Genomic DNA, 55487 nt, shown 5'->3' on the forward strand with positions numbered 1-55487 from the left:
AGGGCGAACGAGCCGAGCGTCGCGAAGGCGTAGGTCACCAGGTAGAACAGCACCGCCTGCAGCGACGTGATCTGGGTGTCCCCGATCTCGGCGGTGCTCTGCAGGCCGAGGACGCCGGTCAGGATGAACCCGGTGTGGGCGATCGAGGAGTAGGCCAGGGTGCGCTTCACGTCGGACTGCGAGACCGCCAGCACGGCGCCGAGCAGCATCGTGAGGATCGCGACCACCCAGAGCATCGGCTGCCAGCTCCAGCGCTCCCCGCCGAAGGCGACGTAGAACAGCCGCAGCGTCGCGCCGAAGGCGGCGACCTTCGTCGCGGCCGACATGAACGCGGTGACCGCGGTCGGGGCGCCCTGGTAGACGTCGGGGGTCCAGGTGTGGAACGGCACGGCACCGACCTTGAACAGCATGCCGACGGCGATCATGCCGATGCCCGTCATCAGCAGCACGGACCCGGACTCGCCGCTGGTCACGGCCGCGTCGATCGCGGTGTAGGACATCGAGCCGGCGTAGCCGTAGACGAGGGCGATGCCGTAGATGACGAAGCCCGAGGAGAACGCGCCGAGCAGGAAGTACTTCATGGCCGCCTCCTGGCTGAGCAGGCGACGGCGGCGCGAGAGGCCGCACAGCAGGTAGAGCGGGAGCGACAGCACCTCGAGCGCCACGAACAGCGTGAGGAGGTCGTTGGCGGCGGGGAAGAGCATCATCCCGGCGACCGCGAACAGCAGCAGCGGGTAGACCTCGGTGTGGTCGAGGCCCTGCGTCGACGCACGGCGCTCGGCCTCGGTGCCGGGCAGCGCAGCGGCCTGGCCCGCGAACGCGGACAGTCCCTGCTCGAGGCGACGCTCGGCGAAGAGCCCGACGCCGCCGAGGCCCAGCAGGAGCAGCAGCCCCCACAGGAACATCGTCGGACCGTCGAGCGCCACCGTGTCGCCCACCGTGAGCACGCCGTACGCCGCGCCGTCGGCGAGCGACGGGAGGTCGGCGGCGACGAGCCCGGTGCCGACCAGCGCCACGAGGAGCGCGACGAGCGCGACGCCGACCTGGAGCACGAAGCGCCGGCCCCGGGGGGCGAAGGCCTCGACGAGGACGCCGAGCAGACCCGCGCCGAAGACGACGTAGATCGGCCACAGCACCTCGTGGGCGATGGACGGGGCGGAGAACTCCATCACGGGGTCCCTTCAGGCTGGCTGGCCGGCACGGTCGGGGCCTCGTCGGAGACACCCACCTGCTGCAGCACGTCCTCGACGTAGGGGTTGATCACGTCCAGCGCGGGCATCGGGAAGAACCCGAGGACCACCATGAGCACCACCAGCGGCGCGATCGCGCCGATCTCGCGGGCGCCCAGGTCGGGGGTCGCCCCGCTGGTGACGGCGGTCGCGGGCTCCGAGGGCCCGGTCATCGTGCGCTGGTAGGCCCAGAGCACGTAGATCGCGGCGAGCACGATGCCGGTGACGGCGACCGCGCCCACCCAGGGCGCGTAGACGAACGCACCCACCAGCACGAGGAACTCCGACACGAACGTCGAGAGCCCCGGCAGGCCGAGCGTCGCCAGGCCCGCGACGAGCAGCAGGCCCGCGAGCACCGGGGCGTGCTTCTCGACGCCGCCGAGCTCCCGGATCGAGGCCGTGCCGCGTCGGCGCACCAGGAAGCCGCCGACCAGGAACAGGGCGGCCGTGGCGAGCCCGTGGTTGACCATGTAGAGGATCGAGCCGCTCGTGCCCTGGGTGTTGAGCACGAAGATGCCGAGCACGATGAACCCGAAGTGCGACAGCGAGGTGAGCCCGATCAGGCGCATCAGGTCGTCGGTGCCGATGGCGAGCAGCGCGCCGTAGACGATGGAGACCAGCGCGAGGACGATCACCACCGGGGTGGCCCACTGCGAGGCCTCGGGGAACAGTCCCAGGCAGAAGCGCAGCATCCCGTAGGTGCCGATCTTGTCCAGCACGCAGACCAGCAGCACGCTGACGCCGGGGGTGGCCTTCTCGGTGGTGTCCGCCAGCCAGGTGTGGACCGGGAACAGCGGCGCCTTGATCGCGAACGCGACGAAGAACCCGAGGAACAGCCAGCGCCCGGTCCCGGTCGAGAAGTCCAGCTGGGCGAGGTCGCTCACCAGGTACGACGCCTCGCCCGCGCGGGACGACTCGACGTACAGGCCGATCACGGCACCGAGCAGCACCAGGCCGCCGACCAGCTGGTAGACGAGGAACTTGAGGGCCGCGCGGCCGGCGCCGCGACGACCGAACCCGCCGACGAGGAAGTACGCCGGGATCAGCGTGGCCTCGAAGACCACGTAGAAGAAGAAGACGTCGGTGGCCAGGAACACCGCGATCGCGGCGGCCTCGAGGGCGAGCACCCAGCCCACGAACGCGCGGGGGCTGCGGCCGTCCGCGCTGTCGGTGTCGGGCCAGGAGGCCAGGAGCACCACCGGCACGAGGACGACGGTCAGCAGCACCAGGACCAGGCTCAGCCCGTCCATGCCGACCGCGTAGCTGGCGCCGAAGGCGCCGATCCACTCGTAGGTCTCGGTGTACTGCATCCCGCCGCCCACGCTGTACGACGCGGCGAGCAGCGCCGCGACGACGAGCGCGGCCCCGGAGAAGCCGAGCCCGAGCAGCTTGGGCAGCCGGTCGGCACCGCGCGAGGCGCCGCCGGGCAGCAGACCGCTCACGGCGGTCAGCACCGCGCCGGCCAGGGGCACCAGGATCAGGATGGTCAGCCAGGGGGCGCCGCTCATCGTCCGGCCTCCTCTCGGTCGTCGCGTGCGTGTCGGGTCGTCGGGGCGGGGGTGGGAGGCGTGCTCATGCGAGCGCCACCACCAGCAGGAGGCCGACCACGACGAGCACGCCGAGCAGCACGGACGCGGCGTAGCTGCGCACGAAGCCGTTCTGGAGGCGTCGCAGACGGCCGGAGATGCCCCCGAGGGCGAGGGCGCCGTTCTCCACGGCCCCGTCGACGAGGGTCCGGTCGGTGGTCACCACGCCCGAGACCAGGCGGCGGCCCGGGCCGACGACGACGGCCTCGTTGATCGCGTCGCCGTACAGGTCGGCGCGCGCGGCGCGCGTCGCGAACGACACGTCCGTCGGGGCGGTGCTCGGCACCTCGCGTCGACCGACCAGCACCACGGCCAGCGCGACGCCGATCGCGACGACGACGGTGATGCCGATCGAGAACACGATCGGCGGCACCGGGGTGGAGTGCTCCTCGGCCTCGCCGACGACCGGTGCGAGCCAGTACTTGATCCAGTCGCCGAGGATCAGCACGCCGCCGAGCACCGACAGCGTGGCGAGCACGACCAGCGGGCCGGTCATCACGGCCGGGGACTCGTGGGGGTGGGTCTCCTCCTTCCACCGCTTCGCGGAGAAGAAGGTCATGATCATCAGCCGGGTCATGTAGAAGGCCGTGACCCCGGCGCCGATCACGGCGGCGACGCCGGCGACCGGGTTCTCGAGCAGCGCGGTCTCGATGATCCGGTCCTTCGAGAAGAACCCGGAGAAGAACGGGAAGCCGATGATCGCCAGGTAGCCGAGCCCGAAGGTGATGAAGGTGATCGGCATCGCGCGACGCAGGGCGCCGTACCGGCGCATGTCGACCTCGTCGTCCATGCCGTGCATCACCGAGCCGGCGCCGAGGAACATGTTGGCCTTGAAGAAGCCGTGGGTGATGAGGTGGAAGATCGCGTAGGCGTAGCCCGCGGTGCCGAGACCCGCGGCCAGCATCATGTAGCCGATCTGGCTCATCGTGGAGCCGGCCAGCACCTTCTTGATGTCGTCGCGGGCGCAGCCGATGACGGCGCCCCAGATCAGGGTCACGCAGGCCACGACCACGACGGTGGTCTGGGCGACCGGCGCGTTCTCGAAGACGAAGTTCGAGCGCACCACGAGGTAGACGCCGGCGGTGACCATGGTCGCCGCGTGGATCAGGGCGGAGACCGGGGTGGGACCCTCCATCGCGTCGAGCAGCCAGGCCTGGAGCGGCACCTGGGCGGACTTGCCGCAGGCCCCGACCAGCAGCAGGATCCCGATGACCGTCATCACGGTCTCGCTCGCCTCGCCGGAGACCGCGGAGACGCCGGCGAACGAGCTGGTCCCGAAGGTGACGAACATCAGCATGATCGCCAGGGACAGACCCATGTCGCCGACCCGGTTGATGACGAAGGCCTTCTTGGCCGCCGCCGCCGCGGAGGGCTTGTGCTGCCAGAAGCCGATCAGCAGGTACGACGCGAGGCCGACGCCCTCCCAGCCGAGGAACAGGCCGAGGTAGTCGCCGGCGAGCACCAGCATCAGCATCGCGGCGACGAAGAGGTTGAGGTAGGCGAAGAACCGACGACGACGGGGGTCGTGGCTCATGTAGCCGATGGAGTAGACGTGGATCAGCGAGCCGACGCCGGTGATGAGCAGGACGAACAGGACGGACAGCGGGTCGAGCAGCAGGTCGAAGCCGACCGTGAAGCCGCCGGCGGCGATCCAGTCGTAGAGCCGCATGCCCTGGGAGCGCTCCTCCTCGCCGAGGCCGAGCATCTCGACGAACAGCACCACACCCAGCGCGAACGACGCGACGGAGGCCAGCGTGCCGAGGAGGTGGCCCCACCGGTCGGTGGCGCGACCCCCGAGCAGCAGGATCACCGACCCGGCGAGCGGGATGGCGATCAGCAGCCACATCAGGGCGAAGGGCCCCTCGGCGACGGCCGGGTCGACGACCGGGACCTCGGCGGGCGAGGCGGCCAGCGGCAGAGTCGCGAACGACGTCATGGTCAGCACAGGGCCACCTCAGTACTTCAGCAGGCTCGCGTCGTCGACCGAGGCCGAGCGACGGGTCCGGAAGATGGTCATGATGATCGCGAGCCCCACGACGACCTCGGCGGCGGCGACGACCATGACGAAGAACGCCGCGACCTGCCCCTCGAGGTTGCCGTTCTGGCGGGCGAAGCTCACGAGCGCCAGGTTGGAGGCGTTGAGCATCAGCTCGACGCACATGAACACGACGATGGCGTTGCGACGGATCATCACGCCCGCCGCACCGATGGCGAACAGGATCGCCGAGAGCACGAGGTACTCGGTCACGCGCCCGACCCCCCGTCCTCCTCGCCGCGGCGCACCGAGGCGCCGGGCATCTCGCCCTGGACGTCGTCGCGGCTCGTGGCCGTCTCGCCGCGGGCCGGGTCGACCGGGCGGCCCGACATCTGCCGCTGCACGCCGTCGATGTCGTCGGCCATCGCGGGGGCCGAGCGGACGGTGCCGCGTGCGGTGAGGACGCGGGAGACCGAGGTCGGCGCCGCGGTGCCGTCGGGCAGCAGCGCGGGGGTGTCGACCGCGTTGTGGCGGGCGTACACGCCGGGCGCCGGGAGGGGCCCGAGGTGCGTGCCCTTCTCGGCGTAGTCGGCCATGCGGCGGGCCGCCAGGTCGGCCTGCGTGGCGCGCGGCTCGAGGCGCTCGCGGTGCGCGAGCACCATGGCGCCGAGCGCCGCGGTGACCAGCAGCGCGGCGGTGGCCTCGAAGACCAGCACGTAGCGGGAGAACAGGATCGCGGCGACCCCCTCGATGTTGCCGCCCGCGTTGGCCTGCTCGAGCCCCACCGCGGGGCCGAGGGTGACCTGGCCCAGCCCGACCGCGAGGACCGCGGCGAACAGGACCCCGAGCACCGTGGCGACCACGCGGTGACCGCGGATGGTCTCGACGACGGAGTCCGAGGAGTCGACGCCGACGAGCATCAGCACGAACAGGAACAGCATCATGATCGCGCCGGTGTAGACGATGATCTGCACGGCGAACAGGAACGGCGCCTCCAGCACGGCGTACAGGCAGGCGAGGCTGATCATCACCACGGCCAGCAGCAGCGCGGCGTGCACGGCCTTGCGGACGAACAGCACGCCGAGCGCGGCGAGGACCATGACCGGCGCCAGCACCCAGAAGGCGATCACGCGTCGTCACCCCGCACGGCCGGGCCCGCGGGCTTCGCGGTCGGGGTCGAGGGCGGCGCGGTCGCACCCCGGTAGTAGTCGCCCTCGTCGTCGCCGAGCCGCATCGGGTGCGGCGGCTGCTCCATGCCCGGCAGCAGCGGGGCGAGCAGGTCGGACTTCTCGTAGATCAGGTCCGCCCGGTTGTCGTCGGCCAGCTCGTACTCGTTGGTCATGGTCAGCGCCCGGGTCGGGCACGCCTCGACGCACAGCCCGCACAGGATGCAGCGCAGGTAGTTGATCTGGTAGACGCGGCCGTAGCGCTCACCGGGGCTGAAGCGCTCGCCGGCGGCGTCGTCGTTGGAGGCGCCCTCGACGTAGATGGCGTCGGCGGGGCAGGCCCACGCGCACAGCTCGCAGCCGATGCACTTCTCCAGGCCGTCGGGCCACCGGTTGAGCTGGTGGCGGCCGTGGAAGCGGGGGGCGGTCGGCTGCTTGTCGTAGGGGTACTGCTCGGTGACCACCTTCCTGAACATCGTCCGGAAGGTGACCCCGAACCCGGCGACCTGGTCGCGGAGGGTGGCCATCAGCTCTCCTTGTCGGCGGACGTGCCCGCCGGGGCTCGATCACGGTCAGGGAAGACGAGCGGCTTCGCGGCGCCGCGCACCGCACCGGTCCGGGGCATGGGCGGCGTCGGGAACCGGCCACCCTCCCCCGGGGTGCCGCGGGAGACGCCGCCGGCGTCGGGCAGGCGCCGGGGCTCGGAGCGCGTCGGGTCCTCGTCGGGCTCCTCGTCGCCGCCCAGGAAGAACAGCGCGAGGAAGACCACCGCCAGCACGGCGCCGCCGATGATGATCCACTGCCGGTCCAGGCCGCCCTCGAGGGTGATCATCCGGATGACGGCCACGGCGACGGTCCAGGCCAGGGCGGCCGGGATCAGCACCTTCCAGCCCAGGTTCATGAACTGGTCGTAGCGCATCCGCGGCAGCGTGCCCCGCAGCCAGATGAACACGAAGATGAAGAACAGGACCTTGCCGAAGAACCACAGCACCGGCCAGTAGCCCTCGTTGAAGCCCGGGTAGAGGGTGCCCAGCCCGAACGGCGCGCGCCAGCCGCCCAGGAACAGCGTCGTGGCGATCGCCGAGACGGTGGCCATGTTGACGTACTCGGCGAGGAAGAACAGCGCGAACTTCAGCGAGCTGTACTCGGTGTGGAAGCCGCCGACGAGCTCGCCCTCGGCCTCGGGCAGGTCGAACGGCGCCCGGTTGACCTCGCCGACCATCGACACGACGTAGATGACGAAGGAGGGCAGCAGGACGATGCCGAACCAGATGTCCTCCTGCGCCGCGACGATCTCGGAGGTCGACACCGAGCCGGCGTAGAGGAAGACGGTGACGAGCGCGAGACCCATCGAGACCTCGTAGGAGATCATCTGTGCGCTGGAGCGGAGCCCACCGAGCAGCGAGTACGTCGAGCCGGAGCTCCACCCGCCGAGCACGATGCCGTAGATGCCGATCGAGGCGATCGCCATCACGAACAGCACCGCGACGGGCATGTCGGTCAGCTGCAGCGGGGTGACGACGTCGGTGAACGGGATCCGCACCTCGGGCCCGAACGGGATCACCGAGAAGGTGACGAAGGCGGGGATCACGGTCAGCACCGGCGCGAGGACGAAGACCACCTTGTCGGCGGCCTTCGGGATGATGTCCTCCTTCAGCGCCAGCTTGACCCCGTCGGCGAGCGACTGCAGCAGGCCGAAGGGCCCGTTGACGTTGGGGCCGATGCGGTGCTGCATCCGCGCGACGACCTTGCGCTCCCACCAGATGTTGAACAGCGTGAGGAAGACCAGGACCACGAAGATGAGGACGGCCTTGAGGCCGATCACCCACCAGGGGTCCTGGCCGAACGAGGACAGGTCGGTCACGGCAGGCCCCTCACGGTGACGGTGCTCCCGGGCGAGGCCAGGTCGGCGAGCACGCCGCGGCCGGTGGAGCGGGCGGGCACCCAGACGACGCCCTCGGGCAGGTCCGCGGCGCGCACGGGGAGGTCGATCGAGCCGCGGTCGCCGGTGATCGTGACGTGGCCGCCCATCGCCCGTGCGACGGCCTCGGGCAGCAGCGCGACCGGGGTGCGGGCGGTCGCCCGGAGGTGCTTCTCGCCGTCCTGCATCGACCCGAGGTCGAGCATCTGCTTCCACGTCGCGAGCCGCATCCGCACGCTGCCGGAGGGCGCCGAGCGGTCGGCGGCGCTCAGCGGCGGGCCCGGACGGTGGACCGACATCGCGGCCCGCTCGCCGTCCCAGGCGCCCATCTGCTCCATCCGGGCGCGCGCCTCCAGGGTGTGGCGGAAGCCCAGCGGCCGGCCGAGCTCCTCGGCGACGCCCGCGAGGACCCGGGCGTCGGGCAGCACGCCCGGGTCGCCGAGCACGACGTCGAACGGGCGGGGGCGCCCCTCCCAGGTCACGAAGGTCCCGGCCTTGTCGGCGACCGGCGCGACCGGGAAGACCACGTCGGCGGCCCGGGTCACGTCGGTCTCCCGCAGCTCCAGCGCCACGACGTACGACGCGGCGTCGAGGGCGGCGCGGAACGCGGCCGGGTCGGCGGTGTCGTCGGGGTCAACGCCGCCGACCACGAGGCCGGCGAGGTCGCCGGACAGGGCCGCGGCCACGATCGCGTCGGCGTCGCGGCCCGGGGTCTCGGGGAGGCTCCCGACGCCCCACTCGGCGGCCGCGTCCACGCGGGCGGCGGCGTCCGCGACCGGCCGACCGCCGGGCAGCAGGGTGGGCAGGCAGCCGGTCTCGACCGCGCCGCGGTCACCGGCCCGGCGCGGCACCCAGGCCAGGCGCGCGCCCGTGGACCGGGCGAGCTCGAGCGCCGCGCTCAGCGCCCCGGGCGAGGTGGCCAGGCGCTCGCCGACCAGCACCACGGCGGTGCCGTCGAGGGTGGTCTGGGCGTCCTGGCGCAGGGCCGCCAGGGCGGCGGCCTCCTCGCCGGGCGCCGTCCGGACCAGGCGCCCGTCGAGCTTGGCGAGGCCACGCGTGGTGAACGGCGCGACCGCGACCACGCGGGTGCCCTTGCGGGCGGCCTTGCGCAGCCGCAGGAAGATCGTGCCGGCCTCCTCCTCGGGCTCCAGGCCCGCGAGGACGACGGTCGAGGCGCCCTCCAGGTCGGCGTACGTCGCGCCGCGGCCGGCCAGGCCGGAGAGCACGACCTCGTGGGCGAGGAACTCCGCCTCCTCCCGCGAGTGGGGGCGGGCGCGGAAGTCCACGTCGTTCGTGCCCAGCGCCACGCGGGCGAAGGTCGCGTAGGCGTAGGCGTCCTCGGCGGTCAGCCGGCCACCGGGCAGCACGCCGACGCCGCCGGCCGCGGCCGCGCGGGCCAGCCCGCGGGCGGCGACGGCGAAGGCCTCGGGCCACGAGGCGGGCCGCAGCTCGCCGGTCTCCTCGTCGCGGACGCGGGGGAAGGTCAGCCGGTCGTCACCGCGCGCGTAGTGGAACGCGAAGCGGTCCTTGTCGGTGATCCACTCCTCGTTGACCTCGGGGTCGTTGCCCGCGAGGCGGCGCATCACCTTGCCGCGGCGGTGGTCGACGCGGATCGCGGAGCCGCAGGCGTCGTGCTCGGCGACGGAGGGGCTCGAGACGAGGTCGAAGGGCCGCGAGCGGAACCGGTAGTCGGCGCTGGTCAGCGCACCGACCGGGCAGATCTGGATCGTGTTGCCCGAGAAGTAGGACTCGAAGGGCTGCTTCTCGTAGATGCCGACCTGCTGCAGGGCGCCCCGCTCGACCAGGGCGATGAACGGGTCGCCGGCGATCTGCTCGGAGAAGCGCGTGCAGCGGGCGCAGAGCACGCAGCGCTCCCGGTCGAGGAGCACCTGCGCGGAGATGTTGATCGGCTTGGGGAAGGTGCGCTTGACGCCCTCGAAGCGCGACTCGCCGCGACCGTTGGACAGCGCCTGGTTCTGCAGGGGGCACTCGCCGCCCTTGTCGCAGACCGGGCAGTCCAGCGGGTGATTGATCAGGAGCAGCTCCATGACGCCCTGCTGCGCCTTGTCGGCCTTCGCGTTGGTGGCCTGCGTCTCGACGACCATGCCCTCGGCCACCTGCAGGGTGCAGGAGGCCTGGGGCTTGGGCATGCCCCGGCCGTTGCCGGCGTCGGGGACCTCGACCAGGCACTGGCGGCACGCGCCGACGGGGGCGAGCAGCGGGTGGTCGCAGAAGCGCGGGATCTGCACCCCGATCTGCTCGGCCGCGCGGATGACCAGGGTGTCCTTCGGCACCGACGTCGAGACGCCGTCGATCGTCACCGTGACGAGGTCGCTGCGCTCGACCTCGCTCGACCCGGCCCTCTCGGGCGCCTTCTCGGCGGTCATGCCGTCGCCACCTCCGGGGTGAACACGGTCGAGGCGCGGTAGGGGAACAGCTCCCACGCCGGGGTGTGCATGCCGGCCTCGAACTCCTCGCGGAAGTGCTCCACGGCCGAGGTGATGGGGCTCGTGGCGCCGTCGCCGAGGGCGCAGAACGAGCGTCCGAGGATGTTGTCGCAGAGGTCGACGAGCTTCTCGATGTCGCCCTCCTCGCCCTGCCCGGCCTCCAGCCGCTTGAGGGTCTGCACCAGCCACCACGTGCCCTCGCGGCACGGCGTGCACTTGCCGCAGGACTCGTGCTTGTAGAACTCCGTCCACCGCAGCACGGCACGGACCACCGAGGTGGTCTCGTCGAAGACCTGCAGCGCGCGGGTGCCGAGCATCGAGCCGGCCGCGCCGACCGCCTCGTAGTCGAGGGGGACGTCGAGGTGCTCGGCCGTGAGGATCGGGGTCGAGGAGCCGCCCGGGGTCCAGAACTTCAGCTCGTGGCCCTCGCGGATCCCGCCCGCCATGTCGATGAGCTCGCGCAGCGTGATGCCCAGCGGCGCCTCGAACTGGCCGGGGTTGGTGACGTGGCCCGACAGCGAGTAGAGGACGTGGCCCTTCGACTTCTCCGTGCCCATCGAGGCGAACCACTCGGCCCCGTTGCGGATGATCCCCGGCACCGAGGCGATGGACTCGACGTTGTTGATCACGGTGGGGCTCGCGTACAGGCCCGCGACCGCGGGGAACGGCGGGCGCAGCCGGGGCTGCCCGCGGCGGCCCTCGAGGGAGTCCAGCAGCGCCGTCTCCTCCCCGCAGATGTAGGCGCCCGCGCCGGCGTGGACGACCACGTCGAGGTCGTAGCCGGAGCCGTGGATGTCGCGGCCGAGGTGGCCCGCGTCGTACGCCTCGCGCACGGCCTGCTGCAGGCGGCGGACGACCTGGAGGATCTCGCCGCGCACGTAGATGAAGGCGTGGTGGGCGCGGATCGCGTACGACGCGAGGATCACGCCCTCCACCAGCAGGTGGGGACTGGCCATCATCAGCGGGGTGTCCTTGCAGGTCCCCGGCTCGGACTCGTCGGCGTTGACGACGAGGTACTTGGGGTTGGGGTTGTCCTGCGGGATGAAGCCCCACTTCATGCCGGTGGGGAAGCCCGCGCCGCCGCGACCGCGGAGCCCGGAGTCCTTGACCTCGCCCACCACCTGCTCGGGGGTCATCTCGGCCAGGGCGCGGCGCGCCGCCCGGTAGCCGCCACCGGTCTCGTAGACCGGCAGCGTCCAGCTGCGCTTCTCGCCCCAGTCGGCGCTGAGGACCGGGGTGAGGGGGTCGATCGGTCGTGCCTGCTGCTCGGTCACTGGGCCTCGTCTCCGCTGCCGGGTGCGTCCTCGTGGGTGGCGTCGGCCGGGGAGGCGGCCGTCGCGGCCGCCCCCTCCTCGCCGGCGTCCTGGGTGGCCTGCGCGGCCTCGCTGCGCAGCTCGCCCTCGTCCTGGCGGTCGGCCGCGCGACCCGCGTCGGCCGGCGGCGGCTCCCAGCCCTGCCGCAGGGCCATCTGCAGGCCCAGCAGGGAGGGGAAGCCCGCCGAGGGGCCCTCGTCGCTGCGGCCGTCGTCGAAGCCGGCCAGGACGCGCTCGGCCTGGCGGAAGCTGCAGATCCGCGGCCCGCGGGTGGAGCGGACCTCGGCGCCGGAGCGCAGCTCGTCGACCAGGCGCACCGCGGACTCCGGGGTCTGGTCGTCCATGAACTCCCAGTTGACCATCACCACCGGGGCGTAGTCGCAGGCCGCGTTGCACTCGACGTGCTCGAGCGTGATGCTCCGCTCCCCCGGCCCGGCCTCGGTGGTCTCGTCGTTGCCGACGTCGAGGTGGTCCTGGAGGCGCTCGAAGATCTCGTCGCCGCCCATGATCGCGCAGAGCGTGTTGGTGCACACCCCGACGTGGTAATCGCCGACGGGGCGACGCTTGTACATCGTGTAGAAGGTCGCGACCCCGCTGACCTCGGCGGTGGAGATGCCGAGCACCTGCGCGCAGGCCTCGATGCCCTCGGCGGTCACCCGGCCCTGCGCGCTCTGCACGAGGTGCAGCATCGGCAGGAGACCTGAACGGGCCTCGGGGTAGCGCGCCGCGATCTGGGCCAGCTCGGCCCACGTCTGCTCGTCGAGGCCGCCCTGGTGGTCCTGCACGGTCATCGGTCGACGCCTCCCATGACGGGGTCGATGGAGGCGATGGCGACGATGACGTCGGAGACCATGCCCCCCTCGCTCATCAGGCCGGTGGCCTGCAGGTTCACGAACGACGGGTCCCGGAAGTGGGCCCGGGCCGGGCGGGTCCCGCCGTCGGAGACGACGTGGCAGCCCAGCTCGCCGCGCGGCGACTCCACCGGCACGTAGGCCTGGCCGGGCGGGACGCGGAAGCCCTCCGTCACCAGCTTGAAGTGGTGGATCAGCGCCTCCATCGACTCGCCCATGATGTGGCGGATGTGGTCGAGGGAGTTGCCCATGCCGTCGGAGCCGATCGCGAGCTGGCTGGGCCACGCGATCTTCTTGTCGGCGACCATCACCGGCGCGCCCTCGAGCTTGGCGAGACGGGCCGCGGCCTGCTCCACGATGCGCAGGGACTCGTGCATCTCGGCCAGCCGGATCCGGAACCGGCCGTAGGAGTCGGCGGTGTCCCAGGTCTGGACGTCGAAGTCGTAGGTCTCGTAGCCGGAGACGGGCTCCGACTTGCGCAGGTCCCACGGCAGCCCGGTCGAGCGGAGCACGGGGCCGGTGATCCCGAGCGCGAGGCACGCCTCGAGGTCGAGGTGACCGACGCCGTCGAGGCGGGCGCGGAAGATCGGGTTCGCGTTGCACAGCGCGGCGTACTCGGTCAGGCGCCGGCGCATCAGCGGGATGAACGAGCCGATCTCGTCCAGCGCGTTGGCCGGCAGGTCCTGCGCGACGCCGCCGGGCCGGATGTAGGCGTGGTTCATCCGCAGCCCGGTGATCAGCTCGAACAGGTCGAGCACGAGCTCGCGCTCGCGGAAGCCGCAGGTCATCACCGTGAGCGCCCCGAGCTCCATGCCGCCGGTGGCGATGGCCACGAGGTGGGAGGAGATGCGGTTCAGCTCGAGCATCATCACGCGGATGACCTGGGCCCGCTCCGGGACGTCGTCGGTGATGCCGAGCAGCCGCTCGACGCCCAGGCAGTAGGTCATCTCGTTGTAGAACGGCGACAGGTAGTCCATCCGGGTGCAGAACGTGACGCCCTGCACCCAGGTGCGGTACTCCATGTTCTTCTCGATGCCGGTGTGGAGGTAGCCGATCCCGCACCGCGCCTCGGTGACCGTCTCGCCCTCGAGCTCGAGGATGAGCCGGAGCACGCCGTGGGTCGACGGGTGCTGCGGACCCATGTTGACGACGACCCGCTCCTCGTAGTCCTCGTCGTTGCCGGCGAGACCGGCGGCGATGCTGTCCCAGTCCTGGCCGGTGACGGTGAAGACCCGGGCCTGCTCCTCCTCGGAGCCGGGCGGGGCGAAGACGTCGGACTCGGTGGTGCTCATCAGGTGTACGCCCTCCGCTGGTCCGGCGGCGGCACGGTGCCGCCCTTGTACTCCACGGGGATGCCGCCCAAGGGGTAGTCCTTGCGCTGCGGGTGGCCCGGCCAGTCGTCGGGCATGAGGATCCGGGCGAGGGCGGGGTGGCCCTCGAAGACGATCCCGAACATGTCGTAGGTCTCGCGCTCGTGCCAGTCGGCCGTGGGGTAGACCGTCACGACGCTGGGGACCCGGGGGTCGGCGTCGGGGCAGGCGACCTCGACGCGGACCCGCCGGTTGTGGGTCATCGACAGCAGGTGGAGCACGGCGTGCAGCTCGCGCCCGGTGTCACCGGGGTAGTGCACCCCCGAGACGCCCGAGCACAGCTCGAAGCGCAGCCGCTCCTCGTCGCGCAGCAGGCGGGCGACCGCGAGCAGGTGGTCGCGGTGGACGTGGAGGGTGAGCTCGCCGCGGTCGATCACGACCCGGTCGAGCGCGGTCTCGAGCGCGCCGTCGGTCCAGGCGGCCTCCAGCGCGTCGACCACCTCGTCGTACCAGCCGCCGAAGGGGCGCTGCGCCGGTCCCGGGAGGATCGTCGGCTGCACGAGGCCGCCGTAGCCGGAGGTGTCCCCGGAGCCGCGCACGCCGAACATCCCGGTGCGGGTGCCGACCTGCTCGACGCGACGGCCGGCGGCGTCCGCGGGGCGCTCCGCGGGGACACCGGGGGCGTTCTCCGGGGAGGCGTCGACGGCCCGCTGGTCGGGGGCCTGGCCCACGGGCTCCTTGCCCCCGGCGCCGTCGGCCGACTTCTCGGGCGGCTGGCTGGTCATCGCATCCGGCCCTGGAGCTCGGAGGTCGCGGGCGCCGCGAGCGCGGCGGCCTCGAGCTCGGCGACCTCGGCGACCCGGTGCGGCCCGAGCTTGGTCGCCTGCACCTGGTCGTGGAGCTTGAGGATCGCGTCGATCAGCATCTCCGGGCGCGGCGGGCAGCCCGGGAGGTACATGTCGACGGGCACGACGTGGTCGACGCCCTGCACGATCGCGTAGTTGTTGAACATGCCGCCGGAGCTCGCGCACACGCCCATGGCGAGCACCCACTTGGGCTCGGCCATCTGGTCGTAGATCTGGCGCAGGACCGGGGCCATCTTGTTGCTGACCCGTCCCGCCACGATCATCAGGTCGGCCTGCCGCGGGCTGGCGCGGAAGACCTCCATCCCGAAGCGGGCGAGGTCGTACTTGGGGCCGCCGGACGTCATCATCTCGATGGCGCAGCAGGCCAGGCCGAACGTCGCGGGCCAGAACGACGCCTTGCGCATGTAGCCGGCGACGCCCTCGACGGTCGTCAGCAGCACACCGCTCGGCAGCTTCTCCTCGAGTCCCATGTCACGCTCCCTCGGGGCTTGTCAGTCCCAGTCGAGTCCACCGCGACGCCACTCGTAGGCGTAGGCGATGGTGATGTTGAACAGGAACAGCACGACGGCGACGAGGCCGAACCACGAGAGCTGGTCGAAGTAGACCGCCCAGGGCACGAGGAACATGATCTCGACGTCGAAGATGATGAAGGTCATCGCGACGGTGTAGTACTTCACCGGGATCCGGCCGCCGCCGAGCGGCTGCGGGGTGGGCTCGATGCCGCACTCGTAGGAGTCCAGGCGCACCCGGTTGTAGCGGGCGGGTCCCGTGAGCCCCGTGATCGCGACGGAGAACAGCGCGAAGCCGGCGGCCAGCGCGGCCAGCACCAGGACGGGGGTGTAGAGCTCCATCCTCAGTCCCTCCTCGGACCTGCCCGACCCCGCTCGACGCGACCGGCACCGGGCCCCGCCACCACGCCGAGACGCGGCGGAACGGGTTGCTTTGTGACCTTGTGAACACCTTCACGAAGTGTTCCGGGCCACACCATACGCCGCGGAATACCTCACCGCACCCCGGGGTTGGCACGCTGGAAATGGGCCCTGACCTGCCGATTTACCTCACGGTCGGCTTGCGTAATCGGGCTGTGACCTGCGACCGCTCACACGCCCCCGGCCCGGGCGGAGCGGGCGGACGCAGGCGGGCTCAGGCGGTGGCGCGGTGGAGGGCGACGATGCCGCCGGAGAGGTTGCGCCACTCGACGTCGCGCCAGCCGGCGGCGGCGAGCTGGTCGGCGAGGCCCTGCTGGTCGGGCCAGGCGCGGATCGACTCCGCCAGGTAGACGTAGGCGTCGGGCGCCGACGACACCGCGCGGGCGATCGTCGGCAGCGCCTTCATCAGGTACTCGAGGTAGACGGTGCGGAAGGGCGGGAAGGTCGGGTGGCTGAACTCGCAGACCACCAGGTGCCCGCCCGGACGGGTGACGCGCCGCATCTCGGCGAGGCCGGCGGCGGGATCGACGACGTTGCGCAGGCCGAAGGAGATCGTGACGGCGTCGAAGGAGTCGTCCGCGAACGGCAGCCGCGTGGCGTCGCCGGCCGTGAAGGGCAGCGTGGGCCGGGCCTGCTTGCCCACGCGCAGCATGCCGAGGGAGAAGTCGCAGGGCACCACCAGGGCCCCGACCTCCTCGAACGGCGTGCTCGAGGTGCCGGTGCCGGCCGCCAGGTCGAGGACCCGGTCGCCCCGCTGCGGGGCGACGGCGTCGAAGACCTCGCGGCGCCAGCGGCGGTCCTGGCCCAGCGACAGCACGTCGTTGGTCAGGTCGTAGCGGCGGGCGACCGCGTCGAACATCCGCTGGACGTCGGCGGGCTGTTTGTCGAGCTCGGCGCGGGGCACGCCACCAGCCTCCCAGAGCCCGACAACGTTCGTGAGAGAGCCCTCATCCGTCTCTCACAGGTGCCTCACGCGGGGGCGTCAGAGTTCTTCTCGTCAGCCCGGGAGACACCCGGGACACCCCGATGGAAGAGGTTCCACCATGGCTCGCTCCAGCATCTTCTCCGCCCTCCAGCCCGCGCGGATGTCCGCCGAGGGTCGGCGCTCGTCCTCCGACGACAACCGTCGCCGTCGGCGCAACAAGCGTCGTCGCAACCGTCGTCGCAACCGCTCGCGCAGCGGCCGTTCGCGCACCAACTGACGCACCGGCCGAGCGCCGGCCCGCCGGGCCGACGCACCGGCCGACGAGGTCGGACCAGGCACCGGGTGGGTGGCTCGTGTTGGGAGCCACCCACCCGGCCCGTTCGTGAGGATCCCCGATGAGCAGCACTTCCACCACTCCGCCCACCCGGCGGCAGCGGATGGCCGCCTCGCTGCGGCCCGACGGTCGCGACGACCACCTCGTGGCCCAGGCCACGGGCATGACGGTCGTCGAGGTCGTCCGCCGCTTCTGGCCGCGACTGCGCTCGCTGCGGTGGTGGCTGCTCCTGGGTCTCCTGCTCCTGCTCGCCGCGCCCGCGATCGCGACGGTCGAGATCCTGCTGTTCTCCCGTCTCGTCGACGACGTCCTCGTGCCCGCCGACTGGCGGCCCCTGATCTGGCTCGCCGCGGCGTACCTGGGTCTCAACGTGCTGAGCGCCGTGGTGAGCGGCGCCGACGACTACCTCGGCACCTGGGTCTCGCAGCGCTTCCTCGTCGGGCTGCGGCGCGACGCCTTCTCCCACGTCCTCGCCCTGCCCTCGCACGCGCTCGACCGGCGGCGGCTCGGTGACACCCTCGCGCGCCTGACCTCCGACATCGGCAGCGTCGAGCGCTTCATGGTCGGTCAGCTCTCCGCCGGTCTCGGCGCCCTGGCCACCCTCCTGTTCTACGTCGGCGCCCTGCTGTGGCTGCAGTGGGAGCTGGCGCTGGCGTCCTTCGTCGTCGTGCCGCTCTTCTGGTGGGTGTCGAAGAAGTTCGCCACCCTCACGCGCGACATCTCCCGCGAGCGGCGCCGCCGCGGCGGCTCGCTGTCGTCGCTGACCGAGGAGAGCCTCGGCAACGCCGCTCTCGTGCAGACCTACGGCCGAGAGGAGCAGGCGGTCGCGGCGTACCACCGCCAGAACCGCGCCATCGCCCACGCCGAGCTCGCCGGCAGCCGCATCCGGTCGGTCTTCCTGCCGCTCGTCGACCTCGCCGAGCTGATCGGCATCCTCGTCGTCATCGGCCTCGGGGTGTGGGCGCTCGCCACCGGCCGGCTCACCCTCGGCGGCCTGCTGGCCTTCCTCACGCTGCTCACCCAGTGCTACCGCCCGATCCGCGACCTCTCCGACCTGCTGCCGTCGCTGTACTCCGCGACCGCCGGCGTCGAGCGCGTCGTCGAGCTGCTCGACGAGCCGCTGGCCGGCGACCGCCCCGGCGCCACCGACCTGGTCGTCACCCGCGGCGAGGTCGAGCTGCGCGGCGTCCGCGTCGCCTACCCGGCCGCCGACGACGCCCCCGCCCCGCGACCCGTGCTCGACGGGCTCGACCTGCACCTGCGGGCCGGCGAGGTGGTCGCGCTGGTCGGGGCCAGCGGCTCCGGCAAGTCGACGGTCGCCCGGCTGCTCACCCGTCACCTGCGGCCGGAGGCGGGCACCGTCGTCGTCGACGGGCAGGACCTCTCCGACGTCACCGCCTCCTCGGTGCGGCGGGCCGTGACCGTGGTGCTGCAGGAGAACCTGCTGCCCGACGCGACCGTCCACGACGCGATCGCGTTCGCCCGTCCGGGTGCGACCCGCGCCGAGGTGGTCCGCGCCGCCCACGCGGCGGACGCCCACGCCTTCATCACCCGGCTGCCCGACGGCTACGACACCCGCATCGGCCAGCGCGGGCGCACCCTGTCCGGCGGCCAGCGCCAGCGGCTCTCGCTCGCCCGGGCCCTGCTGCACGACGGCTCGGTGCTCGTCCTCGACGAGCCGACCACCGGGCTGGACGCCGACTCCAGCCGCCGACTGCTGTCCGCGGTCCTCGACGGCGCCCGCGACCGCACCGTGCTGCTGCTGACCCACGACCCCGTGGCGCTCGAGCACGTCGACCGCGTCGTGCGGCTGCCCGACCCGGGCGCCGAGCCCGCCGCCGCCGACACCGCGCCGACCTCGCGGGAGACCGCCGGGAGCCCGGCGTGATCGGCCTGCGCTCGTCCCGGCGTACGACGGGGGGCACGGGGGGCACGGACGCCGAGCGCACCGCGGCCGCGGTGGCGACCGGCGGGGTCCTGCCCGCGGCGTACGAGCCGCTCGCGGTGCTCGCCCACGGCCGGCGCACGATCACCTGGGACGCCTGGGACACGGCGCGCGACGCCCGCTGCGTGGTCAAGGTGCTGCGGGCCGACCGGCTGCGCGACGCCGACGCCGAGGAGCACCGGCGGCTGACCGAGGCGACGCTGACCGAGGGGCGCCTGCTCGTCGAGCTGGGCCACCCCCACCTCGTGCGGGGCTACGACGTCCTGGTCGACCCCCTGCCCGGGGTCGTGATGGAGACCCTCGGCGGCGCGTCGCTCGACGCGGTCGTCGAGGACCACCCGCTCGACGCCGCCGACACCGCCCTGCTCGGGCTGCAGCTGTGCTCCGCCCTCGGGTGGCTGCACCGCCACGACTGGCTGCACCTCGACCTCAAGCCCGCCAACGTCGTGGTGGAGGCCGGCCGCGCGAAGGTGATCGACCTCGGGCTGGCCGGGCGGCCCGGGGACGGACAGCCCGGCAGCGGCACGCGCGGCTACCTGGCCCCCGAGCAGGCCACCGGCCGCGGCCTGTCGCCGTCGACCGACGTGTGGGGCCTCGGGGTGACCCTGCTGGAGTGCCTCACCGGCGACCTCCCCTTCGGCGACGAGGCGACCTGGGAGTCGCGGCGGCGACGCCCGCTGCTGGACCGTCGGATGCCGCGGGCACCGCAGGCCGTGCCCGACGAGGTGCCGCCGGCGATGGCGGCGGTGCTGCGCGGCTGCGTCGCCCTGGACCCCGCCGCGCGCCCGGACCTCACCGAGGTCCGCGGGGTGCTGCGCGAGGTCGCGAGCGACCGCTGAGCAGCGGCCCGGGGCTGGTCGGCGCGGCGCGTCCGCTCCGGCGCGCCCGCCGGGCAGGCTGGGCGGTGGGTCCCCCACCCTCGGTCGAAGGAGCAGGTGCAGCGATGGAACCGATCATGGACAAGGGCGAGGCCGCCAGGCTCGTCGAGACCGCGCGGGTGCGTGCGGGCCTGACCTGGGCGGAGATCGCGGAGCGGATCGACGCGCCGCTGGTGTGGACCACGGCCGCCCTGCTCGGTCAGCACCCCGTCCCGGCCGACAAGGCCGACGCCGCGTGCGCGGTGCTCGGCCTGGACGAGGCGGTGGCCGAGAGCCTGCGCCAGCAGCCCTCCCGGAGCATCGACCCCGCCCTGCTGCAGGACCCGACGATCTACCGTCTCTCCGAGGCGCTCGCCGTCTACGGACCGGCGCTCAAGGCGCTCATTCACGAGGAGTTCGGCGACGGGATCATGAGCGCCATCAACTTCAAGGTCGACATCGACCGGCGCCCCGACCCGGACGGCGACCGGGTCGTCATCACCTTCGACGGCAAGTTCCTCGACTACCGCTGGTGAGCGGCCCGTCGACCGCGCGCCTCAGGCGGCGTTGAGCTCCCACACCTCGTTGACCATCGCGACGGCGGAGTCGACGTCGAGGCCGCCGACGAGGCGGACCGTCAGGCCGGGCTCGGTGCGCTGGCAGGACGCACCGGAGACCTCAGCCTCGGGCAGCGGCTGCTGGGTCTGGGGGTCGACCTCGGTCCAGTTGACCTCGCAGGTCACCTCGCCCTCCTCGACGACCTCCACGGGCGGGCGGCTGAGGCCGAACGCCTCCGGGTCGACCAGCTGGGCGGGCACCACCGGGCCGGCCTCCGCGCCGTAGACCTGCACGGTGGGCGCGGCGGTCAGGTCCTCGTTGACGTACTGCCGGCTCTCACCTCCGCCCTCGACGATGTCGTCGAGGACCTCGTCGGCGTAGACGCTGTTGGCGGCGAGGCTGGCGACCTGGTCCTCGGGGATGCCCTCGGCCCCCAGGTCGAGCGCGCGCCAGCCGCCGGCGAGCTCGTCGGGCAGCTCGACCTCGCCGAGCTGCGGGGCGGCCTCCGAGGAGACCTTCGGCAGCACGACGGCGAACACGACGAGCAGGGCGAGCGCCGCGACGCCGGCGACCACGCCGAGCGCCGCGACCGTACGGTTGCGAGGGGTCTTCACGACGCCGAGGCTACCCAGGCGGCCCGCGTGCGGCCCGCCCGGCCGCTGAGGCGGACGTCACCCGCCTGCGGGGCAGGTGGCGCCGGACGCGGGGCTACCCTCGAAGGGTGACCTCCGCCGTCGACCCCGCGTCGGGCGCCCGCCTCGCGCCGGGCCCCGGTCCGCTGGTCTCCCGGACGGTCCGCCTCGACCCGGGCGTCGCCTCGTCGCTCCTGACGCTGCTGCCCACCGACGGTCCGCTCGCCTGGGTGCGCCGCGGCGAGGGCCTCGTCGGGTGGGGCCGCGCCGCCGAGGTCCGCACCTCCGGGCCCGGTCGCTTCGACGAGGCCGACGCCTGGTGGTCCGAGCTCGTCGGCCACGCCGTGGTGCGCGACGAGGTGTCCGTGCCGGGCACCGGGCCGGTCGCCTTCGGCAGCTTCGCCTTCGCCGACGACCCGGGCAGCTCGGTGCTCGTCGTGCCGGAGGTGCTCGTCGGCCGCCGCGGGGACGACGCCTGGCTGACCACCGTCGGCCGCGGCAGCATCGCCTCGACCGACCTCGCGACCCCGGAGCCGCCCGAGGCCCCGACCGGCGTCACCTTCGCCGACGGCGCGCTCGACGGCGAGGCGTGGATGTCCGCCGTCGCGACCGCCGTCCGACGCATCGAGGCCGGGGAGGTCGACAAGGTCGTCCTCGCCCGCGACCTGCTGGCCACGGCCGACGCCCCGTTCGACGTGCGCTGGACGCTCGGCCGTCTGGCCGGCTCCTACCCCACCTGCTGGACCTTCCACGTCGACGGCCTGCTCGGCGCGACCCCCGAGATGCTGCTGCGCCGCGAGCGCGGCCTGGTGACCTCCCGGGTCCTCGCGGGCACGATCCGCCGCACCGGCGACGACGAGCACGACCTCGCCCTCGCCGCCGCGCTCGCGCGCTCCTCGAAGGACCTCGAGGAGCACGAGTACGCCGTGCGCTCGGTCGCCGAGGCGCTCGAGCCGCACTGCTCCTCGGTCAACGTGCCGGACTCGCCGTTCGTGCTGCACCTGCCCAACGTCATGCACCTCGCCACCGACGTCGCCGGCAACGTGCACGACCCGCGCGGCGTCTCCTCGCTGCGGCTCGCCGCCGCGCTGCACCCCTCGGCGGCGGTGGGCGGCACCCCGACGCCGGCCGCGGTGCGGCTGATCAGCGAGCTCGAGGGCATGGACCGGGGCCGGTACGCCGGTCCGGTCGGCTGGACCGACGCCGACGGGGACGGCGAGTGGGGCCTCGCGCTGCGCTCCGCGGAGGTCCACGGCGACACCGTCCGGCTCTTCGCCGGCTGCGGCATCGTCGCCGGCTCCGACCCGGAGGCCGAGCTCGCGGAGGCCCAGGCCAAGTTCGTGCCCGTCCGGGACGCGCTCGCGCCGTAGGGTCGCGGCATGACCCTGGCCCTCACCGGCGCCACCGGCGCCCTCGGCGGCCTCGTCGCCACCGCTCTCGCCGACCTCGCTCCCCTGCTGGTGGTGCGCTCCGCCTCCCGGCTGTCCCCCTCGCTCGCCGCCGCGGCGGGCGAGGTCCGCGAGGCGTCGTACGACGACGGCGCGGCGTGCCGGGCCGCGTTCGCCGGCGCCGAGGTGCTGCTGCTCGTGTCCGGCGCCGAGTCCGCCGACCGGCGGGCGCACCACCGCTCGGCGATCGCCGCGGCCGCGGCGGCCGGGGTGCGGCACGTCGTCTACACCTCGTTCGCCGGCGCCGCCCCGGACGCCACCTTCACCCTCGGGCGCGACCACGCGGACGCCGAGTCGGCGCTGCGGGAGTCCGGCCTGACCTGGACGGTGCTGCGCGACAGCTTCTACGCCGAGGTCGTGCCGCTCTTCGCCGACGCCGAGGGCGTCGTGCGCGGGCCCGCCGCCGACGGCCGGGTCGCGCTGGTGGGGCGCGCCGACGTGGCCGCGGTCGCCGCGACCGTGCTCCGCGACGCGGTCGGCGGGTCGCACGCGCACGACGGCGCGACGTACACGCTGACGGGGCCGGAGGCCCTGACGATGCCGGAGGCCTGCGCCCGCGCCGGCGCGGTCGTCGGCCGCGCGCTGCGCTTCGAGCCGGAGACGGTCGAGGAGGCCTACGCCTCGCGCGCCGCGGCGTATCCCGACGAGCCGGACTGGCAGCTCGACGCCTGGGTCAGCACCTACACCGCGATCGCGGACGGGTCCGTCGCCGAGGTCAGCGGCGACGTCCGGGCCGTCCTGGGCCGCGACCCGCTGCCGCTGGAGGCGTGCCTCACCTCGGCGTGAGGTCCTCGCCGTCGGCCAGGCGCACGTAGGCCTGCCCGGCCGGGTCGAGGAAGCGCCCCATGTGGCCGGCCAGGATGCCGTGGGCGGCCTCGGAGTAGATGCGGTCGTGGATCGCGACGTTGCGCGGCGCGCCGACCGCGCGGGCGTAGTCGATGGCCTCGGACGCCTTGAGCCACGGCGCCGAGGACGGCACGCAGAGCACGTCGACCGCGGCGTCGGGCACGACGAGGCTGTCGCCCGGGTGGTGCACGACGGTGTCGCCGAGGGTGAAGGTGAAGCCCGAGTTGTCGAAGCCCGGCAGCTCGGGGTGGATGACCGCGTGCGCCTCGCCGACGGCCCGCACGTCGATCCCCGCGGCGGTGAAGGACTCGCCCGGCGCGACGACCACGACGCGCTCGGCGACGTCCGGCGCGTCCTCGGCGATCCGCGCCGCGACGGCCGCGATCGTCAGCACCGGGGCGGACGTGCGGCGCAGGGTGGCGGCGTCGTAGTGGTCGGGGTGCTCGTGGGTGATCAGCACGGCGTCGACGCCGTCGACGGCCTCGGGGTCGGTGAACCCGCCCGGGTCCACCACCACCGTCGACCCGTCGTACGAGAGGCGGACGCAGGCGTGCCCGAGCTTGGTCAGTCGCATGCGCCCATCCTGCCCCGGCGGCCTGCGCACCCGGGTCGACCCGACGCCCACCGCCTGCGCACCCGGGCCGGCTCGGCAGGATGGGGGCGTGGGTGCGGACGGGGTGCGGCTGCGGGCGGCGACGCCCGACGACGTCGGGGCGGGTGCGGAGCTGCACCGACGGTGCTGGGCCGAGACCTACCGCGGGATCGCGGACCCCGCCGCGCTCGAGCCGCGGCTCGCCGACCGCGACCGCTGGGTCGCGGCGTGGCGCCGGCAGCTCGCGGAGGGCCCGGCGTACACGGTGGCCGAGGTCGGCGGCGCGCTCGTCGGGTTCGCGCTCGTGGGCCGCTCGCGCATGGTCGACGCGCCGACCCCGACCGAGCTGCACGCGCTGTACGTCCGGCGCAGCCACCACGGCACCGGCCTCGGCGCGCGGCTCCTGGACGCCGTGCTGCGGCCCGAGCCGTGCATGCTGTGGGTGACGGAGGCGAACGCACGGGCGCGGGCCTTCTACGCGCGGCACGGCTTCGAGCCCGACGGCACCCGGCAGCTGTACGACGGGCTCGGCGCGTGGGAGTGCCGGCTCGTCAGGCCCGCGGACCCGGACCGGGCGGCTCGGCCAGCGCCCTGACCGCGGCGTCGACCTCCCGGCGGCGGGTGCGGTCGACGACCGCCTCGACGACCTCGATCCCGGAGGCGGGCGCGGCGAGGGCGGCGTCGAGCTGCTCGGGGGTCCGCACCCGGCGGTGGGGGGTGCGGGTCGCCGCGCACAGGGCCGCGAGGTCGGCGCCGTGCGGGGTCGCGAAGAGGCGCTCGAACGAGTCCGCGTGGGCCGGCGCCCCCTGCTCGAGGGTCGCGAAGATCGAGCCGCCGTCGTCGTTGACGACCAGCAGGGTGAGGTCGGGCCGCTCCTCCTCGGGACCGAGCAGCAGCCCGTTGGCGTCGTGGAGGAAGGTGACGTCGCCCATCAGCGCGATCCGCCGGGCGCTGTGGCGGCGCGCGATCGCGGCGCCGACCGCGGTCGAGACCGTGCCGTCGATGCCGGCCAGCCCGCGGTTGGCGACGACCATCCGCCGCTCCCCGACCCCCCAGCCGTGGACCATGAGGTCGAGGTCGCGGACCGGGTTCGAGGCCCCCACGACCAGCAGGCCGGTCGGCGGGAGCGCGGCCGTCACCCGGCCCGCCACGGTCCACGGGTCCAGCCCGCCGTCGGCGACCCCCGCGGCGAGCAGGGCGTCGAGCCGGGCGGCCGTGGTCGCGTCGGCGGCGCGCCAGCCCGCGAGCCAGTCGGGGTCGTCGAGCCCGTCGGGGTCGTCGGCGACCTCGAGCGCGTCGTGCTCGGCGGCCACGGCGAACGGCCGGTCGGGCCACCGTCCGCGGGCGCGCAGCGAGACCACCTCGACGTCGCCGCGCGTCAGCAGGTCCGTGACCGGCCGGGACAGCGTGGGGTGGCCCGCGACGACGACCCGCTCGACGCGGTCGGCCCAACCGGCGGCGAGCAGCAGCCGGTAGGTGCGGATCGCGTGGGCGCCGGTGCGCGAGCCCGAGCTGGGCTCGGCCAGCAGCGGCCAGCCGGCACGCTCGGCGAGCTGGCGCGCGGGGGGCCCGGCGTCGTCGCCGGCGACGACGACGGTGCGCGGTCCGCGGGGCACCACGAGGCCGGGCTCGGCCAGCCGCGGGAGCGGGTCGCGGCGGGCGGGCGCGGGGACGGCGGTCCAGGGCGCGTCGGGCACCAGCGGCGGGGCGAGCTGCACGTTGAGGTGCACCGGGCGTCGGGCGGCGTCGGCGGCCCGGAGCCGGGCGGTCAGGTCGACCGCGCCGGGGCGGGCCGGGTCGAGGTCCTCCGCGGCGAGGTCGAGCGCGTCGGCGGCGTCGCCGTACAGGTCGACCTGGTCGGTGGTCTGGTTGGCGCCGGTGCCCCGCACGGCGGCCGGACGGTCGGCGGTGACGGCGACCATCGCGATCCCGGCGTGGGAGGCCTCGAGCACGGCGGGGTGCAGGTGCGCCGCGGCCGTCCCCGACGTGCAGACCACGGCGGCGCGGGCGCCGTGGCGGGTGAGGCCGAGGGCGAGGAAGGCGGCGGTCCGCTCGTCGATGCGGGTGTGCAGCCGCAGCGCACCCGCCCGCGCGGCGTCGTGGGCGGCGTAGGCGAGCGGCGCGTTGCGCGAGCCCGGGGCGAGGACCACGTCGCCCACCCCGGCCGCGAGCAGCGCCGACACGACGGCGCGGGCGTGGTCGGTCGCGCCGGGCACGTCGCTCACGGGCGGCCGTCCAGCAGGGCCGCGACCTCGTCGTGGCGGCGTCGCCACCACGCCTCGCGGTCGGCCGGGGCGGCGGTGCGCGCGAGCGCGTCGGGCTCGGGCCCGAGCGCGGCACCGGCGAGCAGGGTGACGGGCAGGGACCCGTCGACCGGCCGCGCGGGCGGGTCGAGCACGTCGTCGCCGAGCAGGGTGGCCGTGCCGAGGCCGCAGGCGTGGGGCAGGTCGGGCAGCGCGGCGGCCAGCGCGACGCCGGCGGCGAGCCCCACGGAGCTCTCGACGGCGCTGGAGACCACGACCGGCAGCCCGATCTCCTCGGCGACCCGCAGGCACGCCCGCACGCCGCCGAGCGGCTGCACCTTCAGCACGGCGACGTCGGCGGCCTCGAGCTCGCGCACCCGGTAGGGGTCGGCGGCGCGGCGGATCGACTCGTCGGCCGCGATCGGCACCCAGGTGCGGCGGCGCACGCGGGCCAGGTCCTCGACCGCGGCGCAGGGCTGCTCGGCGTACTCCAGGCCGCCGGCGGCCCGGTCGAGGCGGGCCAGGGCGTCGACGGCCTCCTCGACGTCCCAGGCGCCGTTGGCGTCGACCCGCACGTGGGTGGCCGCCCCGTCGCCCGCGACCTCGGTGAGCGCCTCACGGACGGCCGCGACGCGGTCGGCGTCGGCGTCGAGGTCGCCGCCCGGCTCGGCGACCTTGACCTTCGCGGTGGTGCAGCCGCCGGCGAGCACGAGCGCGCGGGCGGCGCGGGGGTCGACGGCGGGGACCGTGACGTTGACCGGGACGCGGTCGCGCACCGGCGCGGGCCAGTCGCCGGCCGCGGCCTCGCGGGCGCAGCGCAGCCAGGCGGCGGCCTCGGCGGCGTCGTACTCGACGAAGGGCGACCACTCGCCCCAGCCGGCCTCGCCGCGCAGCAGCACCCCCTCGCGGAGGGTCAGCCCGCGGAAGCGGACCCGCATCGGCAGGGACCACACGTGCAGGTCGTCGGGCTCGGTCATCGCTCGTCCTCCGTGTCGTCGGGGGCCCCGGTGGAGGCAGTGGATGCGGTGGACCCCCGGGCCAGCGGGGCCAGCGCCAGCCGGTCCACCTTCCCGGTGCCCAGCAGGGGCAGCGCGTCGACCACCCGCACCGACCGCGGAGCCCAGGCCCGCGGCAGCGTGGCGCCCACGAAGTCGCGCAGCTGTGCCAGCGAGGGTGCCGGGCCCGACGCGACGACCACCGCCGCGACCCGCTGGCCCCACTCGTCGTCGGGCACGCCGACGACCTCGGCCTCGCGCACGGCGGGGTGCTCGCGGAGGCGCGCCGCGACCGCGCCCGCGGGCACGTTGACGCCGCCGGAGAGGACCACGTCGTCGAGGCGGCCCAGCACCTGCAGGGTGCCGTCGGGGTGCAGGCGCCCGGCGTCGGCGGTGCGGTACCACCCGTCGACGAAGGTCTCGGCGCTCAGTGCGGGGTCGTCCTCGTAGCCGGCGGCGATCGTGGGGCCACCCAGGAGGATCCGGCCTGCACCCGTGCCGGCGCCCGTGCCGGCGGGGACGTCCTCGGTCGCCTCGATCCGCACGCGGACGCCGGGCAGGGGCCGACCGTCGTACACGCAGCCGCCGGCGGTCTCGGACGCGCCGTAGGTCGCGACCACGCGCACGCCGTACGCCTCGGCGCGGGCGCGCAGCGCGGGGTCGACGGGTCCGCCGCCGAGCAGCACGGCCCGCAGCCGGGCGAGGGCGGCGGTCCCGTCCTCGTCCTCCAGCAGCCGGGCGAGCTGGGTCGGCACCAGGGAGCAGAGGCCCGGACGGCCGCCCCGCAGCAGATCGTCGACCGCGTCGCCGAGGGTCTCGTGGTCCTCCCCGAGCACGGGCGGTGCGCCCGCCAGCAGGGAGCGCACCACGACCTGGAGCCCGGCGACGTAGGAGACGGGCAGTGCGAGGAGCCACCGGCCCTCGGCACCGAGGTGGGCGGCGGTCGCCCTCGCCGAGGCGACGACGGCGGCGCGCGGGAGGACCACCCGCTTGGGCCGCCCGGTCGAGCCCGAGGTGGCCACGACCAGGGGCCGGGGCTCCGGGTCGGCGGCGAGCCAGGCCGCGACCAGCTCGACGACCGCGGCGGTCGGCCCGGCGACCGGGTGGAGGCTCGCGCGCGCTCCCGGGTCGGCGGGGCCCGCGGGTGTGGTCACCCGAGTCACGCTACCCAGCCGGGCGCTGCTTGGATCTGGGGCATGGCACGGGCGTCGGAGTGGGTGCAGGGCGCGCGTCCCCGCACGCTGCCCGCCGCGGTCGCGCCGGTGCTCGCCGGCACCGGCGTCGCCGCCTGGGCGGACGGCGCGGTGTGGTGGAAGGCGCTGCTCGCGATGGTGGTCTCCCTCGCGCTGCAGGTCGGGGTCAACTACGCCAACGACTACTCCGACGGCATCCGCGGCACCGACGCCGACCGGGTCGGGCCGATGCGGCTGGTCGGCTCCGGCGCCGCCGAGCCCGGCGCGGTCAAGCGGGCCGCCTTCGCGGCGTTCGGCGTGGCCGCCGCGGCCGGGCTCGTGCTGGCCGCGACCACCGCGTGGTGGCTGCTCGCGGTCGGCGCCGTGTCGGTGGTGGCCGCCTGGTACTACACCGGCGGCTCACGGCCCTACGGCTACGCGGGACTGGGCGAGGTCATGGTGTTCGTGTTCTTCGGGCTCGTCGCCGTGACCGGCACGACCTACGTGCAGACCGACCGCGGCGAGGCCCTCGGCGCGGCGTTGGTCGCGGCGGTCGGCATCGGCGCGTTGGCGTGCGCGATCCTCGTCGCCAACAACCTCCGCGACGTCCCCACCGACCGGGTGGCCGGCAAGCTGACGCTGGCCGTGCGGCTGGGCGACGCCCGCACCCGTCGCCTGTACGCCGGTCTGCTCGCCGTCGCGCTGCTCGCCCTGCTCGGCGTGGCGGCGCTGACCTCGCCCTGGGCGCTGCTCGGGCTGGTGTTCCTCGCCCCCGCCCTCCGCGCCGGGCGCACCGTCCTCGGCGGCGCCGGCGGACCGGCGCTGATCCCGGTGCTGCAGGCCACCGGGGTGGCCGAGCTGCTGCTCGGCGCGGGGGTCTTCGTCGGCCTGCTCGTCGCGGCCGCGACGTAGGCTCGGCCCATGATCTGGGTCCTGCTCATCGTGGCCGCCGTCGTCGCCGCCTACGTCTTCCGCGTCCAGCTGCTGTCGAAGGTCCTCGGCCAGCCCGAGGAGCGGGTGCGCCGCCAGCTCAACGCGCGCAAGCGCAAGTGAGCCACGGCTGAGCCGGTGCTGGGCCCCGCCGGGGCCTCAGGCCGGCTCGTCCCACTCCCCCGTCGCGGCGAACCGCTCCAGGGTCGCCGCGTACGGCGCGACGTCGAGGCCCTGGGCGGCGAGCCAGGCGTCGTCGTAGTACGTCGCGGCGTAGCGCTCGCCGCCGTCGCACAGCAGCGTCACCACGGACCCGGGCACGCCGGTCTGGCGCATCTGCGCGATCGTGCGCAGCGCCGCCCACAGCGAGGTGCCCGTCGAGCCGCCCGCCGAGCGGCCGGTCACCCGGGTGCACCACCGGGCCGCGGCCACCGAGGCCGCGTCCGGCACGGCGACCATCCGGTCGACCACACCGGGCAGGAACGACGGCTCCACCCGGGGCCGTCCGATGCCCTCGATGCGCGAGCCCGCCGCCGTGGCCGACGGGTCGTCGTCGCGCCAGCCGGCGAAGAACGCCGACCCCTCGGGGTCGGCCACGCAGAGCCGGGTCGCGTGCCGGCGGTAGCGGATGTAGCGACCGATGGTCGCGGAGGTGCCGCCGGTGCCGGCGCCGACGACCACCCACGCGGGCACCGGGTGGCGCTCGGAGGACATCTGGTCGTAGATCGACTCCGCGATGTTGTTGTTGCCGCGCCAGTCGGTGGCGCGCTCGGCGTAGGTGAACTGGTCGAGGAAGTGCCCACCGGTCTCGGCGGCCAGGCGGTGCGCCTCGGCGTAGATCGCGCCGGGGTCGGCCACCAGGTGGCAGCGCCCGCCCTCGAACTCGATCAGCGCGATCTTCTCCGGTGACGTGCTCGCCGGCATCACGGCGACGAACGGCAGCCCGAGGAGGCGGGCGAAGTAGGCCTCCGAGACCGCCGTCGAGCCCGAGGAGGCCTCGATGACCGTGGTCGTCGGGCCGATCCAGCCGTTGCACAGCGCGTAGAGGAACAGCGAGCGCGCGAGGCGGTGCTTGAGCGAGCCGGTGGGGTGCACCGACTCGTCCTTGAGGTAGAGGTCGACGCCCGCGTCGCGCACCGCGTCCGGCAGGGGAAGGACGTGGAGGTGCGTGTCGGCCGAGCGGTTCGCGTCGGCCTCGACCCGTCGTACGGCCTCGTCGAGCCAGGCGCGCAGCCCCTCGTCCGGGCGGTCGACGACGTGGCACGCGGTCGCGGCCCGCGACGCGGGGTGAGCCTCCGGCTCAGGCACCGCCGTCCTCGCGCCCCCGGCGGTCCTCGAAGCGGGCTGCGGCGCGGTCGGCCCGAGCCTGGATGCGCCGGGCGAAGGCGTCGCGCTGGCGGTTCAGGAGGAAGTACGAGGCGACCCCGGAGATCACGAACGCGATGACCAGCGGCAGCAGGATCGGCAGCCTGTCCTCGGTGAACAGCAGCCAGATCCCGCTCACGAGCGCCCAGGCGGCCGCCAGGAGGGCCAGGCGCAGACCCGTGTAGACGGCGAACTCCTTCATGGCTCCAGCGTACGGCGGCGCCCGACGGCGCCGGTGACTGCCCGTGACCACCCGTTGCCTACCCTGGAGGGGTGTTGAGGTTCCTGCTGGTCGTCGTGCTGGTCGCCGTCGCGGTGTACCTGCTCGTGCGCCTGCGGCAGCGTCGCGCCGCCGGTCGTGACGGCGGCTCCGGCGGCGGCACCGTGCCCCCGCCGCCCCGGCGTCCGCTCGGTCCTGACGACGACCCCGACTTCCTGTGGAAGCTCGAGCGCGAGAAGCGCCGCCGCGCCAAGCCGGCCGAGGAGCCCCCGGCCCCCGACGCCGCACCCGAGGCCGGCGCCGCCGGCGACGAGCAGCACGACGCCCGTCCCGACGAGGACACCCGCGACACCCGGGACCACCGCACCGACTCCTGACGCCGAGTCGGCCCGGACGCGCACGCCTGGGCCCCCGAGTCGGCCCGGATGCGCACACCCGGGACACCGAGTCGGCCCGCATGCGCACGCCCGGGCCCCTGAGTCGGCCCGGATGCGCACACCCGGGACACCGAGTCGGCCCGGATGCGCACGCCCGGGCATCGGGACCGGCCGAGGGAACGTCGCAGGCGCGGTCGGCGGCCAGCAGCCGTCCCCGACCGTCGTACCCACGGCGGCGGACGACCTGCCGCGAGAGCGCTCCGGCGCCGACGCCGTCGGCTCCAGGTCGACGAGCGCGGGTCGAGGTTCGCACCCGGGCCGACTCGACGCTCCGCAGGTGCGCACCCGGGCCGACTCGACGCTCCGCAGGTGCGCACCCGGGCCGACTCGACGCTCCGCAGGTGCGCACGCGGGCCGACTCGGCGCTCGTCTCAGAGGCGCAGGGGCACCGCCGGGGTGACGCCGGGCGGGGCCGAGGCCTGGAGCGCCTCGACGCGCTCGACCACGGCCGGGGCGGCGTACGAGTGCTGGCTGGAGGTGGAGAAGAAGTTGATGCCGATGAAGTTGAACCACAGCGTCGCCGTGCCGAGCAGCGCGAGGTACGCCGCGTTGCGGCCGCGCCAGCCGGCCGTGGCGCGGGCGTGGAGGTAGGCGGCGTAGACCACCCAGGTGATGAACGCCCACACCTCCTTGGGGTCCCAGTTCCAGTAGCGGCTCCACGCCTCGTGCGCCCAGATCGGGCCGGTGATGAGCACCGCGAAGGTCCACACCGGGAACGCGAAGGCGTGCAGGCGGTAGGAGATCCGGTCGAGCACGACCGGCTCCGGGACGCGGGCGAGGTAGCCGGTGGTGCCGCCGGGACGGCGCTCCTTGACGAGGTAGAGCACCGACAGCAGGCCGCCGAGCGTGAACGCCGCGGTCGCGATGATGGCCGAGACCACGTGGATCACGAGCCACGGCGAGTACAGCGCCTCCGTCAGCGGCGCGACCTCCTCGTGGAGCCAGATCACGTCGATCATCAGCAGGGTGGTCACGGTGCCGACGACGATCGGCGCCATCCAGGCGAGCCGCAGCCGCTGGCGCACCACGAGGAAGATCAGCGTGATGAAGAAGGTGCCGGAGAGGGTGAACTCGTACATGTTGCCCCACGGCACCCGGTTGGGGTCGGCCGCGAGCCCGCGCGACAGCATCGAGACACCGTGCACCGCGCAGGCGAGGATCGTCAGCAGCAGGCCGAGGCGCCCGAACATCGCGGACCGACCACGGGCCCCGTCGAGGTCCTCCCCCGTCGCGCCCGCCGTCTGGTCGGTCGCGGCGGACGATCCCGCGCCCCGCGAGCCGACGGCGCCGGCCGCGACCGGCTGACGCTCCGCCTTCTCGACCGGCAGGCGCCGCAGCGCGCTCCACTCGACGAGGTGGGCGATCAGGGCCAGGAAGTACAGGAGGCCGGCGCCCGCCACGGCCTGGTTGCTCAGCTGTTCCCACGCGGCGTCGGTCACGACGACTCCTTCGGGTGCTCATCGGGGTGCTGCTGGTCGGTGTGCTCGTCGGTGTGCTCGTCGGCGGCCCGCTCGTCCGGCGCCGGCGGCGCCCCCGAGTCCCGGAGCGCGGCGACGACGCGCTCCAGCTCCTCGCCGACCTCGTGGCCGCCGGAGCGGTCGAGGGCGGCGACCTCGACGAGGGTCCCCCCTCCGGTACCACGGCCGGCCCTCGCCCTCACCCACACGCGGCGCGGGCGGATGAACAGCGAGCCCAGCAGGCCGATCAGCGCGAGCACGACGCCGGCCAGCGCGATCATCTTGCCCGGGGTCTGGCTGATCTGGATCCGGTTCCAGCGCTGCACGCCGTCGAAGCTGACGGTGCCGGCGCCGTCGGGCAGCTCGACCTCCTGGCCGGGCGACAGCTGGATGCGGAACAGCGAGCCGTCCGGGTTCTCCAGGAGCTCGAGGTCCTCCTTGTCCAGGACGTACGTCGACTGGGGGCTGCCGTCGTCGAGGCCGACGTCGCCGACGTAGGCCTGCATCACGATCGCCGGGTTCACGGCGTCGCCGAAGGCGGAGAACGGGCCCTGCTCGGGCGTGAAGGCGTACGTCGGGTAGAACTCGCCCTCGAGCGCGATCTGCTCCGGCCGGGCGTCGGGCGACTTCACGACGCCGAACGAGCGGAACGACGGGTCCGAGGGCAGGAAGACGACCGGGCCGGAGCGCACCACGTCGCCGTTGCCGTCGCGGATCGTGATGACCGGGGCGTAGCCGTGGCCGATGAGGAAGACGTCGGTGTCGCCGATGGTCAGCGGGTGGTTGACCCGCAGGTCGTAGGTCTGGGTCTCCTCGCCGGGGGCCTCGCGGTAGTCGAGGTGCGAGACGAACTGCTGGGCCATGCCGGCGCGCGGGCCGTCGGTGAGCCAGGAGATGTCGAAGTCGGTGACGTCGAAGCTGAACGGCTCCATGTCGGCGGGGTCGTACAGGTCGCCCGGCACGAAGTCGTCGTACTGGGTGAGGTTGTTGGAGAAGCCGCCGCCGACGAGCACGATCACGCCGCCCTGGTAGCCGAACAGGCCGCCGAGGGCCACGCCGACGAGCACCACGACCACCGAGACGTGGAAGAGCAGGTTGCCGGCCTCGCGCAGGTAGCCGCGCTCCGAGGCCACGGCGTCGTCGCCGACGTCGACGCGGAACCGACGTTTGCGCAGCACCGCTCGGGCGGCCTCGAGGACCTCGGCCGGCTCCGCCGTCGTCGTGTACGACGTGCTGTCGGGCAGGCGGGTCAGGTGCCGCGGGGCCCTGGCCGGGCGGGCCCGCAGCCCGCGGAGGTAGACCGCGGTGCGGGGCAGGATGCACCCGACCAGCGAGATCATCAGCAGGATGTAGATCGCCGAGAACCACACCGAGTCGTAGACGCTGAACAGCCCGAGCCGCTCGTAGATCGGGGTCAGGGTCGGGTGGGCCTCCTGCCAGCGCGACACCTCGAGGGCGTCGACGTCGGCCTGCGGCACGACGGAGCCCGGCACGGCGGCGACGGCGAGCAGCAGCAGGAGCACCAGCGCGGTGCGCATCGAGGTGACCTGGCGCCACAGCCAGCGCAGGGACTCCCGCGCGGTGAGGTCGCCGGGCCGCCGGTCCCCGGAGCCGCCCGGGCCGCCGACGGAGCCGCGCTCGGCCGGCGAGCCGGAGACGTGGCCCTCGGGGCGGACGTCGCCCGGGCGCTGTCGGGTGTCGCTCACACCGCCACCTCGAATCCGGACACCAGGTTCAGCTGCAGCCACGACACGGCCACGTCCCACCAGCCGGTGAGGAGCGCGAGACCGGTCAGCACCATCATCGCCCCGCCGATGCGCATCACCCAGACCTGGTGGCGCCGGACGAACGACACGGCGCCGAGGAAGCGCCGGTAGGCGACGGCGGCGACGACGAAGGGCAGGCCGATGCCGACGGCGTAGACCGCGGAGAGCAGGGCGCCGCGCCCGGCGGTGCCCTCGTTGATCGCCAGGGTCGAGATGACGCCGAGCGTCGGGCCGATACACGGCGTCCAGCCCAGGCCGAACAGGAAGCCGAGGAACGGCGCGGCCGCCAGCCCGACCCGGGGCACCGCGTGGATCCGCTTCTCGCGCTGCAGGAACGGCACCAGACCGGCGAAGGCCAGGCCGAGCACGACCGAGATCAGCCCGAGCGCGACGGTCATCTCCCGGCGGTAGTCGACCAGCGCCTCGCCGAGCGCCCCGGACGCCGTGCCGATGGCGACGAACACCGCCGAGAAGCCGAGCACGAACAGCAGCGAGCCCGCGAGCATCCGCCCGCGGCGGGCGTCGGACTCCCCCGCGGCGAGGTCCGCGCCCGAGAGACCCGTGGCGTAGGACAGGTAGCCCGGCAGCAGGGGGATCACGCAGGGCGAGAAGAACGAGACCAGACCCGCGACGAGGGCGACGGGCAGCGCGAGCAGCAGCGACCCGGAGGCGGCCGTCTCGCCGAACCACTCACCCACGGGTCGACCCGCCAGCGGGCGCGGACTCGTCCGCGACCTCCTCGACGAGGTCCACCAGCGTCTGCTGCGACGGCAGCGGGCCGATGATGCTTGCGGCGATGCGGCCCTCGGCGTCCAGCACCACGGTGGCCGGGATCGTGCGCGGGCCCAGCGTGCCCGTGAAGGCCAGCAGCGCCTCCCCGTCCGGGGACCAGAACGACGGGTAGTCGACCTCGAAGGTCCGGTTGAAGGCCTGGGCCGTGGCCTGGGAGTCCTCGCGGATGTTGATGCCGACGAACTGCGCCTCGTCGGCGGTCTCCTCGGCCGCGCCCACGAGCTCGGGCATCTCGGCGCGGCACGGGCCGCACCAGGCGCCCCAGACGTTGACCACGGCGACCTCGCCACGGAGGTCCGCGAGGTCGAGCGGCTCGCCGTCGAGGCCCTCGCCGGTGAGCTCGACCGGGTCGCCCCGGCCCTCGAGGGCCACCTGGTTGATCTGGCCGTCCCCGGTGACGTAGCCCTTGTCGCCGGTCCCCTCGGTCTCCGTGCAGCCCGAGACGGCGACGACGGTGGCCAGCAGCGCCCCGACGAGGGGGACGAGGGTACGGCGGGGGCGGGTCATGGGACGGCGGGCTCCTCGTGGCGCCCACCCGAGGAGAAGGGGGCGCTGCGGTCGGCGAGGGGGATCATGTCGCCGGCGGGCTCGGAGTAGGTGAGCCGCACCAGCCGGTCGCCGCGGTAGTGCAGCGACGTGAGCGAGCACAGGGTGCACTGCCGGCGGCGGGGGTCGTGGAGGAAGACGTGCTTGCCCTCCACGTGCAGCCGGGTCGTCCAGATCGGGAGCTGGTGGGACACGACGACAGCCTCGTGGCCGCGGGCGGCGTCGCGGGCGGCCGCGGCGCCGGCGAGCATGCGCGCCGCGATCTGGCCGTACGGCTCGCCCCAGGACGGGCGGACGGGGTTGCGCAGGTGGCGCCAGGCGGCCGGGCGGCCCAGGGCGCCGTCGTTGATGGCGAAGCGCTGGCCCTCGAACTTCGAGGCCGACTCGATGACCCGGTCGTCGATGGTGGGCTCCAGCCCGAAGGCCTCGGCCAGCGGCTGGGCGGTCTCCCGCGCCCGCTCGAGGGGGGAGACCCGCAGGTGGACGACGTCCCGCCCCGCGACGACCTCCGCGACGCGTCGCGCCATGGCCCGGCCCCGCTCGGACAGGTGGTAGCCGGGCAGCCGGCCGTAGAGCACCCCACCGGGGTTGTGGACCTCGCCGTGGCGCAGCAGGTGCACGACCGTGGTCTCCTCGCCGCTCACCCGCGCACCCCCGTCCCCGCCGCGCGGGCGGCCGCGCGGGCCGCGCCCGGCAGGGCGGCGGCGATGGTCTCGAGCGCGGCGTCGTCGTGCGCCGCGGAGAGGAACCACGCCTCGTACGCCGAGGGCGGAAGGTGCACGCCGGCGTCGAGCATCGCGTGGAAGAACGCGGCGTACGCCGTCAGGTCCTGGCCCGAGGCGTCGTCGAAGTCGCGCACCGGGCCCTCGCGGAAGAACACCGAGAACATGGTGCCCGCGGACTGCACGTGGTGGGGCACCCCGGCCGCCGAGAGCGCCGCGGAGGCCTCCTGCTTGACGATCTCGCCGGCCTTGGCGACGTGCTCGTAGACCTCGGGGGTGGCGAGCCGCAGGGTCGTGAGGCCGGCGGTGGTGGCGACGGGGTTCCCAGACAGCGTCCCCGCCTGGTAGACGGGCCCGTCGGGACTGAGCCGGGCCATGATGTCGGCGCGACCACCGAACGCCGCGGCCGGGAAGCCGCCGCCCATCACCTTGCCGAACGTCATCAGGTCGGGGGTCCAGCCCTCGACCGCGCCGTCGATGCCCCAGTAGCCCCGGGCCGAGGCGCGGAAGCCGGTCATCACCTCGTCGGTGACGAACAGCGCGCCGTGGGCCGCGCAGGTCTCGGACAGGAAGCGGTTGAAGCCGGGGTCGGGCGGGACGACGCCCATGTTGCCGGCGGCGGCCTCCGTGATCAGGCAGGCGATGCGGGGGCCGTGCTCGGCGAACGCCGCCGTGACGGCGTCACGGTCGTTGTAGGGCAGCACGACGGTCTCGCCGGCGGCCGACTCGGGCACCCCGGGCGAGCCGGAGTGGGCGAACGTCGCCAGGCCCGATCCCGCGGAGGCCAGCAGCGCGTCGACGTGCCCGTGGTAGCAGCCGGCGAACTTCACGACCACGTCGCGTCCGGTGAAGCCCCGGGCCAGCCGGATCGCGGACATGGTCGCCTCGGTGCCGGAGGAGACGAGCCGGACCCGCTCGACGGGGGTGCGGGCGACGATCTCCTCGGCGAGCTCGAGCTCGGGCACCGTGGGCGTGCCGTACGACGTGCCCCGCGCCGCGGCCGCGGTGACGGCGGCGACGACCTCGGGGTGGGCGTGGCCCAGCAGCATCGGGCCCCAGGAGCCGATCAGGTCCACGTACTCGTGGCCGTCGGCGTCGGTGAGCCGCGCGCCGGCCGCGGAGGTGATGAACCGTGGGGTGCCGCCGACGCCGTTGAAGGCGCGCACCGGGGAGTTGACGCCCCCCGGGGTGACGGCGAGGGCGCGCTCGAAGAGGGCGCGCGAGGCCGCCTGCCCGCCCGCGCCACCGGCGTCCGTGCCTGCGCGCGCGGGGTCCTGCTCGCTGTCCCGACCGGCCTCGACCATGACCCCATCATCGCCGAGACGGCCAAGGCCGCTCCGCCCGCCCCCGGGGGCCCGTCGTCCGGCCGGCGCGGGGCGTCGCCGCAGGTCAGGGCCCGTGTGGCCGCTCGAAGGGGTGCGGGAGCCGCCCATGGCCGGTACAGTCGTTCACTTGTGAGGGTGCTCACGTCGCGCGGCCCTGCGGCACGGTCCTGTGGTTCCGTGGTGCAGCCGTAACGTGAAGTGGCACACTTCGTTGGGGATATCACGGCCCTCCGTCGGAGGGGTGGAGGCCGGATGGGACCGCGAGTCGCGGACGCTCGGGAGGGCGTCGGCGGGGGAATGGGGAGAACACGGATGTCGACACCACGTCGGTTCGGCCGGACGCAGAAGGCGCTGACGCTGCTGCCGCTCGCGCTGCTGTCCGCCGCCTGGACCGCAGGCCTGGCCGCGCCGACCGTCTCGCTGACCGCGGCCGCCGACCAGGTCGACGTCGACCTGCCGGACGGCACGTCCGTGCCCACCGAGGCCATCGAGGCCCCGGCCAGCCTGTCGCGACCCGGCGCCATCGCCCCCGGCGTGCCCGCGGGCCGCGGCGCGGAGGCCGTGCGCACCGCGTCCACCAACGGCATCCCGGCCGCCGCCCTGGCGGCCTACCAGCGGGCGGAGACGGTCATCAACCGCGCCGACGCCGGCTGCAACATCACCTGGCAGCTCGTGGCCGCGATCGGCCGCGTCGAGTCCGACCACGGCCGCTTCGGCGGCAACGTCCTCGACTCCGACGGCGTCGCGCAGCCCGGCATCCGCGGCATTCCGCTCGACGGCCGCAACGGCACCGCCACGATCCGCGACACCGACGCCGGGCAGCTCGACGCCGACCGGAGGTTCGACCGCGCGGTCGGGCCGATGCAGTTCATCCCCTCCACCTGGTCGGTGGTGGGCGTCGACGCCGACGGCGACGGCGAGCGCAACCCGCAGGACATCGACGACGCGGCCCTGGCGAGCGCCGTCTACCTCTGCTCGGGCGACGAGGACCTCTCGACGACCGCGGGGCAGCGCTCGGCGGTCTTCCGCTACAACAACTCCGAGGACTACGTCGACCTCGTGCTCTCGATCATGGAGGCGTACTCGCAGGGCGACTACTCCTCCGTCCCGACCGCGACGGCGTCGGGCAACACCTTCCAGCCCGCCCCCGAGGCCGCTCCCCGCGCCGGCGGCCCCGCCGCCGGCGCCCCGGTCGGACCCTCCGGCGGCGGTGCCGGCACCGGCACCTCCGGTGGCACCGACACCGACGTCCGCGAGGAGCCCGAGCCCTCGCCCGCCCCCAGCCCCGACCCGGCGCCGAGCCAGCCCCCCGTCCAGCCGCCCTCCGGCGGTGGTGGCGGCAACAGCCCCGGGGGCAACAACGGCGGCGGCGTCGACATCCCGAAGGACCCGACCGGACCGATCAAGGACGTCCTCACCACGGCCGAGGCGCGGGTGGCCTGCCTGGCCGACCTCGGCCTCGGCGGCATCCTCAGCTCGCTGCTGACGCCGAGCCAGCAGAATCAGCTCGCGGCCTGCATCACCGAGAAGACCAGCTGAGGTCGTCCGATCCCGGCACCGGACGCCGCGCTCCCCTCGGGGGGCGCGGCGTTCGCCGTAGGGTCGGCGGTGACGTGCGTCGTACGGGCGCCCCGGTCGACGCTCGGACGCACCGCAGCGCGCACATCCGGGCCGACTCGACGCCACCGGCGTGCGCGTCCGGGCCGACTCGACGCCCCTCGGGCGCCCACAGCTGCCGACTCAGCGGGCGAGCAGGCGTGCGGCCTCGGCGGCCCAGTAGGTGAGGACCACGTCGGCGCCGGCGCGGCGGATCGAGGTCAGCGTCTCGAGGATGGCGGGCTCGCGGTCGATCCAGCCGTGGGCGGCGGCGGCCTCGACCATGGCGTACTCCCCCGAGATGTTGTACGCCGCGACCGGCACGTCGACCGCGTCGCGCACGCGCCGGAGCACGTCGAGGTAGGCCAGCGCGGGCTTGACCATCACCATGTCGGCGCCCTCGGCCACGTCGAGCAGCGCCTCGCGCACGCCCTCGCGGCCGTTGCCGGGGTCCTGCTGGTAGGCCCGGCGGTCTCCGGACAGCGAGGAGTCCACGGCCTCGCGGAACGGGCCGTAGAAGGCGGAGGCGTACTTCGCGGAGTAGGCCAGGATCGTGGTCGCCGTGTGACCGGCGCCGTCGAGGGCGTCGCGGATCACGGCGACCTGGCCGTCCATCATCCCGCTCGGGCCGACGACGTCGACGCCGGCGTCGGCGAGCACGCGCGCCATCTCGGCGTACACCTCGAGCGTGGCGTCGTTGTCGACGCCGCCGTCGGCGGCGAGCACGCCGCAGTGGCCGTGGTCGGTGAACTCGTCGAGACACAGGTCGGCCATCACCGGCAGCGCGTCGCCGACCTCGGCGACCACGTCGCGGACGGCGACGGTGAGCACGCCCTGCGGGTCGGTCGCGCCCGAGCCGACCGCGTCCTTCGCCGCGGGCAGGCCGAACAGCATGATCCCGCCGAGCCCCAGCTCCGCGGCCTCGACGGCCGCGGCGCGCAGGGAGTCACGCGAGTGCTGCACGACGCCGGGCATGGACGAGATGGGCCGGGGCGCGTCGGCCCCCTCGGCCACGAACACCGGCAGCACCAGCTGCGACGCCGCGACCGAGGTCTCGGCGACCATCGCCCGCAGCGCGGGCGTGCGCCGCAGCCGACGCGGCCGGACGACCGGTCGCTCCACGCGGCTCAGGAACCGCTCTTGCGGCGCGACGTCGTCCGACGCTCCGACGGCTTCGTGACCGGCTGGCCCGACTCGAGGAGCTCGGCGCGACGCACGGCGCCGAAGTCCGCGAGCGCGTCGGCGAGCTCGTCGGCGGACGGCGCGGCGGCCATCACGTCGACCCGCAGGCCGTGCTCCTCGGCGGTCTTGGCCGTGTGGGGGCCGATCACCGCGATGATCGTCGACGGGTGGGGCTTGCCGGCGATGCCGACGAGGTTGCGCACCGTGGACGACGAGGTGAAGACCACCGCGTCGAACTTGCCCGACTTGATCGCGTCGCGCGTCGGCGCCGGCGGCGGGGCGGCCCGCACGGTCCGGTAGGCGGTGACGTCGTCGCACTCCCAGCCGAGCTCGACGAGGCCGGCGACGAGGGTCTCCGTCGCGATGTCGGCGCGCGGCAGGAACACCCGGTTGATCGGGTCGAGCACGTCGTCGTACGGCGGCCAGTCCTCGAGCAGCCCGGCGGCGGACTGCTCCCCGGAGGGCAGCAGGTCGGGACGCAGGCCCCAGGCCGCGATGGCCTCGGCGGTCTTGTCGCCGACGGCGGCGATCTTGAGCCCGGAGAAGGCGCGCGCGTCGAGCCCGTACTCCTCGAACTTCTCGCGCACCGCACGCACCGCGTTGGCGGAGGTGAACGCGATCCACTCGTAGCGGCCCTCGACGAGGCCGCGGACGGCCTTGTCCATCTGCTGCGGGTTGCGCGGCGGCTCGACCGAGATCGTGGGGACGCCCTCGGGAACGGCGCCGTAGCCGCGCAGCCGCTCCACGAGCGGGCCGGCCTGGTCCTTGGTGCGCGGCACCAGGATCCGCCAGCCGAACAGCGGCTTGGTCTCGAACCAGGACAGCGTCTGGCGCAGGTCGACCACGTCGCCGACCACGGTGACGGCCGGGGCCTCGACGCGGGCGGCGCGGGCGTCCGCGGCGACGTCGGCGAGCGTGGACACCAGGGTGTCCTGCGCGGTCGTCGTGCCGACGCTGGTCATGGAGACCGGGGTGGTCGCGGGGCGGCCGGCGGCGACGAGCGCCTCGGCGACCTCGCCGATCGACCCGACCGCCGAGAGCAGCACCAGGGTGCGGTCGTCGGCGTAGCGGCTCCAGTCGATCCGGGCCTCGCCGCAGGTGACGACGGCGACCTCGCGGTGGTTCTTGGTGGTCAGCGGGATGCCGGCGTACGCCGGGACCGCGGTGACGGAGCTGACGCCCGGGACGACCTCGAAGCCGAGGCCCGCCTTCACGCAGGCCTGCGCCTCCTCGGGGCCGGAGGCGTACAGGAAGGGGTCGCCGGCCATCAGGCGCACGACGTGGCGACCGCCCTTGGCCTGCTTGACGACCAGCTTGGCGCGCGCGGCGTGGGTCAGGGGCTGGCCGTCCTCGCCGAAGCCGCCGTCGACGATCTCGGGGCCGCTCACGTCGTCGGCGCCGGTCTCGGGGGTCTCCCCGAGGTCGGTGGCCGGCAGCTCGAGGAGGCGGCGCACCATCTCCTCGTGGCCCGCGACCTCGGTCACGACGACGTCGGCCTGCTGCAGCAGCTGGACGGCGCGCACGGTGAGGAGCCCGGGGTCACCGGGGCCGCCGCCCACGAAGGACACCCAGCCGCGCGGAGCCGGCGCGGCACCGCTGCGCCCACCGGCCCGCGACGGGGTCGGGGCGGGAGCGGATGGGGTGCTGTCGGCGGAGCGGACGGGGGACGTCACTGTGGTCATGCGCGCTGCTCTCTCACTGGTTGTCCATCAGTTCGGCCGCCCCGTCGGCGAGCATCTCGCCCGCGAGGCGGTGCCCGACGCCCGCGGCGTCGGACGGGTCGCCGCTGGCCGAGCGGCGGATCTCGACCGAGCCGTCGGCGGCCAGGGCCACGGCCCGGATCCACAGCTCGTCGCCGTCGTCGCCCTCGGCGACCTCGGCGAGCGCCCCGACGGGGGCGGAGCACCCGGCCTCGAGTGCGGCGAGCACGGCCCGCTCGGCGTCTACGGTGGCGCGTGCGCGACGATCCTGCAAACTTGCCAGGAGCGCCCGGAGGTGCTCGTCGTCGGCGCGACACTCGATCGCGAGGGCTCCCTGGCCGGGAGCGGGCAGCATCTGGAGCGGGTCGAGGGTCTCGGTGACCTCGTCGACCCGGCCGATCCGCGCCAGGCCGGCACGGGCCAGGACGACGGCGTCGACCTCGCCGTCGGCGACCTTGCGCAGCCGCGTGTCGACGTTGCCGCGGATGGCCACGACCTCCAGGCCGAGCCCGAGCGCCGCGAGCTGCGCGGCGCGGCGCGGCGAGCCGGTGCCGACCCGGGAGCCGGCCGGCAGCTCGCCCAGCGTGAGGCCGTCGCGGGCGACGACCGCGTCGCGCGGGTCCTCGCGCGGCGGGACGGCGGCGAGCGCGATGCCGTCGGCGGGGGCGGTGGGCAGGTCCTTGAGCGAGTGGACGGCGACGTCGACGTCGCCACGCAGCAGGGCCTCGCGCAGCGCGCCGACGAACACGCCGGTGCCGCCGATCTGCGCGAGGGGGGCGCGGTTGGTGTCGCCCTCCGTGGTGACCTCGACCAGCGCCGTGGGCTCCCCGAGCTCGCGGGTGATCAGGTCCGCGACGTGCTGCGACTGCGTGGTCGCCAGACGGGACGCGCGGGTGCCGACCCGCAGGGTCCGGGCACCGGTCACGGCGCTCACCGTTCCAGCCCCTCGGGCCGGGTCACGGCGTCGACCGCGTCGGGGTCGAGCGCGAACAGCTCGGCGAGGGCGGCGGCGTAGGAGACCGCACCGGTCTCGCCGGCCAGCTCCTTGACCCGCACGGTCGGCTGGTGCAGCAGCTTGTCCGCCACCCGTCGGACGGCGTGCAGCACCTCGGCGCGCGCGACCGCGTCGAGGCCGGGGAGCCGGGTGTCGAGGCGTGCCATCTCGGCGTCGACGACCGAGGTCGCCATCGAGCGCAGCGCGACCACGGTGGGCGTGACGCTGGCCTGGCGGCGCACCGCGAGGAAGGCGGCGACCTCCTGGCCCACGATCGAGCGGACGCCGGCGACGCTGTCGACGGCCTCGGCCGCGGCGTCCGGCACGGGACCACCGGCCCCGGCGTCGGGCGTCCGGCCGAGCTCCTCGGCGAGCCGGGCCAGGCCGACCAGGGTCACGCCGGGCTCGTCGGCGACGGCGGGGTCGACGTCGTGGGGCAGCGCGAGGTCGATGACCGCCAGCGGGTCGCCGACCCGGCCGGCGCGGGCCTCGCGCAGGGTCTCGACGTCGAGCACCGTGCCAGCGGCGCCGGTGCACGACACGACGAGGTCGGCGTGGGCCAGCTCGAGCCCGAGGTCGCCCAGCGGGGCCGGGCGGGCGCCGTACAGCGCGGCGAGGCGGTCCGCGGAGGCGGCGCTGCGGTTGGCCACCACGATGCTCTCCGCGCCGCGGGCGGCGGCGGTCGACACCGCGAGCGAGGCCATCGCGCCGGCGCCGACGACCAGCACGCGACGACCCTCGAGGGAGGTCGCCCCGGCGCGGTCGAGGGCGGCGGTCACCAGCGAGGGGGCGGCCCGGTCGATGTCGGTCTCGGCGTGGGCGCGCTTGCCGACGCGCAGCGCCTGCTGGAACAGCGCGTTGAGCGCGGGACCGACGCTGCCGGCCTCCTGGCCGACGCGCAGCGCCTCGCGGGTCTGGCCGAGCACCTGCGTCTCGCCGACCACCATCGAGTCGAGCCCGCAGGCGACCCGGAACAGGTGGCTGACGGCCGCGTCGTCGTAGTGGACGTAGAAGTGGGACACGAGCGCCTCGGCGCGCTCGTCGGCCCGGTCGGCCAGCAGCCGGGAGATCTCCTCGACGCTGCCGTGGAAGCGGTCGACGTCGGCGTAGACCTCGATGCGGTTGCAGGTCGCCACGACCGTGGCCTCGGTGACGTGCTCGCTGCCGACCACGTCGGCGACGAGCTTGACCACCCCGTCGTGGTCGAGCGCGAGGCGCTCGAGCAGCGCCACGGGGGCCGAGGAGTGGGAGACGCCCACCACCAGGATGCTCATGCGTGTTCCTCCTCGCGTCGTGGGGCGCCCGCCGGGTGCGGGGCGGCCCGCTCCCCCGCGTCGCCCGGTCCGGGTACGGGTACCCCGTCGGCGGGGCCGACGAGCCGGTCTGCCGGTGCCTTGCGCTGCTCGTGGTAGGCGAGGATCTGCAGCTCGGTCGACAGGTCGACCTTGCGGACGTCCACGCCGTCGGGCACCGAGAGCACCGCGGGGGCGAAGTTCAGGATGCTGCTGACGCCCGCGGCGACCATGCGGTCGGCGACGTCCTGCGCGGCCGGGGCGGGGGTGGCGATCACCGCGATCTTGACGTGCTGCTCGGCCACCACGCCCTCGAGGTCGTCGAAGGGGCGCACCCGCATGCCCGCGACCTCCTCGCCGTGACGCTCGGGGTCGGCGTCGAGCAGGGCCACGACGCGGAAGCCGCGGCTGCGGAAGCCCGAGTAGCCCGCGAGCGCGTGGCCGAGGTTGCCGATCCCGACGACCACGACCGGCCAGTCCTGCGTCAGGCCGATCTCGCGGGCGATCTGGTAGCGCAGGTAGGCCACGTCGTACCCGACGCCGCGGGTGCCGTAGGAGCCGAGGTGGGACAGGTCCTTGCGGACCTTCGCGCCGGTGACCCCGGTGAGCGTCGCGAGCGTGTCGCTCGAGCACGTGGCCGTCTCGGCCTCGGCGAGCGTGGTCAGGGCGCGCAGGTAGACGGGGAGCCGGGCGAGCGTGGCCTCGGGGAGACCCTTCTCCCCACCGGGGTCGCTCCCGTCGGCCGCCTGCGGGGCGGGCCGCGCTGGGCGCCGTGCCGTCACGTCTCTCGTCTCCCGCCGCGCGCTCCCTGGACCGACGTCCGGGAGGTCGCGAGTGGTGTCGTTCACCGTCGCGCGGCCTCGTCACTGTAGGAGTTCGTGAACGCGAGAACAAACTCCGCGACGCCCCCCGCTACCACATGTGAGGCGTCACACTCCGAGCGGGCCCGGGGGCCGACCGGGGCCGTCGGTCCGACCGGGCTCCGACCGGGCTCCGACCGGGCTCCGACCGGGGCCAGCCCGGGTCAGCCGACCCGTCCGCCCTCGGTCAGCGCGGCGCGCAGGCGGCGGGGGTCGACGCGCCAGAAGTCGTGCTGGGCGCCGTCGACGAAGGTGACCGGGACCTGCTCGTCGTAACGGGCGGCGAGCGAGGCGTCGGCGTCCACGTCGACCTCCTCCCAGCGCTCCCCCAGCTCGGCGCAGACGGCGGCGACGGCCTCGAGGGCCTGGGCGCAGAGGTGGCAGTCGACGCGGGTCAGCACCCGCACGCGGGGCGGGGTCTCGGCGGACGGCACCGGCCCAGCCTAGGGCGGCGGTCCGGCGGTCCGGCGGGGGCTAGGGTGAGGCGCGTGACACCGCGTCAGCCCGGTCCGGAGCGCAGGACCGTGCGGGCGCCCGACCTCACCCTCCGCTCGAGCCTGGCCGGCGAGGCCCAGGCCGCCGCCTCCGAGGTCGAGCAGGCGCTGGCCGTGGCGCCCGACCCGCGGGCGGCCGCCTTCTTCGACGTCGACAACACGATCGTGCAGGGCGCGAGCATCTACCACCTCGCGCGCGGGATGTACGACCGCGGCTTCTTCGGACGCCGCGAGATGTGGGAGGCGCTGCGCAGGCAGGTGTCCTTCCGGCTCCTCGGGGCCGAGAACGCCGGTCACGTCGCCGACGCCCGGGTCTCCGCGCTCGGCCTCATCGCGGGGCACCCCGTCAGCGAGCTGCAGTCGCTCGCGGAGGACGTCTTCGACGACGGCATGGCCCACCGGATCTGGCCGGGCACCCGGGCGCTGGCGCAGATCCACCTCGACCGCGGCGAGCGGGTCTGGCTCGTGACCGCCGCGCCCATCGAGATCGCCGAGGTGATCGCGCGGCGTCTCGGGCTGACGGGTGCGATGGGGACCGTCGCCGAGCACGTGGACGGCGTCTACACCGGGCGCCTCGTCGGCGACCTCCTCCACGGGCCGGCCAAGCGCGACGTCGTCGCCGAGCTCGTCGAGGCCGAGGGGCTGGACCCGGCGGCCTGCTCGGCGTACTCGGACTCGGTCAACGACCTGCCCCTGCTCGGCCTCGTGGGCCACCCGTGCGCGGTCAACCCGGACCGCCGGCTGCGCCGCCACGCCGAGGAGCAGGGCTGGCCCGTGCGCGACTACCGGGTCGGCCGCCGCGCCGCCCGCGCCGGCCTGACGACCGCCGGGGTCGCCGGCGCGCTGACGCTCGGGGCCGCCGCGGTCGCCGCGCGGCGACGCGGCGGAGGTTGACGCCCGAACCGGATCCGCGTGGACCGGTTCCGCTGGGGCCCGTCCTCACCTACCGTGGGGCGGTAGCCCTCCTCGCGATCGGGGACGGGCAGGGGGAGGGACGCTCGATGGCAGCCGGCGCACGCCGCGGGGACGGGGACGGGTGGAGCGCCCTGCGCCGCGCCGTCCTCGCCGCGCTCGCGCCGTCGTCGCCCGGCCGCGCCCTCGTGCCCGCCGGCCCCGGTCGACCGGTGGTCCCCGGGCTGCTGCTCGCCGAGAGCTCCCTCGCCGCGGGCGGCGGCCGGTCCGACACGTACGGCGACCACGACCAGGCCGCCTCCTCCGAGGACGACGCCGGCGAGCGGGCGCGGCTGATCGCGCTCGTCGAGCTGGCCCGCGGCGGCGACCGCGAGGCCTTCGGCGAGCTCTACGACCACTACCACCCGTCGGTGTACCGCTTCCTCTACTACCGGACGCGGTCGCAGAGCCTCGCCGAGGACCTCGCTGCCGACACGTTCTTCCGCGCCCTGCGCAACATGGACGGCTTCCGGTGGCAGGGCCGCGACTTCGGGGCGTGGCTGATGACGATCGCCCGCAACCTCACCACCGACCACTTCAAGGCGGGCCGGACCCGCCTGGAGGCGACCACCGAGGACATGACGCCGCACGACGACTCCACCACGGAGACCGTCGAGTCGACGGTGATGACGTCGCTGACCAACGAGATGCTGATGGAGGCGATGACCCGGCTGCCGACCGAGCAGCAGGAGTGCCTCGTCATGCGCTTCCTGCAGGGCCTCAGCATCGCCGAGACCGCCGCGGTCCTCGGCCGCAGCGACGGGGCCGTCAAGCAGCTGCAGCTGCGGGGGGTCCGCAACCTCGCCAAGCTGGTGCCCGAGGGGATCCGCGACCGATGAGACCGACGTCCCGCGTAACCCGGTGCCACCGCCCCTCGTTGGTCAGCACGTCCCGCCCGCCGGTCATGGGGGCTGGCGGGCGGAACCAGACATCGAGGCAGGTGGGATGACACGCATGTGGAGCCCGGGGCGCGCGGCCGAGGCCTTCGACCGCGCCGTGGAGGGCCGCGGGGACGGCGCCGCCGACGGCGACCTCCTCGCCGTCGTCTCCGCCCTGCGCGGCGTCCCCGCCCCCGAGCCCTCCCCCGCGCGCGTGGCCGACCTCCGGGCGCGCCTCCTGGCCGAGGCCGACCGTCTGGCCACGGCCTCGCCGGCACGGTCCGGCTCCGCGGCCGCCGCCGAGGAGCGGCTGCGGCTGCGCCCCGCCGGCGAGCGCGCCCCGCGGCGCCGGCTCGTCGTCGCCGCCGGCACCCTCGCGGCGCTCGGGGTGGGCGCCTCGGTCGGCGTCGCCGCCCAGACCGCCCTGCCCGGCGAGACCCTCTACCCCGTCAAGCGGGCCCTCGAGGACGCCCGGACCGGCATGACCACCGGCGAACGGGCGCGGGCCGAGCTGATGCTGGCCGACGCCACCGACCGCCTCGAGGAGACCCTCGCGGTCCTCGAGGCACCCGAGGCGGCCTCGACGGCGCAGATCCCGGCCACCCTGGGCGACTTCAGCGCACGGGCCCGCGGCGCGGCGTCGCTGCTGCTCGACGAGTACGCCCGCACCGGCGACCGCGCGATCGTCGACGAGCTGCGCACCTTCACCGCCGCCAGCAGCCGCGACCTGGCGCGCATGCAGCCGACCATGCCCGACAGCGGGCTGCTCGCCTGGCAGGACGCCAGCGACACCGTGGCCATGATCGACACGGACGCGCTCAGCGCCTGCCCGCTCTGCTCGGCCGACCTGCGCTCGCTGGCCGCGGACGTCGGCCTCGAGACCCCCGACTTCGACCCCGACGCCGTGGCCCTGCCGCCCGCGAGCCCGACCCCGACCTCCGGTCCCCGCTCCGGCGGGCGGCCCGACGACGGCACCGACGGACGCTCCGGTCGTGGCGGCGCGGGCACACGCGGGGGCGGGACCGACGGCTCCGACCCCGGCACCTCCGCGCCGACCGGCACCGCGACCCCCGACGGCGACGGCGCCCCGGTCGACCCGCTGCCCGAGGAGGACCTCCTCGGCGGCCTGCTCGGCGGTGACGGCCGCACCAGCGGCGCCGACGGCGGCGGCCTGGTCGGTGGCCTCCTCGGCGGCTCCGGCGGCGGCTCCGGCGGCTCCGGCGGCAAGACCGGCGGCGGCTCCGGCGGCTCCGGCGGCAAGACCGGCGGCGGCAACGGGTCCGGCGGCAACGGGTCCGGCGGCGGCAACGGCGGCGGCAACGGCGGCGGGTCCGGCGGCGTGGTCGACGACGTCCTGGACGGCGTCGGAGACCTCCTGCCCTGACGCGCGGGCGCACCGCTCGGCGCCGGGCCGCTCGCGGACCGATGCGGTCAGCCGAAGACGGAGGGTCGCTCCATCAGCAGCGCGTAGAGCGTCTGCTGGATGGTCTCCCGCACCTGGTCGGTCACGGTCAGCACCAGCATCGGGTCGTCCGCCGCGTCCGCCCCGTCGGCGGCGTCGCCGGCCAGCGTGTCGGTGCGGATCGGCTCGCCGAACTCGATGAGCCACTTCGACGGCAGCGGCACGAGCCCGAGCGGCCCGAGGAGCGGGAACAGCGGGGTGATCGGGACGTAGGGCAGCCCGAGCAGCCGGGCCAGGCTGGGCACGTTGCCGACGAGCGGGTAGATCTCCTCGGCCCCGACCACCGACACCGGGACGACGGGCACGCCCGTGCGCAGTGCGGCGGACACGAAGCCCCCGCGGCCGAACCGCTGCAGCTTGTAGCGCTCGGAGTAGGGCTTGCCGATGCCCTTGAAACCCTCGGGCCAGACCCCGACGAGCTCGCCGTCGCGCAGCATCCGCTCGGCGTCCTCGCTGCAGGCCAGGGTGGCGCCCATCTTGCGCGCGACGCCGGCGACCACGGGGGTGCGGAAGACGAGGTCGGCGCCGAGGGGGCGCAGGTAGCGACCGGTGTGCTCGTGGACGGAGAACATCGTCATCAGGCCGTCGACCGGGATCGTGCCCGAGTGGTTCGAGACGACCAGCGCGCCGCCCTCGGTCGGGATGTTCTCGAGGCCGCGCACCTCGATGCGGAACCAGCGCTCCGCGAGCGGCCGCAGGACCGCGAACAGCAGGTGGCGGGTCAGCTCGGCGTCGAAGCCGTACTCGTCGATCGCGTAGTCACCGGTGAGGCGGCGGCGCACGGTGGCGAGCATGCCCGCCAGACGCGGCTCCCACTGCTCGCCCAGCACCTCGCGGGCGCCCTGCGCGATGGCGGCGGCCCAGTCGGCGGCGGGGATCCCCTCGCGCGGCTCCCGCACGGTCCCGCCCGGACGGGCGAGGGCCGGGGCGGCCGGGGTCGCACCGACCTTCGGGACGCCGCGGGGGGTCGGGGCCGGGCCGACGGCCGGGCCGCCGTCGTCGGGTCCCGGGCCGCCCGCGTCCGCCCCCGGCGTACGACGGGCTCCGCGGGCGAGGTCGCGCGCCGCCGAGGAGGGGCGCCGCGTGCCGGAGCCACGGCCGGGCCGGCCGCGCGTGCCCAGGGGGATGATCTCGGCGTCAGGCATCGTCGGCCTCCTCGTCACGGTCACCGAGCTCGCCGGCCGGCGCCGTACCGGCGCGCGGGTGCCCGAGGACCGCACCGACCCCGCTGAGGACCCGCTCGGCCGGGGCCGGGCCGGGCGAGACGTGCGCCGCGAAGTCGGCGAAGGCGGACGCCGTGCTGTGGCGCGGGGTGAAGCCGAGGACGTCGCGCATCCGGGCGGTGTCGACGCCGCGGCCGAAGGTCAGCAGCGAGACGAGCTCCGGCGAGAACTCGGTCAGGCGGGCCGAGCGCAGGGCCGACCCGACCCGGCCGACCGCCGAGGGGGGCAGCTTGACCGAGGGCCGCCCCAGGCGGCGCAGCGCCTGGCTCAGCAGCAGCACGCCGGAGCCGGCGACGTTGAAGGTGCCGTGGACCCCGTCGGTGGTGCAGTGCTCCAGCACGTCCATGAGGTCCTGCTCGTGCAGGAACTGCAGGCGCGGGTCGAAGCCCAGGACCGTCGGCACCACCGGCAGGCGGAAGTAGGCGGTCATCGGGCTGACGACGTGGTGGCCGAGCACGTTGGCGCAACGGAGCATGGTGACACGGACGTCGGGGCGACGCCGCGCGAAGCCCCGGACGTAGGCCTCGACCTCGGAGGCGTCCTTGGCGTAGCCGTGGCGCGGGAGCCGACGCGGCTCGGTGTCCTCGGCGAACATCGCGGGGTCGCGGCTGCTGGCGCCGTACACCGTGGTGGTCGACTTCACCACCAGCGTGGTCAGCCGGGGCGAGCGCTGGCAGGCCGCGAGGAGCTGCATCGTCCCGATGACGTTGAGCTCCTTCATCGTGGTCCGTCCCCCGCTGCTGCCGGGGGTGGCGATGACGCTCATGTGGACGACGGTGTCGACGTCCTCCTTGGCGAGGACCTTGGCGATGACCGGGTTGCGGATGTCGGCGCGCACGAACGCGACGCCGCCCATGTCACCGCGGGGCGGGGTGACGTCGACGCCGACCACCCGGTCGACGCCGGGGGCGGCGGCGAGCGCGCGGGCGCACCGACGGCCGAGGTCCCTCGAGACCCCGGTCACCAGGACGACGCGCCCCATCAGTCCCCCATCGCCGCCGGCGTCAGCCCGGCATCACCGGCCGTGCGTCACTTGCCGAGCTTGCGACGCTGCACGCGCGTGCGCTTGAGCAGCTTGCGGTGCTTCTTCTTGGCCATGCGCTTGCGACGCTTCTTGATGACAGAACCCACGGGGACAACCTCTCGCGTACGGGTGCGCCGGCAGCCGCCGACGCGAACCTCGACAGCCTAACGGGCACCACCGTCGGGTCCCACTCCGGCGTCGCCCGCCGCGACCGGCCGCTCAGCCGGCGTCGAAGAAGCTCTTGCGAAGGTACTCGTTGACGTCCTCCTCGAGGACGCGGAACGAGCGGCCGACGCGGACGGCCGGGAGCTCGCCGTTGTGGACGAGTCGGTAGACGGTCATCTTCGACACGCGCATCACCGTCGCGACCTCGGCGACGGTCAGGAACTTGGCCTCGGACATGTCCGAGGTGGGGCTGGGTGCCATGGTCAACCGTCCTTTGCTGCGACGTCTCGCCGGCTTCCCCGCCGGCGACGCATGCGTCGTAGCGGTAAAGATAGGGCCAGTTGTGACGCGTGTGAAGCAAGTTGCACGAAAACTGCGCCTCGCTCGGCGTGTCGTGTTGCGATCCACGACGACCGAGCGTGCGAGGTCGTCAGTGGATCGGGTCGAGCGAGCGACGCGACCGAGGAACGAGGTCGCGTCAGCGTGCCGAGACCCCCGTGCGACGACCGCGACGGGCGAGGTCGTCAGTGGATCGGGTCGAGCGAGCGACGCGACCGAGGAACGAGGTCGCGTCAGCGTGCCGAGACCCCCGTGGGAGGACCGCGACGGGCGAGCGGGGTCGGTCCCGCCTACCAGGCGGCCGGGTCGAGCCCGTGGAGCGGGAACACCTCGGTGCGGGTGGCGTGGACGCTGCGGTCGAGCCAGGTGGCGGGGTCGTAGCCCTCGGTCCAGTCGCGCCAGACGGGGGCGCGGCCGTCGGTCATGCGCAGGGGGCCGCCGCGACCGAGGCTGCGCGTGACGTGGTCGCGCCAGGACTGCGGGGTGGCCAGCGAGGGCTCCAGCGGGGTGCCGGTCATGATCGCGAGCAGGTGGCTCCAGGAGCGCGGGACGACGTCGACGAGGGCGTAGCCGCCGCCGCCGGTGACGACCCAGCGTCCGCCGGCGACCTCGTGGGCGAGCTCGTGGAGCGCCTGGTACGTCGTGCGGTGGCCGTCGACGGTCAGGTTGAGGTGCGTGAGCGGGTCCTCGACGTGGGAGTCGCAGCCGTGCTGGCTGACGAGCACCTCGGGCTGCCACTCGCGCAGCAGCGGCGGGACGACGGCGTGGAAGGCGCGCAGCCAGCCGGCGTCGGAGGTGCCGGGCGGCAGGGCGACGTTGACCGCGGTGCCCTCGGCGTCGGGGCCGCCGGTGTCGGCGGCGAACCCGGTGCCGGGGAAGAGCATCTCGCCGGTCTCGTGCAGGGAGATGGTCAGCACGCGCGGGTCGTCCCAGAACACCTTCTGCACACCGTCGCCGTGGTGGGCGTCGACGTCGACGTAGGCCACGCGGGTCGCGCCGAGGTCGAGGAGGTGGCGGATGCCGACGGCGACGTCGTTGTAGACGCAGAAGCCGCTCGCGCGCCCGGGCATCGCGTGGTGCAGGCCGCCGGTGACGTTGGCGCTGTGGAGGGACTCGCCGCTCCACACCTGCCGGAACGCCTCGACGCTCGCGCCCACGACGTGGGCGGTGGCCTCGTGCATCCCGCGGAAGACGGGGTTGTCCTCGCTGCCGAGCCCGTGGGCCAGGTCGACGCCGCCCTCGTGGCCCAGCCGTGTCACGGCCCGCACCAGGTCGTCGTCGTGGACGGTGCGGATGAGGTCGTCGTCGGCGACCGGGGCCGGTACGGTCCGCAGGCGGTCGAGCACGCCGAGGGAGTCCGCGAGCCGCATCGTGAGGTCGACGCGGACCGGGTGCATCGGGTGGCCCGGACCGAAGTCGTACGACGTGAGCGACTCGTCGAAGACGACCGAGGACAGCGCCGCGCAGCCCGGCCCGGCGGCGGGGCCGGGCAGCCGGCCGGGGGCCACGGCCGGCGCCCGCGGCGCGGGCGGCTCGTACGGCGTGTCGCTCACGAGCCCCCCGCCAGGGCGCGGGAGCGGTCGTGGGCCGCCTCCAGCGCGGCGAGGAACGCCGCGCGGACGCCGTGGACCTCCAGCTCGCGCAGCGCCGCCGCCGTGGTGCCGGCGGGCGAGGTGACCTGCTCGCGGAGCACCACCGGGTGGTCCCCGGTCTCCCGCAGCATCGCGGCGGAGCCGACCAGGGTCTGCACCACGAGCTCGGTCGCGGTCGCGCGCGGCAGGCCGAGGTGGACGCCCGCCTCGATCATCGACTCCACGACGAAGAACACGTAGCCCGGCCCGGACCCGGAGATCGCGGTCGCGGCGTCCTGGTGCTTCTCCGGCAGCCGCATCACCCTGCCGGTGGTCGCCAGCAGCCCCTCGACCTCGGCGAGGTGTGCCTCGGTGCAGTGCGAGCCGGGCGAGATCGTGAGCATCCCCTGGTCGACGAGGGCGGGGGTGTTGGGCATGACGCGGACGACGGCGACCCCGTCGGCGAGCCGCGCCTCGAGGAAGGCGGTGGTGATGCCGGCCGCGAGCGACACGACGAGCTGGCCGGGGCGGATGACGTGGGCGATCTCGGCGACGACCTCGTCCATGTCCTGGGGCTTCACGACGAGCACGACGGTGGTGGCCCCGCGGGCCGCCGCGACGTTGTCGACGACCGCCACGTCGTACCGCTCGGTGAGCTCGGCGGCGCGCTCGGGGCGCTTCTCGCCGAGCAGGAGGGAGGCGGTCGGGCGCCCGGCCCGCACCAGCCCGGAGACCAGCGCCTCGCCCATGACGCCGACGCCGATGACGGCGGTGCGCCCCTCCCCGGCCCCCTCGGGGGTGCTCCCGGTCGCGGGAGTCGGCTGGGAGGTCATGGCCACCTACTTCTTGGAGACGAGGGACTTCACGAAGAACGACAGGTTGGCCGGTCGCTCCGCGAGGCGGCGGACGAGGTAGCCGTACCACTCAGCACCGTAGGGGATGTAGACGCGCACGGTCTCGCCGTCCGCGGCCAGCCGGCGCTGCTCGGCGGGGCGGATACCGTAGAGCATCTGGAACTCGTAGCTGCCCGGCACGCGCTGGTGGCGGCCCGCCAGGGAGCGGGCGATCTCGATCATCCGCGGGTCGTGGGAGGCGACCATCGGGTAGCCGTCGCCGGCCATCAGCACCTTCAGGCACCGCACGTAGGACCGGTCGACGTCGTGCCTGTCGACGAAGGCGACGGACTCCGGCTCGTCGTACGCGCCCTTGCACAGGCGCACCCGCGAGCCCTCGTGGGCCAGCGCGCGGCAGTCGGCCTCGGTGCGGCGCAGGTAGGCCTGCAGCACGGCGCCGGTCTCGGGGAAGTCCTTGCGCAGCTCGCGCAGCACGCCGAGGGTCTCGTCGGTGGTGGTGTGGTCCTCCATGTCGACGGTCACCGTCGTCCCGGCGTTGCGGGCGGCGCGGCAGACGGTCCGGGCGTTCTCGAGCGCGGTGCGCCGACCGCCCTCGGGCGCCTGGGAGCGCGGCAGTCGCAGCCCGAGCGCGGTCAGCTTGACCGACACCTCCGCGCCGCGGGACAACCCGGCCGCCGACAGCTGCTCGAGCAGCTCGACGTACGCCGCGACGGTCGCGTCGGCCTGGGCGGCCTCGACCGTGTCCTCGCCGAGGAAGTCGACGGTCGTCGTCAGGCCCTCGGCGGCACAGGCCGCGACGGCGTCGACGACGTCCTCGGTGCTCTCCCCCGGCACGTAGCCCGCCACGACCGACGACGTCACCGGCAGCGTCGTCGCCAGGTCCTTGACCCGCTCGTTGCGGGCCAGCCACATCAGCGGTCCTCGCAGCACCGACATCCGGAGCCCCTCCTCCGCGCGGGGGTACGACGGCCCGCGACGTGAGCCAGGCTACGTCCGCCGTCGCCCGCCGGGGGCCCAGGGTGCGCGGCCGCCGTGCCGGGCGATCGCCGCCGTCACCCCGCGGCGGGGTCCTGGCGCAGGTGGGTGCGGGCGAAGGCGAGGGACTCGGCGAGGTCGGCGAGCCGGGCCTCGCGGTCGGGGGCCCTGCGGGTGTTGATCTCGAGCACGACGTGGCCGGCGAACTCCCGGTCGGCGAGGGTGGC

The 55487-nt window shown here is 74.7% G+C and carries 56 protein-coding genes (1 of these 56 only partly in view); 14 read left to right on the plus strand and 42 right to left on the minus strand.

Going from position 1 to position 55487, the window contains the following annotated elements:
• The 15 genes from nuoN to ABD158_RS12470 all read right to left on the minus strand — a co-directional run.
• Window positions 1-1169 (minus strand): NADH-quinone oxidoreductase subunit NuoN (nuoN, locus tag ABD158_RS12400; RefSeq protein WP_344008000.1); only part of this gene is annotated, 1169 nt, incomplete at its 3' end.
• Window positions 1169-2737 (minus strand): NADH-quinone oxidoreductase subunit M, encoded by a 1569-nt coding sequence (locus ABD158_RS12405; RefSeq protein ID WP_344007592.1) that lies wholly within the window; start codon window positions 2735-2737, stop codon window positions 1169-1171. The genes ABD158_RS12405 and nuoN, both read right to left, overlap by 1 nt.
• A 64-nt stretch (window positions 2738-2801) precedes the next feature.
• Entirely contained in the window at window positions 2802-4661 is a 1860-nt protein-coding gene (gene nuoL, locus ABD158_RS12410) for an NADH-quinone oxidoreductase subunit L (RefSeq protein ID WP_344008002.1), read from the minus strand.
• A 108-nt stretch (window positions 4662-4769) separates the two neighbouring features.
• Window positions 4770-5063 (minus strand): NADH-quinone oxidoreductase subunit NuoK, encoded by a 294-nt coding sequence (gene nuoK / locus ABD158_RS12415; protein ID WP_344007594.1) that lies wholly within the window; start codon window positions 5061-5063, stop codon window positions 4770-4772.
• Window positions 5060-5890, minus strand: coding sequence for an NADH-quinone oxidoreductase subunit J (locus ABD158_RS12420; RefSeq protein ID WP_425573200.1), 831 nt, complete (start codon window positions 5888-5890; stop codon window positions 5060-5062). The genes nuoK and ABD158_RS12420 overlap by 4 nt, the downstream gene beginning before the upstream one ends.
• A gap of 26 nt (window positions 5891-5916) precedes the next feature.
• Window positions 5917-6483, minus strand: coding sequence for an NADH-quinone oxidoreductase subunit NuoI (nuoI, locus tag ABD158_RS12425; protein WP_344007598.1), 567 nt, complete (start codon window positions 6481-6483; stop codon window positions 5917-5919).
• Entirely contained in the window at window positions 6483-7820 is a 1338-nt protein-coding gene (gene nuoH, locus ABD158_RS12430; RefSeq protein WP_344007600.1) for an NADH-quinone oxidoreductase subunit NuoH, read from the minus strand. Before nuoH ends, nuoI begins: the two co-directional genes overlap by 1 nt.
• Entirely contained in the window at window positions 7817-10264 is a 2448-nt protein-coding gene (locus ABD158_RS12435; protein WP_344007602.1) for an NADH-quinone oxidoreductase subunit G, read from the minus strand. The genes nuoH and ABD158_RS12435 overlap by 4 nt, the downstream gene beginning before the upstream one ends.
• The gene (nuoF, locus tag ABD158_RS12440; RefSeq protein ID WP_344007604.1) at window positions 10261-11598 is read right to left on the minus strand and encodes an NADH-quinone oxidoreductase subunit NuoF; all 1338 of its coding nucleotides are present in this window, start codon (window positions 11596-11598) and stop codon (window positions 10261-10263) included. The genes ABD158_RS12435 and nuoF overlap by 4 nt, the downstream gene beginning before the upstream one ends.
• Window positions 11595-12428 (minus strand): NADH-quinone oxidoreductase subunit NuoE, encoded by an 834-nt coding sequence (gene nuoE, locus ABD158_RS12445; protein ID WP_344007606.1) that lies wholly within the window; start codon window positions 12426-12428, stop codon window positions 11595-11597. The genes nuoF and nuoE overlap by 4 nt, the downstream gene beginning before the upstream one ends.
• Complete coding sequence (locus tag ABD158_RS12450; RefSeq protein ID WP_344007608.1) at window positions 12425-13780, minus strand: NADH-quinone oxidoreductase subunit D; 1356 nt, start codon at window positions 13778-13780, stop codon at window positions 12425-12427. Before ABD158_RS12450 ends, nuoE begins: the two co-directional genes overlap by 4 nt.
• Window positions 13780-14583: an NADH-quinone oxidoreductase subunit C gene (locus tag ABD158_RS12455; RefSeq protein WP_344007610.1), complete on the minus strand. Its 804-nt coding sequence runs from the start codon at window positions 14581-14583 to the stop codon at window positions 13780-13782. The genes ABD158_RS12450 and ABD158_RS12455 overlap by 1 nt, the downstream gene beginning before the upstream one ends.
• Window positions 14580-15134 (minus strand): NuoB/complex I 20 kDa subunit family protein, encoded by a 555-nt coding sequence (locus ABD158_RS12460; protein WP_344007612.1) that lies wholly within the window; start codon window positions 15132-15134, stop codon window positions 14580-14582. The genes ABD158_RS12455 and ABD158_RS12460 overlap by 4 nt, the downstream gene beginning before the upstream one ends.
• Window positions 15135-15155: 21 nt before the next feature.
• Window positions 15156-15515: an NADH-quinone oxidoreductase subunit A gene (locus ABD158_RS12465; protein ID WP_344007615.1), complete on the minus strand. Its 360-nt coding sequence runs from the start codon at window positions 15513-15515 to the stop codon at window positions 15156-15158.
• Between the two features lie 292 nt (window positions 15516-15807).
• The gene (locus ABD158_RS12470) at window positions 15808-16497 is read right to left on the minus strand and encodes a demethylmenaquinone methyltransferase (RefSeq protein WP_344007617.1); all 690 of its coding nucleotides are present in this window, start codon (window positions 16495-16497) and stop codon (window positions 15808-15810) included.
• Window positions 16498-16636: 139 nt separating this feature from the next.
• On the opposite strand from ABD158_RS12470, the gene ABD158_RS12475 reads away from it, so the two are divergent.
• The 4 genes from ABD158_RS12475 (at window position 16637) to cynS (ending at window position 20190) form a co-directional block, all read left to right on the plus strand.
• Window positions 16637-16795, plus strand: coding sequence for a hypothetical protein (locus tag ABD158_RS12475; protein ID WP_344007619.1), 159 nt, complete (start codon window positions 16637-16639; stop codon window positions 16793-16795).
• 118 nt (window positions 16796-16913) lie between these two features.
• Window positions 16914-18740 carry an ABC transporter ATP-binding protein gene (locus tag ABD158_RS12480; protein ID WP_344007620.1) on the plus strand — a complete coding sequence of 609 codons (1827 nt, stop codon included), beginning with the start codon at window positions 16914-16916 and terminating at the stop codon, window positions 18738-18740.
• Window positions 18737-19636: a serine/threonine-protein kinase gene (locus ABD158_RS12485; RefSeq protein WP_344007622.1), complete on the plus strand. Its 900-nt coding sequence runs from the start codon at window positions 18737-18739 to the stop codon at window positions 19634-19636. The genes ABD158_RS12480 and ABD158_RS12485 overlap by 4 nt, the downstream gene beginning before the upstream one ends.
• A 104-nt stretch (window positions 19637-19740) precedes the next feature.
• Window positions 19741-20190, plus strand: coding sequence for a cyanase (cynS, locus tag ABD158_RS12490; protein ID WP_344007624.1), 450 nt, complete (start codon window positions 19741-19743; stop codon window positions 20188-20190).
• 21 nt (window positions 20191-20211) lie between these two features.
• Here cynS and ABD158_RS12495 read toward each other — a convergent pair whose 3' ends face one another.
• Entirely contained in the window at window positions 20212-20826 is a 615-nt protein-coding gene (locus tag ABD158_RS12495) for a hypothetical protein (RefSeq protein WP_344007627.1), read from the minus strand.
• A 107-nt stretch (window positions 20827-20933) separates the two neighbouring features.
• Here ABD158_RS12495 and ABD158_RS12500 point away from each other — a divergent pair, with 107 nt between their 5' ends.
• Window positions 20934-22214, plus strand: a complete 1281-nt coding sequence (locus tag ABD158_RS12500) for an isochorismate synthase (RefSeq protein WP_344007630.1) — start codon at window positions 20934-20936, stop codon at window positions 22212-22214.
• Between the two features lie 9 nt (window positions 22215-22223).
• Window positions 22224-23078, plus strand: coding sequence for an NAD(P)H-binding protein (locus tag ABD158_RS12505; protein ID WP_344007632.1), 855 nt, complete (start codon window positions 22224-22226; stop codon window positions 23076-23078).
• Here ABD158_RS12505 and ABD158_RS12510 read toward each other — a convergent pair.
• The gene (locus tag ABD158_RS12510) at window positions 23065-23712 is read right to left on the minus strand and encodes an MBL fold metallo-hydrolase (protein ID WP_344007634.1); all 648 of its coding nucleotides are present in this window, start codon (window positions 23710-23712) and stop codon (window positions 23065-23067) included. The genes ABD158_RS12505 and ABD158_RS12510 overlap by 14 nt on opposite strands.
• Window positions 23713-23800: 88 nt before the next feature.
• Here ABD158_RS12510 and ABD158_RS12515 point away from each other — a divergent pair, with 88 nt between their 5' ends.
• A complete protein-coding gene (locus ABD158_RS12515) occupies window positions 23801-24325 on the plus strand; it encodes a GNAT family N-acetyltransferase (protein ID WP_344007636.1) in 525 nt (174 codons plus the stop codon).
• Here ABD158_RS12515 and menD read toward each other — a convergent pair.
• Genes menD through ABD158_RS12530 form a run of 3 tightly spaced genes read right to left on the minus strand, consistent with a single transcriptional unit; the run spans window position 24282 to window position 28122 of the window.
• Window positions 24282-25955 carry a 2-succinyl-5-enolpyruvyl-6-hydroxy-3-cyclohexene-1-carboxylic-acid synthase gene (gene menD / locus ABD158_RS12520; protein WP_344007639.1) on the minus strand — a complete coding sequence of 558 codons (1674 nt, stop codon included), beginning with the start codon at window positions 25953-25955 and terminating at the stop codon, window positions 24282-24284. The genes ABD158_RS12515 and menD overlap by 44 nt on opposite strands.
• Window positions 25952-26950: an o-succinylbenzoate synthase gene (locus ABD158_RS12525; protein WP_344007641.1), complete on the minus strand. Its 999-nt coding sequence runs from the start codon at window positions 26948-26950 to the stop codon at window positions 25952-25954. Before ABD158_RS12525 ends, menD begins: the two co-directional genes overlap by 4 nt.
• On the minus strand, window positions 26947-28122 hold the full coding sequence (locus ABD158_RS12530) for an AMP-binding protein (RefSeq protein ID WP_344007643.1): 1176 nt from the start codon (window positions 28120-28122) through the stop codon (window positions 26947-26949). Before ABD158_RS12530 ends, ABD158_RS12525 begins: the two co-directional genes overlap by 4 nt.
• Before the next feature lie 42 nt (window positions 28123-28164).
• Between ABD158_RS12530 and ABD158_RS12535 the strand changes: the two genes are divergently transcribed.
• Entirely contained in the window at window positions 28165-29052 is an 888-nt protein-coding gene (locus ABD158_RS12535; RefSeq protein ID WP_344007645.1) for a 1,4-dihydroxy-2-naphthoate polyprenyltransferase, read from the plus strand.
• A 9-nt stretch (window positions 29053-29061) separates the two neighbouring features.
• On the plus strand, window positions 29062-29193 hold the full coding sequence (locus tag ABD158_RS12540) for a hypothetical protein (protein ID WP_344007647.1): 132 nt from the start codon (window positions 29062-29064) through the stop codon (window positions 29191-29193).
• 36 nt (window positions 29194-29229) lie between these two features.
• Here the strand turns inward: ABD158_RS12540 and cds1 are convergent, their stop codons facing one another.
• Together cds1 and ABD158_RS12550 are read right to left on the minus strand one after the other, a co-directional pair.
• A complete protein-coding gene (gene cds1 / locus ABD158_RS12545) occupies window positions 29230-30378 on the minus strand; it encodes an L-cysteine desulfhydrase Cds1 (RefSeq protein WP_425573195.1) in 1149 nt (382 codons plus the stop codon).
• Window positions 30371-30637, minus strand: coding sequence for a DUF4229 domain-containing protein (locus tag ABD158_RS12550; RefSeq protein WP_344007649.1), 267 nt, complete (start codon window positions 30635-30637; stop codon window positions 30371-30373). Before ABD158_RS12550 ends, cds1 begins: the two co-directional genes overlap by 8 nt.
• 71 nt (window positions 30638-30708) lie before the next feature.
• Between ABD158_RS12550 and ABD158_RS12555 the strand changes: the two genes are divergently transcribed.
• Window positions 30709-31032, plus strand: coding sequence for a hypothetical protein (locus ABD158_RS12555; RefSeq protein WP_344007651.1), 324 nt, complete (start codon window positions 30709-30711; stop codon window positions 31030-31032).
• Between the two features lie 431 nt (window positions 31033-31463).
• Here ABD158_RS12555 and ccsB read toward each other — a convergent pair whose 3' ends face one another.
• The 6 genes from ccsB to hemL are packed head-to-tail and all read right to left on the minus strand — an operon-like array spanning window position 31464 to window position 37679.
• Entirely contained in the window at window positions 31464-32531 is a 1068-nt protein-coding gene (ccsB, locus tag ABD158_RS12560; protein WP_344007653.1) for a c-type cytochrome biogenesis protein CcsB, read from the minus strand.
• Window positions 32528-34255: a cytochrome c biogenesis protein ResB gene (resB, locus tag ABD158_RS12565; protein ID WP_344007655.1), complete on the minus strand. Its 1728-nt coding sequence runs from the start codon at window positions 34253-34255 to the stop codon at window positions 32528-32530. The genes ccsB and resB overlap by 4 nt, the downstream gene beginning before the upstream one ends.
• Entirely contained in the window at window positions 34252-35013 is a 762-nt protein-coding gene (locus tag ABD158_RS12570; RefSeq protein ID WP_344007657.1) for a cytochrome c biogenesis CcdA family protein, read from the minus strand. The genes resB and ABD158_RS12570 overlap by 4 nt, the downstream gene beginning before the upstream one ends.
• On the minus strand, window positions 35006-35614 hold the full coding sequence (locus ABD158_RS12575; RefSeq protein ID WP_344007659.1) for a TlpA family protein disulfide reductase: 609 nt from the start codon (window positions 35612-35614) through the stop codon (window positions 35006-35008). Before ABD158_RS12575 ends, ABD158_RS12570 begins: the two co-directional genes overlap by 8 nt.
• A complete protein-coding gene (locus ABD158_RS12580) occupies window positions 35611-36297 on the minus strand; it encodes a histidine phosphatase family protein (RefSeq protein ID WP_344007661.1) in 687 nt (228 codons plus the stop codon). The genes ABD158_RS12575 and ABD158_RS12580 overlap by 4 nt, the downstream gene beginning before the upstream one ends.
• Window positions 36294-37679: a glutamate-1-semialdehyde 2,1-aminomutase gene (hemL, locus tag ABD158_RS12585; RefSeq protein WP_344007662.1), complete on the minus strand. Its 1386-nt coding sequence runs from the start codon at window positions 37677-37679 to the stop codon at window positions 36294-36296. Before hemL ends, ABD158_RS12580 begins: the two co-directional genes overlap by 4 nt.
• A gap of 333 nt (window positions 37680-38012) precedes the next feature.
• On the opposite strand from hemL, the gene ABD158_RS12590 reads away from it, so the two are divergent.
• A complete protein-coding gene (locus ABD158_RS12590) occupies window positions 38013-39239 on the plus strand; it encodes a lytic transglycosylase domain-containing protein (RefSeq protein ID WP_344007665.1) in 1227 nt (408 codons plus the stop codon).
• 201 nt (window positions 39240-39440) lie between these two features.
• Here the strand turns inward: ABD158_RS12590 and hemB are convergent, their stop codons facing one another.
• The 6 genes from hemB to ABD158_RS12620 form a co-directional block, all read right to left on the minus strand.
• Entirely contained in the window at window positions 39441-40427 is a 987-nt protein-coding gene (gene hemB, locus ABD158_RS12595) for a porphobilinogen synthase (protein WP_425573201.1), read from the minus strand.
• A complete protein-coding gene (locus ABD158_RS12600; protein WP_344007669.1) occupies window positions 40424-42160 on the minus strand; it encodes a bifunctional uroporphyrinogen-III C-methyltransferase/uroporphyrinogen-III synthase in 1737 nt (578 codons plus the stop codon). Before ABD158_RS12600 ends, hemB begins: the two co-directional genes overlap by 4 nt.
• Before the next feature lie 13 nt (window positions 42161-42173).
• On the minus strand, window positions 42174-43103 hold the full coding sequence (gene hemC, locus ABD158_RS12605) for a hydroxymethylbilane synthase (protein WP_344008007.1): 930 nt from the start codon (window positions 43101-43103) through the stop codon (window positions 42174-42176).
• 5 nt (window positions 43104-43108) lie between these two features.
• Complete coding sequence (locus ABD158_RS12610; RefSeq protein WP_344007671.1) at window positions 43109-44446, minus strand: glutamyl-tRNA reductase; 1338 nt, start codon at window positions 44444-44446, stop codon at window positions 43109-43111.
• A complete protein-coding gene (locus ABD158_RS12615) occupies window positions 44443-45246 on the minus strand; it encodes a redox-sensing transcriptional repressor Rex (protein WP_344007673.1) in 804 nt (267 codons plus the stop codon). Before ABD158_RS12615 ends, ABD158_RS12610 begins: the two co-directional genes overlap by 4 nt.
• 242 nt (window positions 45247-45488) lie before the next feature.
• Window positions 45489-45758, minus strand: a complete 270-nt coding sequence (locus ABD158_RS12620; protein WP_344007675.1) for a glutaredoxin family protein — start codon at window positions 45756-45758, stop codon at window positions 45489-45491.
• 54 nt (window positions 45759-45812) lie between these two features.
• Here ABD158_RS12620 and ABD158_RS12625 point away from each other — a divergent pair, with 54 nt between their 5' ends.
• The 3 genes from ABD158_RS12625 (at window position 45813) to ABD158_RS12635 (ending at window position 49031) form a co-directional block, all read left to right on the plus strand.
• Window positions 45813-46712, plus strand: coding sequence for an HAD family hydrolase (locus ABD158_RS12625; protein WP_344007677.1), 900 nt, complete (start codon window positions 45813-45815; stop codon window positions 46710-46712).
• A gap of 107 nt (window positions 46713-46819) precedes the next feature.
• Entirely contained in the window at window positions 46820-47608 is a 789-nt protein-coding gene (locus ABD158_RS12630; RefSeq protein ID WP_344007679.1) for a sigma-70 family RNA polymerase sigma factor, read from the plus strand.
• A gap of 115 nt (window positions 47609-47723) precedes the next feature.
• Entirely contained in the window at window positions 47724-49031 is a 1308-nt protein-coding gene (locus ABD158_RS12635) for a DUF5667 domain-containing protein (RefSeq protein WP_344007681.1), read from the plus strand.
• Window positions 49032-49078: 47 nt separating this feature from the next.
• Here the strand turns inward: ABD158_RS12635 and ABD158_RS12640 are convergent, their stop codons facing one another.
• The 8 genes from ABD158_RS12640 to ABD158_RS12675 form a co-directional block, all read right to left on the minus strand.
• Complete coding sequence (locus ABD158_RS12640; RefSeq protein WP_344007683.1) at window positions 49079-50254, minus strand: lysophospholipid acyltransferase family protein; 1176 nt, start codon at window positions 50252-50254, stop codon at window positions 49079-49081.
• The gene (locus tag ABD158_RS12645) at window positions 50247-51314 is read right to left on the minus strand and encodes an NAD-dependent epimerase/dehydratase family protein (RefSeq protein ID WP_344007685.1); all 1068 of its coding nucleotides are present in this window, start codon (window positions 51312-51314) and stop codon (window positions 50247-50249) included. Before ABD158_RS12645 ends, ABD158_RS12640 begins: the two co-directional genes overlap by 8 nt.
• 47 nt (window positions 51315-51361) lie before the next feature.
• Window positions 51362-51463 (minus strand): 30S ribosomal protein bS22, encoded by a 102-nt coding sequence (locus ABD158_RS12650; protein ID WP_084653504.1) that lies wholly within the window; start codon window positions 51461-51463, stop codon window positions 51362-51364.
• Window positions 51464-51575: 112 nt separating this feature from the next.
• Window positions 51576-51782 (minus strand): helix-turn-helix domain-containing protein, encoded by a 207-nt coding sequence (locus ABD158_RS12655; protein ID WP_344007689.1) that lies wholly within the window; start codon window positions 51780-51782, stop codon window positions 51576-51578.
• 368 nt (window positions 51783-52150) lie between these two features.
• On the minus strand, window positions 52151-53353 hold the full coding sequence (locus ABD158_RS12660; protein WP_425573203.1) for an acetoin utilization protein AcuC: 1203 nt from the start codon (window positions 53351-53353) through the stop codon (window positions 52151-52153).
• A gap of 56 nt (window positions 53354-53409) precedes the next feature.
• Window positions 53410-54264, minus strand: coding sequence for a pyrroline-5-carboxylate reductase (gene proC, locus ABD158_RS12665; protein WP_344007691.1), 855 nt, complete (start codon window positions 54262-54264; stop codon window positions 53410-53412).
• 6 nt (window positions 54265-54270) lie between these two features.
• Window positions 54271-55221, minus strand: coding sequence for a proline dehydrogenase family protein (locus ABD158_RS12670; protein WP_344007693.1), 951 nt, complete (start codon window positions 55219-55221; stop codon window positions 54271-54273).
• Between the two features lie 116 nt (window positions 55222-55337).
• Window positions 55338-55487: the 3' portion of a sugar phosphate isomerase/epimerase family protein gene (locus ABD158_RS12675; protein WP_344007695.1), read on the minus strand. Its footprint extends 669 nt past the window's final position; 150 of the gene's 819 nt are visible here — the last part of the coding sequence; the start codon falls outside the window, past its right edge — the gene reads right to left on this strand; it ends in the stop codon at window positions 55338-55340.

The organism is Nocardioides lentus (assembly GCF_039529515.1).
In the GTDB taxonomy this organism is placed as follows: domain Bacteria; phylum Actinomycetota; class Actinomycetes; order Propionibacteriales; family Nocardioidaceae; genus Nocardioides; species Nocardioides lentus.

Excerpts from the sequence above, each read along its gene's own strand:
- ABD158_RS12405 (WP_344007592.1), bottom strand. The coding sequence starts at position 2,737 with ATGAGCGGCGCCCCCTGGCTGACCATCCTGATCCTGGTGCCCCTGGCC.
- nuoL (WP_344008002.1), bottom strand. The coding sequence starts at position 4,661 with ATGTGGCTGCTGATCGCCATCCCGCTCGCCGGGTCGGTGATCCTGCTG.
- ABD158_RS12420 (WP_425573200.1), bottom strand. The coding sequence starts at position 5,890 with ATGGTCCTCGCCGCGCTCGGCGTGCTGTTCGTCCGCAAGGCCGTGCAC.
- nuoI (WP_344007598.1), bottom strand. The coding sequence starts at position 6,483 with ATGGCCACCCTCCGCGACCAGGTCGCCGGGTTCGGGGTCACCTTCCGG.
- ABD158_RS12435 (WP_344007602.1), bottom strand. The coding sequence starts at position 10,264 with ATGACCGCCGAGAAGGCGCCCGAGAGGGCCGGGTCGAGCGAGGTCGAG.
- nuoE (WP_344007606.1), bottom strand. The coding sequence starts at position 12,428 with ATGACCGTGCAGGACCACCAGGGCGGCCTCGACGAGCAGACGTGGGCC.
- ABD158_RS12450 (WP_344007608.1), bottom strand. The coding sequence starts at position 13,780 with ATGAGCACCACCGAGTCCGACGTCTTCGCCCCGCCCGGCTCCGAGGAG.
- ABD158_RS12455 (WP_344007610.1), bottom strand. The coding sequence starts at position 14,583 with ATGACCAGCCAGCCGCCCGAGAAGTCGGCCGACGGCGCCGGGGGCAAG.
- ABD158_RS12460 (WP_344007612.1), bottom strand. The coding sequence starts at position 15,134 with ATGGGACTCGAGGAGAAGCTGCCGAGCGGTGTGCTGCTGACGACCGTC.
- ABD158_RS12465 (WP_344007615.1), bottom strand. The coding sequence starts at position 15,515 with ATGGAGCTCTACACCCCCGTCCTGGTGCTGGCCGCGCTGGCCGCCGGC.
- ABD158_RS12475 (WP_344007619.1), top strand. The coding sequence starts at position 16,637 with ATGGCTCGCTCCAGCATCTTCTCCGCCCTCCAGCCCGCGCGGATGTCC.
- ABD158_RS12480 (WP_344007620.1), top strand. The coding sequence starts at position 16,914 with ATGAGCAGCACTTCCACCACTCCGCCCACCCGGCGGCAGCGGATGGCC.
- cynS (WP_344007624.1), top strand. The coding sequence starts at position 19,741 with ATGGAACCGATCATGGACAAGGGCGAGGCCGCCAGGCTCGTCGAGACC.
- ABD158_RS12505 (WP_344007632.1), top strand. The coding sequence starts at position 22,224 with ATGACCCTGGCCCTCACCGGCGCCACCGGCGCCCTCGGCGGCCTCGTC.
- ABD158_RS12510 (WP_344007634.1), bottom strand. The coding sequence starts at position 23,712 with ATGCGACTGACCAAGCTCGGGCACGCCTGCGTCCGCCTCTCGTACGAC.
- ABD158_RS12525 (WP_344007641.1), bottom strand. The coding sequence starts at position 26,950 with ATGACCGAGCCCGACGACCTGCACGTGTGGTCCCTGCCGATGCGGGTC.
- ABD158_RS12535 (WP_344007645.1), top strand. The coding sequence starts at position 28,165 with ATGGCACGGGCGTCGGAGTGGGTGCAGGGCGCGCGTCCCCGCACGCTG.
- ABD158_RS12540 (WP_344007647.1), top strand. The coding sequence starts at position 29,062 with ATGATCTGGGTCCTGCTCATCGTGGCCGCCGTCGTCGCCGCCTACGTC.
- ABD158_RS12550 (WP_344007649.1), bottom strand. The coding sequence starts at position 30,637 with ATGAAGGAGTTCGCCGTCTACACGGGTCTGCGCCTGGCCCTCCTGGCG.
- ABD158_RS12575 (WP_344007659.1), bottom strand. The coding sequence starts at position 35,614 with ATGACCCGCCCCCGCCGTACCCTCGTCCCCCTCGTCGGGGCGCTGCTG.
- hemL (WP_344007662.1), bottom strand. The coding sequence starts at position 37,679 with ATGGTCGAGGCCGGTCGGGACAGCGAGCAGGACCCCGCGCGCGCAGGC.
- ABD158_RS12590 (WP_344007665.1), top strand. The coding sequence starts at position 38,013 with ATGTCGACACCACGTCGGTTCGGCCGGACGCAGAAGGCGCTGACGCTG.
- ABD158_RS12600 (WP_344007669.1), bottom strand. The coding sequence starts at position 42,160 with ATGACCACAGTGACGTCCCCCGTCCGCTCCGCCGACAGCACCCCATCC.
- ABD158_RS12610 (WP_344007671.1), bottom strand. The coding sequence starts at position 44,446 with ATGAGCATCCTGGTGGTGGGCGTCTCCCACTCCTCGGCCCCCGTGGCG.
- ABD158_RS12630 (WP_344007679.1), top strand. The coding sequence starts at position 46,820 with ATGGCAGCCGGCGCACGCCGCGGGGACGGGGACGGGTGGAGCGCCCTG.
- ABD158_RS12635 (WP_344007681.1), top strand. The coding sequence starts at position 47,724 with ATGTGGAGCCCGGGGCGCGCGGCCGAGGCCTTCGACCGCGCCGTGGAG.
- ABD158_RS12640 (WP_344007683.1), bottom strand. The coding sequence starts at position 50,254 with ATGCCTGACGCCGAGATCATCCCCCTGGGCACGCGCGGCCGGCCCGGC.
- ABD158_RS12645 (WP_344007685.1), bottom strand. The coding sequence starts at position 51,314 with ATGGGGCGCGTCGTCCTGGTGACCGGGGTCTCGAGGGACCTCGGCCGT.
- ABD158_RS12655 (WP_344007689.1), bottom strand. The coding sequence starts at position 51,782 with ATGGCACCCAGCCCCACCTCGGACATGTCCGAGGCCAAGTTCCTGACC.
- proC (WP_344007691.1), bottom strand. The coding sequence starts at position 54,264 with ATGACCTCCCAGCCGACTCCCGCGACCGGGAGCACCCCCGAGGGGGCC.
- ABD158_RS12670 (WP_344007693.1), bottom strand. The coding sequence starts at position 55,221 with ATGTCGGTGCTGCGAGGACCGCTGATGTGGCTGGCCCGCAACGAGCGG.